The following is a 57,671-nucleotide window of genomic DNA, read 5'->3' on the forward strand; positions in this document are numbered from 1 at the left end:
CGCCGGGGCTTCAACCAGGCCGAGGACATCGCCGAGAAGCTCAGCCGGCGCCTGGGGATCCCCTGGTCCATTACCCTGGCCCGACGGATTCGCTCCGCCCCCAGTCAATCCGGGCTGAACCGGGCGCAGCGCCAGCAGAACCTGAGGGGCATCTTCCAGGTATCGGGCCAACCGCCCAGGCGGGTGGCGATCGTTGAAGATGTAGTGACCACCGGTGCCACCGCGCGCACGCTGAGCCAGGCCTTGCTCGATGCCGGCGCCGAAGACGTCCAGGTCTGGGCCCTGGCTCGCACCCCCTGAGCACCGCTCGGACCGGGACAGCTGCGCTCCGTCCCTCAAACCAGCCGGTCGGCCACTTCCTCCGCAATCGCCAGACTCGCGGTCAACCCCGGTGATTCAATGCCAAACAGGTGCACCAGCCCTGGAACACCATGGCTCGCCGCATCCTGGATCATGAAGTCACCAGCCGGTGCGCCAGGCCCCACCAGCTTGGGACGCACGCCGGCATAGGCCGGTTGCAGGCGGGCAGGTTCCAACGCCGGCCACCACTGCCGCACGGCCTCGGCGAAGGCCCGGGCTCGCCGCTCGTCCACCCGGAAATCCGGATGTTCGATCCACTCAACATCCGGGCCAAACCGCAACTGGCCAGCCAGGTCCAAGGTCAGGTGAATGCCCAGCCCCCCCGGCTGGGGCACCGGATAGACCAGTTGTTGAAACGGATGCCGCCCGCTGTAACTGAAGTAGACCCCTCGGGCATAGAAGGGCGTGGGGCACTGCTCCAAGGGAAATCCCTGCCAACGCCGCGCCAACGGCACCGCCTCGAGACCGGCGGCATTGACCACCCGGCTGGCCCGGAGGCCGCAGGGGGCCGCGCCGCCAATCGAGAGGGTATGACCCGACTGGTCACTGGCGGCCGACAGCACCGGGGCAAGGCACACCAACTGACCACCGGCGGACTCCAGATCCGCCAGCAGCGCCAGCATCAGCTGATGGCTGTCGAGGATACCGGTTTCCGGTGAGAACAGGGCTGCAGCAGCAGTCACCTCGGGCAACGCCCTCGCCAGGGCGAACCGGTCGGCCCAGTCCAACGCCACACCGTTGCGCCGGGCCTGCTGGCGAATGCGCTCCAGCTCCTGGACCTGGTCCGGGGTCACCGCAACGATCCACTTGCCGCACTTGTGATGGGGAATGTTCCGCTCCCGGCAGTACCGATAGAGCATTTCCCGCCCCCGGACGCACATCGTCGCCTTGAGGGAGCGGTCCGGGTAATAGATGCCGGCGTGGATCACCTCGCTGTTGCGGGAGGAGATGCCCTCGCCAAAGTGCCCTGCCCGCTCCAGCACCAGCACCTGCTGCCCTTGAAGCGCCAGGGCCCGGGCCGTCGCCAGACCGATAACGCCTGCTCCGATCACCACGGTATCGACGGTCAGTGTGTCTTCGCCGCTCACAAACTCCGCTCCTCACTCGAAAGCCGCAGGGTATCGCAATCCCGGCCGAATCGAAAAAACGCCAACGCTGCCCTTAGTCAGGTCATGATGAACAAGATATACTGAGCGCCGATTTAAATGCAGGGAGCGAAAGTGGGTATGTCAGACAGGAAGCAGTTCCTGGTCGTGATGATAGTGGCAGCGTTGTTCGTCAGCTGGCTGGGTTGGCGCGGCTTTGAGGTGATCAGCCTGAACCAGAGACTGAAGGATGACCCAACCGTAGCCGACTACCCCTATCAGCACCGGGTTTTGCGGGTCGAGGGCCGAACCGCCATCATGAGTTCGCTGCGTTCTCACGATGTCTCCACCCGGGAGGCGCTGACTACCCTTTTCCCCAGCATGAAGTCGCTACCTGACAACCACCGGGAGTGGCAGCGGGCGGAACGGGAACTGGCCCGGGTACAGGCCAGGGCCGGCAATCTCGTTCTGCAATCGTCAGGAATTTCCCGCATTCGTTGGGAACTGGACAGCAACTGGTACCATCTCACACGCATGCAGAACAACAGCAACCGTTTTCACTGACCGGAGCCTATGACCGATACCGCCCACCCCTATGACGCGCTCACCCCGGACCGGATTCTGGACGCCGTGGAAGCCGAAGGCTTTGAGGTCAACGGTCGACTGTTCGCCCTGAACAGTTACGAGAACCGGGTTTATCAGGTGGGGCTGGAGGACGGCCCGCCGGTGATTGCCAAGTTTTACCGGCCCAATCGCTGGAGCGAGGCGCAGATCCGCGAGGAGCATGACTTCGCGACGGAGTTGGTCGGGGCCGACCTGCCCCTGGTTGCCCCACTCCCCCTCCGCCGGACGGAAGACACCCTGGGCCGACACGGCGATTTTCTGTTCGCGCTGTTTCCCCAGCGTGGCGGCCAGGCTCCGGAAACCAGTGTTGAAGACACCCTGTACCGCCTGGGCCAGTGGCTGGGACAGTGGCACAATGTCGGCGCCACGCGGCCATTCGAGCATCGGCCTGCCTTTGCCATTCTCGCCGGCATCACCGACAACAGCCGTTATCTGACGGACAACCACTGGGTGCCGGTGGACCTGCGCCCGGCCTGGGACAGCCTGATTCCCGATCTGATTGACGCCTGTGCCCGTCGCATCGACGAAGCCGGACCGGTGGACTCGGTTCGGCTGCACGGCGACTGCCACGCCGGCAACATCCTGGTGCGGGATGAGCAAATGCTGTTTGTCGACCTGGACGACTGCCGCATGGGGCCGGCGGTCCAGGACCTCTGGCTACTGCTCAATGGGGCCGAGGCCGACCAGGGGGCGCAGTTTGGGGAACTGCTGGAAGGCTACGAAACGTTCAGGGAGTTCAACCGCCGCGAGCGTTTCCTGATCGAGCCCCTGCGCTGCTATCGCCAGATTGCCCATAGCGCCTGGCTTGCCCGGCGCTGGGATGACCCGGCGTTCCCCCGCTTTTTCCCGTGGTTCACGCAACCACGTTACTGGTCCGATCAGATTCTGGCGCTGCGGGAGCAGCTTGCCGCCCTGCAGGCAGCGCCGGTCGCCATCCCGGGCCAATACTGACACCGCCCAAATCACCCTGTCTGGAGTTAACGCATGAGCCAAACCGAGGGCCGATATTCCGCTCGCAGCCTGATTGCCGTGGGGGTCATCAGCATTGTCGTGACGGTACTGACACTGGAAATGAGTGGCCGGATTGACCACTCCGGAAACAAGGACGAGGTACCGGTGGGCGAGTTCAAGGCCATTCATGTGTCACCGGACCGGGAAGGTTTTCGGATGTCCAAGAAATCCTCGGAATTGCACGCCGTGTGCGAGCAGGGCTATCTGGCCATAGCCTCGGACGTGGACCCGGCGTTCCGCGGCGTGTTGGTGGACTACAAAAACCGCGGTGTACGATGCGGCGAGATTCGTACCGTGGTGGACGGATCACCCGCACCAACCCGTGAGGCTGCCGATGACTGACCGCAAACACCCCGACCAGGCCACCGACCGGCTGTTCGCCGAACACCTACCGCGCTCGGACTTTCGTTTTGACGCCTCGGTCGCACGGGTGTTTCCCGACATGATCCGCCGATCCGTACCGGGCTACACGACAATCATTCCCATGATCGAGGTGATTACCGAGCAGTACGCCCAGTCCGGCAGCCACTGCTACGACCTGGGGTGTTCGCTGGGCGCCTCCACGCTGGCGATGCGTCATGGCATCCCCTTTGACGATTGCACCCTGGTGGGCGTTGACAACTCCGAGGCCATGATCGAGCGTTGCCAGCATTACATCGCCCTGGACGACCATCCCCTGCCAGTCACCCTGCGGTGCGAGGACATTCTCGACACCCGGCTGGCAGACGCGTCGGTGACCACCCTCAATTTCACCCTGCAGTTCGTGGCACCGGAACGTCGGGAGGAACTGCTGGGCAGGATTGCCACGGCCACCCGCCCAGGCGGCGTACTGATCCTGTCGGAGAAGATCCGCTTCGAATCCCCCCACGAGCAGGACATCCAGACCCGGCTGCACCATGACTTCAAACGGGCCAATGGCTATTCCGACCTGGAAATCAGTCAGAAACGCTCAGCGCTGGAGCGGGTGCTGATTCCCGAGACCCTGGTCGAGCATCGGGCGCGCCTGGTCGCCGCCGGCTTCGACCAGGTCCTGGTGTGGTACCAGTGCTTCAATTTCGTGTCCATGCTCGCGATCAAATCCGCCTAAGCGACCCCATTTCCTCATGAGTACCTTCAACTGGCAACACTGCTTTACCCCCCTCCTAGAGAACCTCGCTGCCAGCGGCCTGGAAGACTGGGCCGACCTGTTGCGCAGACAGCTCACCTGGCGCTTCGACGACAACCCGCACGGCGACGTCCGGCGCTGGCACAAGGCCTGGTCACAACTGCCCGAGCTGGACGATGCCTCGGTAGACCTTAACCGGTCCGCCATCTCCCTTCGCTCAGACTCTATCGACGTTCCACGCCAGGAGCAGCTGGAAGCGGGCTTGCGGGGCCTGATGCCCTGGCGCAAGGGACCGTTCGACTTCTTCGGTACCCACATCGACACCGAATGGCGCTCGGACTGGAAATGGGAGCGGGTTGCGCCCCACCTGTCGGACCTGGCGGGTCGCCGGATACTGGACGTCGGCTGCGGCTCCGGGTACCACTGCTGGCGCATGTACGGCGCCGGCGCCCGGCGGGTGATCGGCATCGACCCGGGCCTGCTGTTCCTGTTCCAGTTCCTCAGCGTCAAACGCTACCTGGGCGAGGTGCCGGTGGATCTGCTGCCCGTGCGCGCGGAAGACCTTCCGCCGAAGCTGGAAACCTTCGACACCACCTTCTCCATGGGCGTGCTCTACCATCGCCGGTCGCCGCTGGACCACCTGCTGGAGCTGAAGGATACCCTGCGCCGTGGCGGGGAACTGGTGCTGGAAACGCTGGTGGTGGACGGCCCGGAAGGGTTCAGCCTGATGCCGGAGGATCGCTATGGCCAGATGCGCAACGTCTGGTTCCTGCCCAGCTGCGACACCCTGCTGCGCTGGCTCCACCGCACCGGCTACCGGAATGCCCGGGTGGTGGACGTCACGGTGACCACCACCGAGGAGCAACGGGCCACAGACTGGATGCGGTTCCAGTCGCTGAAGGACTTTCTCGACCCGGAAGATCCCACCAGGACCATCGAGGGCTATCCCGGCCCCAAACGGGCGACGGTGATTGCCGAGAAACCCTGAACAAGCAGGCTCAACGGAAAGTCGGTGAGCCACGGTTCATCTCGAGGCGCGAGGCCTGGCTCACTGCCAGCTAATTTGGCGATACCAACAAAAAGGGCCAGCAATTGCTGGCCCTTTCCAACTCCGTGCGGCTTACTGACCGAACGGGTGGCGCATGATGACAGTCTCCACCCGGTCCGGACCGGTGGAAATGATGTCGATCGGCGCCTCGATCTGCTGTTCCAGGAAGCGGATGTACGCCTTGGCGTTCTCCGGCAGCTGGTCGATGCTGGTCAGCCCCACGGTACTCTCCTGCCAGCCGGGCAGCTCCTCGTAAACGGGCTCGATGTCCCGATAGTTGTCACAGCCGATGGGAGGACGGTGGAGCTCCCCCTTCGGGGTCTTGTAGCCGACACAGACCTTGACCGTTTCCAGACCGTCCAGCACATCGAGTTTGGTCAGGCAGATGCCGGAGACGCTGTTGATCTGGATAGCATGGCGCAGGGCCACGGCGTCAAACCAGCCACAGCGCCGGCCCCGACCGGTGGTGGTGCCCACCTCGTTGCCTTTCACCGCCAGGTATTCGCCGGTCTCGTCGAAAAGTTCGGTGGGGAAGGGGCCGGAACCGACCCGGGTGGTGTAAGCCTTGGTGATCCCCAGCACGTAGTCCAGGAACAGCGGGCCAAAGCCGGAACCGGTGGCGGTGCCGCCGGCCGTGGTGTTGGAGGAGGTCACGTACGGATAGGTGCCCAGATCGATGTCCAGCAGCGAGCCCTGGGCGCCCTCGAACAGGATGTGCTCGCCTTTCTTGCGATAGTCGTGGAGCAGATCGGTCACATCTGCTGCCATCGGCAGCACGTCTTTACCCAGCGCCGTCAGCTCCGCCAGCGCCTGGTCCACATCTACCGGCTCTTCCTTGAAGTATTCGGTGAGCACGAAGTTATGGTACTCCATGATGTCGCGGAGCTTGGTCGCAAAACTGGCCGCATCAAGCATGTCACCCACCCGCAGGCCGCGACGGGAGACCTTGTCTTCATAGGCGGGACCGATGCCGCGACCGGTGGTACCAATCTTGTCGTTGCCGCGAGCTTTCTCACGGGCCTGGTCGATGCGGATGTGGCTGGGCAGGATCAGCGGACAGGCAAGGCTGATCTTGAGGCGATCACGCACTGCAACGCCCCGTTCTTCCAGCTCCCGGACTTCCTTCATCAGCGCTTCCATCGAAAGCACGACACCATTGCCGATCAGGCAGTTCACATGCTCCCGCAGGATACCGGAAGGGATCAGGTGCAGCGCGGTTTTCTTGCCCTCGATCACCAGGGTGTGACCGGCATTGTGACCGCCCTGAAAACGGACCACGGCCGCCACCTGATCGGTCAGCAGGTCAACAATTTTGCCTTTACCTTCATCACCCCACTGGGTGCCAAGAACTACAACGTTTTTACCCATGCTTCTCTCTCGATGTGCCGCCACCCCGGGGAGCGGCAACGGTCAAATAATCTCAATGGATGCTGACACTCAACCAGCCCGTTTACAGGGTCTCCACGACCCACTGATCCCCCTGCCTGACCAAGGCGCGGTCGCAACCGCGCTGGCGGGGATCCACCTCGGCATCTTCCGGCAAGGCCTGTACCACGGTCTCGGTCATGCGCAGACCGGCAATCACTCCGGCCAACGCCGGGTCTTCGCTGGCCGGCGCCCAGATGGCTCCAGACTGCCGTCCGGCACGCTCGCCCAGGGCCACCAGGGCACGGACATCGAGGCTGAACCCGGTGGCCGGCCGGGCCCGGCCAAAGTCACCGCCGATGGCATCGTAGCGCCCGCCCTTGGCAACGGCATCGCCGTGGCCGGGGGAATAGGCGGCGAACACCAGTCCGGTATGGTAGTTGTAGCCCCGGAGTTCGCAGAAATCGAAACCGACACCCACTTCCGGGAAATCCCGGTTGAGCATGGCGGCCACTCGCTCCAGTTGATCCAGAGCGCCGGTCACGGTTGCCGATGCCCCCTTCAGCACTTCCCGCGCCTGGGCGAGGGCATCCATACCCCCGGTAATGGCGGCCAACTCCCGCAACCGTCCACCCGCGCTATCGGCGGCACAGTCCCCCAACAGCTCGTTCAGCTCGGGCACCGACTTGCGCCGCATCGCATCAAAGATCGCGCTCTCGGTCCCGGTATCGAAATCAGCGTCACCGATCAGCGATTCGTAGATGGCCACGTGGGCCAAATCCAGGTGCACCCGCGGTAATCCGGAGACTCGCAAGGTCTCCAGCATCAGGCTGATCACTTCGAGATCCGCCGCCTCGGAGCCGCTGCCAAACAATTCGCAACCGGCCTGGATCGGCGTCCGCCCGGTCAGCATGTGTTGCGGACGGGTATTGAGCACATGACCGGCATAACACAGCCGGGTGACGCCCTCCTGCCGGAGGGTATGGGCATCGATTCTCGCCGCCTGGGGGGTCATGTCCGCCCGCACCCCCATCATCCGACCGGTCAGCTGATCGGTCAGCTTGAAGGTCTGCAGTTCCAGGTCATGCCCGGTGCCGGTAAACAGGGATTCGAGGTATTCGATCAGAGGCGGGATAACAAGCTGGTAGCCCCAGCGTTGGCACGTGTCCATCACGTCCCGGCGGAGGGATTCGATTCGTCCTGCCAGTGGCGGCAGTATGTCTTCCACCCCGTCTGGCAGCAACCAGCGATCAGATACTGTCATGCGCGTCTAGTGTCCGTCTGCATCCCGGTGCCCGGCCGTGACCGTCCGGTAGCGGGATATGGGAGAGTTGAGGGCCGGGCCCGTTGCGAAGCGGAAGGCCACACCAAAACCGGCCGAATTTTACACTGTTCATAACCACAAAAAAACCGGAATGCCTGTGGGAGTCGTTTCCGGCTCCCTGACATTCCGGCTTGCGGCCCGTTCCGACCTCAGTTTCCGCCCAGAGGATCCTTCAGGAACCGCAGGAAGTCGCTGTCGGAATCGATCACCATCAAATCTTCCTTGGTGGCGAAGGTCTTCTGGTAGGCCTCCAGGCTCCGGTAGAACTGATAGAACTCTTCATTGGAGCTGTAGGCATCGGCGTAGATCGAGGCAGCCCGACCGTCACCCTCACCTCGCAGCGTTTCCGCCTTGGCGAACGCCTCCGCCAGGATTACCGTGCGCTGACGATCGGCGTCGGCACGAATACCCTCGGAAGCCTCGCGGCCCCGGGAGCGGAACTCCTGGGCCAGTTTTTCACGCTCGGTGGCCATCCGCCGGTAAACGTTCTCACTGACCTGACCCGGCAGTTCAATCGCCTTGACGCGGATATCCAGAACCTCAATCCCAAACTCGTCGATCGAGGTCTCGTTCACCCGGTCCCGCAGGGTGTGCATCAGCTCATCCCGCTGGCCGGACACCACCTCATGCATGGTGCGAACGCCGAATTCGTCACGCAGACCGTTATCCACCCGCGAGGACAGCAACGACTGGGCCCGCAACTCATCGCCACCAGTGGCCCGGTAGAACTCGTCCACGTCCCGGATCCGCCAGGCGATGTAGGAATCCACATCCAGCGGCTTCTTCTCGATGGTCAGGTACTGCTTGGCCGGGAGGTCGTTGGTCAATACCCGTACATCGAAGCGCCGGACCTCATCGATCACCGGCACCTTGAAGTGGATGCCGGCCTTGATATCGGTTTCGATCAACTCACCGAAGCGCAGTAATACGCCGCGATGGGTTTCCGGAATGATGTACACGCTCGACAGCACCAGCAGGACTACGATGAGGGTGCCTGCAAGACCCACAACACCTTTAGGTCCCATGATTATCTCCCCCTCCGTACACTGTTACCCTGTCTGCCCTGAATTTCCTGAATCACCCGATCCGTCAGCACCCGGATATCGTTCTCCGTCATGGTGGGATGCGGGCTCTGCGAATCCTCATTCCGGCTGGGGAGACCTGAACGCCCAACCAGGCGATCCAGCGGCAGGTACATCATGTTGTTGCTACCCTGGGTATCCACCAGGATCTTGCTGGTGTTGGACATAACATTCTCAATCGCCTGCAGGTACATGCGGTCGCGGGTGACCTTCGGCGCCAGCTGGTAGACCGCGAGCATCTCCAGGAAGCGGGACGTCTCACCGTTGGCCCGCTCGATCACCTCTTCCTTGTAGGCCAGGGCCTCTTCCACCATACGCTGGGCACGACCACGGGCTTCCGGCACCACCTTGTTGCGGTAGGTCTCCGCCTCTTCCTTCAGGCGCTGCTCGTCCTCACGGGCGCGCTGAACTTCACGGAAGGAGTCCTGCACCGGCGCGGGAGGCTGGGTGCTTTCAACGTTGACCCGGACGATTTCCAGGCCAGTGCCGTAATCTTCCAGGAACCGCTGCAAACGCTGCTCGACACGAACCGCCAGTTCGGCACGACCCTCGGTGAGCACTTCATCAAGCAGCGAGCTGCCCACTTCGTGGCGCAACGCGCTGTCGGTGGCGAACGCCAGTGCCTGATTGGAGTCACGAACGTTCAGTACATAGTCCCGGGCACTGGCGACGCGGTACTGCACCTGCAGATCGACAGTTACCAGGTTTTCGTCCTGGGTCAGCATCTGGCCCCGGGACTCGGCATTCCGGACATTGGTCACCCGTACCTTGGTGACGTCGTCAATCAGCGGCACCTTGAAACGCAGACCGGGATTTTCAGTCTTGTGGTACTCACCAAAGCGCAATACCACGGCACGCTCCTGCTCGTCCACGGTGTAGAACGATTGGAACAGGATGTAGCCCACCAGCAAAATGCCCACCAGTGCCAGAATGGCACCGAAGCCACCGCCGCTCTCGGAAGAACCGCCGTTGCCGCCAGACTTTCCGCCCTTGCCACCGAGCATCTTGTTGAGCCGGTCCAGCCCTTTTTTCAGCGCTTCGTCCAGGTCTGGTGGCCCCTGGTCGTTGCCACGACGACCGCCCGTTCCCCAGGGGTCATTGTCGTTTCGGTTTCCACCCGGTTCATTCCAGGCCATAGTGCTCTCCGTTCTAAACTGTTCAGATGGCTGCAAATACTAGGGATTTATGGGCGCTCGGGCAATAGCCGTCGGATTACGGCCTGCCAACATCGCCTACCCCGCGCTCCAGACGGACATCGCCCTCACTCAAACCAGCCCGCCTTAGCAACTGTAGCCAGTCCCGTTCCTGAAGGCGAACTTCCATCACGGTATCGCCGTTTTCCCGGTGCTGCTCACGCAGCACGGACCCGGCCTGGTGTAGCAGGGAGCGAAACTTGCCATCCCCAGGCCCCAACACCACGAACTGGTGCAGTACTTTCTCAGCCAGACGCTCAACGATGGCATCGGACAGCTCCGCCATACCGTCTCCGGTGACCGCAGATACCCAGACCCGCACCGGCACGCCGTCCTCATTGCGCTCAACCCGGGGCCGGAAGTCGTCCAGCAGATCAATCTTGTTGAATACCTGGAGCACCGGAACCTCATCGGCGCCGATCTCCAGCAACACCTCTTCCACCTGGTCGATGTTGTCATCCCGTCGCTCGTCACTGCAGTCGATGACGTGAAGCAGCAGGGTGGCGTCGGTGGTTTCCTCCAGGGTGGCGCGGAATGCCTCCACCAGCTTGTGGGGCAAGTGGCGGATGAAGCCCACGGTATCAGCGATGACCACACCACCAATGTCCGGCATATCCAGGCGGCGCAGGGTTGGATCCAGGGTCGCGAACAGTTGGTTGGCAGCATAGACCGCGGATTCGGTCATACGGTTGAACAGGGTGGACTTGCCTGCGTTGGTATAGCCCACCAGGGAAACCGTGGGAATGTCCGCCCGGTTCCTGGCCCGGCGTCCCTGGTCCCGCTGTTTGCGCACCTTCTCGAGACGCCGGTGGATGGACTTGATCCGCTCCCGCAACAGCCGCCGGTCGGTCTCGAGCTGGGTTTCCCCCGGCCCCCGCAGGCCAATACCGCCCTTCTGCCGCTCCAGGTGGGTCCAGCCGCGCACCAGACGGGTCGCCATGTGCTCCAGCTGAGCCAGCTCCACCTGCAGCTTCCCCTCATGGGTTCGTGCCCGCTGGGCGAAGATATCGAGGATGACCCCGGTTCGATCCAGCACCCGGCACTTCAGCTCCCGTTCCAGGTTGCGTTCCTGACTGGGGCTGAGCGCATGGTTGAAGAGCACTACGTCCGCGTCGTAGAGCTGGATGGCCTGACGGATCTCCTCCAGCTTGCCCTCACCGACGAACAGCCGTGGGCTGGGCTGATTACGGGATCCTGACACCGTGGTCATGGCTTCGACTCCGGCGGAGGTGACCAGATCGACAAACTCGCCCAGGTCTTCGCCTTCGTTATGGGACGAGAACTCGATATGGACCAGAATCGCCCGTTCACCGACATCAGGACGTTCAAACAAGGGATGCAGACTCCAGGATCAGACTATCTTTACGAGACAAGCGCAGAGACCCACCCTTCCTGGCACCAGGGTTGCTGGTACCCGAAAAGGCGGGTCGAAACTGGCTCCCAGGCCAGAAAACGCGGGAAATGCAATCAGCCTTCGGCTTCGCCTTCACCGGCCGGGTTTTGCTGCGGAACGCGAACGTTACGGGCTGGCACCACGGTGGAAATTGCATGCTTGTACACCATCTGGCTGACGGTGTTCTTCAGCAGGATCACAAACTGATCGAAGGACTCGATCTGGCCCTGAAGCTTGATGCCATTAACGAGGAAGATGGATACCGGAATTCGCTCCTTGCGCAATGCATTGAGGTAAGGGTCTTGTAGAGAGTGCCCTTTTGACATGTGTTTTCTCCTGTAATTTATTAAAGCAGATCGTCTTATTCAGTTAAATGTGGTGCGAGAGCTGATAATTTTCAAGGCTTTCTCAGCATTTTGCCCGGTTTCTGACGCCAGCCAGTGAACCTCCGGCCATTTCCTCAGCCAGGTCAACTGACGCTTGGCCAGTTGCCGCGTCGCAGCCACGCCGGTTGCCACCAGGGTGTCCCGCTCGCCATCTTCGGCCAGGTAGGTCCAGGCCTGGCGGTAGCCGACGCATCGCATGGAAGGTAAGTCCGGGGTCAGATCACCTCGCGCCATCAGCGTCCGGACTTCATCCAGAAATCCCAGATCCAGCATTTTCAGGAACCGGAGGCGAATCCGTTCATGGAGCACGCGCCGCTCAGAGGGGGCTATCGCAAGCTGGACCACAGTATACGGCAGCGTGGACGATTCGTCTGCCTGCCACTGCGTAAAATAAGGGTAATCCTCAACAATCTGTCCGGACTCATCCTGCTGCGCCCGCTGCGACTGCCATATCCGGGAAATTGGCTTGCCGGTTATGCGGACGACTTCCAGTGCGCGCAACAGCCGCTGACGGTTATTGGGGTGGATCAGTGCCGCCGCCGTCGGGTCCAGTCTCGCCAACTCCTGGTGCAGCGCCTCCCAGCCTCGCTGCTGGGCCTCCTGCTGCAGGGCCTTGCGAAGGTCCGGATCCGCCGAGGGCAAGTCGGACAGGCCATGCCACAGCGCCTTGAAGTACATCATAGTGCCGCCCACCAGAAGTGGTATGCGACCTTTAGCGGTAATCTCGGCCATTTCGCGCAGGGCATCCCGACGAAAATCCGCGGCCGAATAGGTCTCTGCGGGGTCGCAGATGTCAATCAAACGGTGCGGGGCGCGGGCCAGCTCGGCGGCATCGGGCTTCGCGGTGCCAATGTCCATGCCGCGGTAGATCATCGCCGAATCGACGCTGATGATGTCGCAGGGCAGGCGCTGGCACAGCTCAATGGCCAGATCGGTCTTACCCGACGCCGTGGGCCCCATCAGGAAGATGGCGGGCGGCAGGATCCCGGAGTCTGCAAACGACGCGGACATGACGCCTAACGCCCCCTCAGGAACAGTTTGTCCAGCTCAGACAGGGTCACCAGTGTCCAGGTCGGTCGACCGTGATTGCACTGGCCACTGCGCTCCGTCGCTTCCATGTCCCGCAGCAGGGCATTCATTTCCGGAATGGTCAGTTGGCGGTTGGCGCGCACGGACCCGTGACAGGCCATGGTACCCAACAGTTCGTGGGTCACCGCCTCCACCCGGTCACTCTGGCCATGCTCGATCAGGTCCGCCAGCACGTCCCGCACCAATTGCTCGGTGTCGGCGCCCCGCAGCAAGGCCGGCACCTGCCGCACCGCCACGGTTTCCGGGCCAATCCGCTCGATCAGCAGCCCCAGACGCTGCAACTCGTCGCCGTGGGTCTCCGCCAGGGCAGCCTCTTTCTGGCTTACCGCCAGGGACAGGGGCACCAACAGCGGCTGACTCTTCAGGTCCTGGGCCGCCAACGCCAGCTTCATCCGCTCATAGGTAATCCGCTCGTGCGCCGCGTGCATGTCCACCACAATCATTCCCTGGTGGCTCTGGGCCAGGATATAGATGCCGTGGAGCTGGGCAATGGCGTAGCCCAGCGGTGGCTGGTCGCCATCCATCGATGGCGTGGTGGGCGCCGCTTCCAGGTGGGCCGGCGCAGCCGCCGGGGCTGAGGACCAGCCCCCTGATGAAGCCGGCATCGGGGGTACGCCAGTGACCGATTCTGTCACTGCGGCCGGTGACGGCGTGTCCACCCCACCGCCCTGGTTCAGGGACTGGTAGAAGGCCATCTGGTCGCGGGCCTCCCAGGTTTTCTGGGCTGGCGGGGGTACCTGGCCCGAAAATGGGGAACTTCCCGCCACGGGAGCTTGGTGCCCGGCGACGTCCTGGGCCGCTTGGGGCATGCCCCCCGCCCCGACCTCCGACTGGGCCAGGGCCCCGCGAAAATGGTCGTCCGGTCGCACGTCCGCCAGCGCCTTGTGCAGGGTGCGGAAGATGAAATCGTGGACCAGGCGGCCATCGCGGAACCGGACCTCATGCTTGGTGGGATGGACATTGACGTCCACCGTGGCCGGGTCCACTTCCAGATAGAGCACAAACGCCGGGTGGCGGTTGTTGTACAACACGTCCCGATAGGCCTGGCGTACCGCATGGGCGACCAGGCGGTCGCGGATCACCCGGTTGTTGACGAAGAAATACTGCAAGTCGGCCTGGCTGCGGGAAAAGGTGGGCAGCGCCACCCAGCCCCAGAGCCGCAGCCCCGTGGCCTCGGCATCGATCACCACCGCGTTGTCGATGAATTTTTGCCCGCACAGGGCTCCGATGCGACGCTCCCGATCCAGCTGGCTGGCCGCCGGGCGCAGATTCTGCACCACCTTCTGGTTGTGGCGCAGGGTAAAGCCGGTGTCGAAACGCCCCAGGGCCTGGCGTCGCAGGCACTCCTCCAGGTGATTGAACTCGGTCTTTTCGGTACGCAGGAACTTGCGACGGGCCGGAGTGTTGAAGAACAGGTCGCGAACCTCGACCGTGGTGCCCACGGGATGCGCGGCGGGGGAGATCCGGGCTTCCATCTCCCGCCCCTCGACCTCCACCCGGCTGGCGGCCTGCTGCTGTTCGGTGCGGGAGGTCAGCGCCAATCGCGACACCGAGCTGATACTGGCCAGGGCCTCACCGCGAAACCCCAGAGAGGCGACGGCCTCCAGGTCTTCCAGGCTGGAAATCTTGCTGGTGGCGTGCCGGCTCAGCGCCAGGGGCAAGTCGTCCTCACCAATCCCGGCGCCGTTGTCCCGCACCCGGATCAGCTTGACGCCCCCCTGCTCCACCTCCACGTCGATATTGCCGGCGCCAGCGTCCAGGGCGTTTTCCACCAGCTCCTTCAGCACCGACGCCGGACGCTCCACCACCTCACCGGCGGCGATCTGGTTGGCGAGTCGGGGAGACAGCAGTTTGATGGCGGACATGAAATGAAACAGCCTCTGGAAGTGGCGGAATGAATAACCCGGTTAAAGGCTGGCATCATACCAGATGGAACAGTAACGGCTCATCCGTGATCGACGCAATCTCATCCGCCCGGGGCAGCAAACGCCTGCCGGGGGGGGGGGACAGAATGCAGCTTTGCCCCCGCCACGGTCAGCCCCCGACTCAGGACGCTGGTATCCGGATGGTCTGACCCACCACCACCCGGTCATCGCTCAGTCCGTTGAACCGCATCAACTCGCTGACCGTGGTCTGGTTATCCCGGGCCACCGCGGACAGGGTATCGCCCCGCCGTATCTGGTAATGACTGATACCCTGATTGCCCTGCCGCTTCTGCCAGGCGACCAGGGTACCAGGCGGCGGCGTATGGTCGAAGTAGTCTTCGATACCGCGGAATACCGCCCGGGCCAGCTTTTGCCGGTAGTTGGAACTGCCCAGATTGAGCTCTTCATCCGGATTGGAAATAAAGCCCGCCTCCACCAGGATGGATGGAATATCGGGCGACTTGAGCACCACAAACGCCGCCTGTTCCACGCCGGGCTTGTGCAGACGCGTCACCTGGTCCAACTGGCGCAGCACGTAATCGCCGACACCAATACTGGCGTTGATGCTGGCGGTCATGGACAGATCCAGCAGGACACCGGCCAGGGTATCGTCCTTGCCATCCAGCGACACACCGCCGGAGCCCCCGATCAGGTCGGACCGGTTCTCGGTGCGCGCCAACCAGCGCGCGGTCTCACTGGTGGCACCCCGCTGCGACAGAGCGAACACCGACGCGCCCCGGGGCTGCGGCGTACGGAAAGCATCGGCGTGCACCGACACGAACAGATCGGCGTTGTGGCGTCGGGCCAGCAGGGTGCGCTGGCGAAGGGGGATGTAGTAATCGCCGGTGCGGGTCAAGCGGGCGGTGTAGCCGGGCTTGGCCTCGATGACGTCTGCCAGGGTCTTGGCCAGTCGCAGCACCACGTCCTTTTCCCGGGAGCCCCGGGGACCGATGGCGCCGGGGTCTTCACCACCGTGGCCGGCGTCGATCACCACGATAATGTCACGCTTGCCGGATGCATCGTCACTGATGGTGGGCTGCGGTGCGGCCTCGGTTCCGCGCGGATCGCCCTCGCCCACCAGATCCAGCACCAGCCGGTGGCCGTATTGCTGGTTGGGTTCGAGCTGGAAACTGCGGGGCTTGATCTCGCCGGTCAGATCCAGCACCACCCGGAGGTCTGAGCCGTTACGCGGCGCACTGCGGATTCGGCGGATGGGACTGCCGTCCAGGTCGAGCGCCCCGAAGTTGGCGCTCAGGGTGGCGTCGCGAATATCGATCACCAGGCGCTTGGGGTTGTCCAGGGTGAAGATGTTGTGCTGCACAGGCCCGGCGGTGTCCAACACCAGACGGGTGTGATCGGGCGCCGGCCAGATCCGGACCCCCTCGACATCCGTGGCGGCGCTGGCGCCCATCACGGACAACGCCATGACCATGGTTAGCATACCCTGCAGGATCCAACGGGGGACCCATCCGCCGATCAAGCTGCCCATGCTATACACCTGCCTCTCCCTGGGGCCGATTGGCCACCAATGCCAACACCGTGTCACTCCCCCGCCGGGTTCCCGCATTCAGGTAGGCGATCCGGCCACGGCCCTGGGCCTCAATGCGCACTACCAGATCCGGCTCCGGCAACACCCCCTGGCCCCGCTCGGCCCACTCGATCAGGCACACGTCGTCTCCCAGGAAATAGTCGCGGATCCCCATGTACTCCAGCTCTTCCGGGTCCCCCAGGCGATAGAGGTCGAAATGATAGGCCGGCGGCTGCAGGTGCTCATAGGGCTCCACCAGGGTGTAGGTTGGGCTCTTCACCGCCCCCTGGTGCCCCAGGCCACGCAGCAGCCCGCGGCTGAGCGTGGTTTTGCCCATGCCCAGGTTGCCCTCCAGAAACACCGTCAGCCCGGTTCCGCTGGCCCGAACCTGCCGGGCGATCTCCTTGCCCAGCTGTTCCGTCTCACTTTCGTCGGCCATGGTGACCGAACAGCGCACTGCCTCACTCGCCGTCAACATCATCACTCTATCCCACGAGCGGCCCGTTCCAGCCTGACTTCCGCCTCGCACAGCAGCTCAGGCAACGCACCAATCACATCAGTCGGCGCCAGGGCCATGTAACCCAACTGCCCCGACGCCCGGTTGGCGCCTGCCAGGTGCAGTGCCGCGCCGAGCTCGGCAGCCGGCCCGACCGCTCCCAGTTGCGCCAGTAAAGCGCCGATAATACCCGACAGCACATCACCCATACCACCCGTTGCCATGCCCGGATTGGCGCCCTGCAGCACGGCGCAGCCATTGTCACCGGCAATCACCGTCCCGGCCCCCTTGAGCAGGATGACGCCCCCATACCGCTGCTGCAGGGCGACAGCGGCCGCGAGCCGGTCCGACTCCACCTCGGCCACGGTCACGCCCAGTAGCCGGGCCGCCTCCCCCGGATGCGGGGTTAACAGCTGATTGGCCGCCTGCACCGGCACCCGTTGCGCCAACAGGTTAAGGGCGTCGGCATCCAGCACCCTTGGCGGCCGGCTGGCCAGCACCTGCTGCAGCATTTGCTGCCCCCAGGCCGCCTGCCCCAGGCCGGGCCCGCATACCACGGTGGTCGCCTTGGCGAGATACGGCGCCAGCTCAGAACCGTGGGTCATGCCCTGGACCATGACTGAGGGACAGCGGGCCAGGGCTGGCGCCACATGCTCGGGACGGGTGGCCAGAGTCACCAGGCCGGCACCGGAGCGAACCGCCGCCTCGGCCGCCATCAATCCGGCGCCGCCGAAGCCCCGGTCACCGGCCACAATCAACAGGTGCCCGAAGCGCCCCTTGTGGGCGCTGGCCGGCCGCAAGGGCAGCCGATGCCGCAGGGTCCCCCAATCAATGCGCCGAGCCAGCGGTGGCTCGGTAAACCCGGACAAGGCTCCCTCATCGACCAGCCGGTCAAACAGCACCGTGCCTGCACAGTCGGGTCCCTGACCGGTAAACAGCCCGGCTTTCAGACCAATAAACGTTACCGTGGCGGCCGCCCGGACAGCCACCCCGGCGGTTTCCCCGGTGGTTGCATCCAGTCCCGACGGCACATCCACCGACAGGATGGGCGCCGGAGCGGCGTTGCAGCGCTGGATCATCGCCGAGAAGGCCGCTCGGGGCGCGCCAGAGGCACCAGTGCCCAGCATGGCATCGACGATCAACCCGGCCTCGCGGACCCGCGTGTCAATATCCGCATCGTCCAACTGTTCCAGACAACGGATCTCCACGCCATCGCCCACCGCGGCCTGCCAGGCCTGACGGGCATCGCCCTGGAGTCGCTCGGGGTCGGTCAGGGCCAGACAACTCACCTCCAGACCGTGACGCCTGGCACTGGCCGCCACCAAATAGCCATCGCCACCGTTGTTGCCCGGCCCGCACAACACCAGCAGCGGCCGCGGCTCAGGCCACAACCGGACCAACTGCCGGAAGATGGCACTGGCCGCCCGCCGCATCAACTCGAAACCGGGTACATGGCCACCGTCGATCAGAAAGCGATCCATCTCACGCACCGCATCGGCGGAATACAGGGATTCTGGTAAGCTGTTATCACCGGATGTGATCATAGGGTCTGTCCCGGTAAAGAAATCGGTTTAAGTACACTGGCCAGATGTCTGTAAAGCATAGCAAAACACTCTGAAAGGTCCTAACTTAATCAAATTAACCTTCCCTCACCTTCGCACACCATGACCCACACCCTGGACAACCTGCCGGCCACCATCCGCGAATGGGCGCGGGAACTCGGCTTTGCCGACGTTGGCATCACCCTGCCGGACACCGGGCAGCACGCAGACCACCTGAAGCGATGGCTGGCCGAGGGGCTGCATGGCGAAATGGGGTACATGGCGGACCACGGCGACAAACGGTACACACCGCAATCGCTGGTGCCCGGCACGGCGCGGGTGATTTCCGTGCGGATGGACTACCTGACCGCCCCAGACAGCCCCGGTGACGTCCTGGCCAACCCCGAGAAGGCTTACATTTCCCGCTACACCCTGGGGCGGGATTACCACAAGCTGATCCGAAAGCGTCTGGCCGCCCTGGCCAAGCGTATCGATGCGGCGGTAGCGGGGTTCGATTACCGGGCCTTTGTCGACAGTGCACCGGTGCTGGAACGAGCCCTGGGACAACAAGCGGGTCTGGGCTGGCAGGGCAAGAACACCATGCTGCTGAACCGCAAGGCCGGGTCCTTCTTCTTTCTGGGGGAAATTTTTACCAGCGCCCCGCTGCCGGTGGACACCCCCTACGACAAGGACCATTGCGGCCGCTGCCACGCCTGCCTGGACCTGTGCCCCACCAACGCCTTTCCCGAGCCTTACCGGCTGGATGCAAGACGCTGCATCAGCTACCTGACCATCGAGCTGAAGGGCAGCATTCCGGAAGAGCTTCGCCCCCTGATGGGCAACCGGGTGTTCGGCTGTGACGACTGTCAGTTGGTGTGTCCGTGGAACCGGTTCAGCAAGGTGTCGGAGGAGGACGACTTCAGGCCTCGCCACCAGCTCGACAACACCGAACTGGCGACGCTGTTCCTCTGGAGCGAGGAGGCGTTCCTCAAACGAACGGAAGGCTCCGCCATCCGTCGCACCGGCTATGAGGGCTGGTTACGCAACCTGGCGGTCGGACTGGGCAACGCACCCAGCACCATCCCGGTGATCGAGGCCCTGAAGTGCCGGGCCAATCACCCCTCTGCCCTGGTGCGCGAGCATGTGCACTGGGCCCTGGCCCGGCACGGCATCACACCGGAGGCAGCTGTCCGGCAGAATCAGGACGACTCCGGGGTAGACTCCGACGCCAACTGAAAGAAGTTGTCGCGATAGTGCCGCAGCTCGGCAATGGAATCGCGGATGTCGTCCAGGGCCAAATGGGAGCCCTTCTTCGTCACGCCGGCCAACACGTCCGGCCGCCAGCGCCGCGCCAGCTCCTTGATGGTGCTGACATCCAGGTTGCGGTAGTGGAAGAATCCCTCCAGCTCGGGCATGTACTTCACCAGGAAGCGCCGGTCCTGGCCGATGCTGTTGCCACACAGGGGGGACTGCCCTGCCTCCAGGTGTTGACGGAGGAACGCAAGGGTCTGCTGCTCCGCTTCGGCCTCGGACACCTTGCTGTCCTTGACCCGCTGGGTCAGACCGTTTTCCCCGTGAGTGCGGGTGCACCACTCGTCCATGGCCTCCAGCAAGCTGTCCGGCTGGTGCACCGCGATGACCGGCCCCTCGGCAATCACCTCCAGGTTGGAGTCGGTCACGATGGTGGCAATCTCGATGATGCGCTCACGTTCCGGATCCAGTCCGGTCATTTCCAGGTCGATCCAGACCAGGCGGTCGCTTGCAGCCATGGGCAGTCTCCACATTGGCGGGTTGTTGGTGCGGCGTTTGCCATCGCGGGCAGACACCGGGCAAATCGCGTATGATGTTACACCAGATTGGACCCCGACACGGACACCTGAAACGCAATCCATGGCCAAACGTCGACTCAACAAGCAGCAACAGTGGCGCATCCGCAAGATTCAGGCGGAACGTGCCGAACGCGCCAAACGCAAGGAACGGGCGATTGACCAGCAACTGGAGTCGGGGGACCTGGGCGATGAACAGGCGGGCCTGGTCATTGCCCATTACGGCCAGCAACTGGATGTGGAGGCGCTGGAGGGCGATCGCCAGGGCACCGTCTTTCGCTGCTTCGTGCGCGCCAATATCGACAACCTGGTGACCGGAGACCGGGTAGTCTGGCGCCCCGGGGCCGACAAGACCGGCGTCATCGTCGCACGCTCCGATCGCCATACGCTGCTGCAGCGACCGGACAAGTTTGGCCAGATCAAGCCGGTGGCGGCCAACATTGACCACATCATCCTGGTGATCGCCCCGGAACCGGAGCCCCACGACAACCTGATCGACCGTTACCTGGTGGCGGCGGAAATCACCGACATTCCCGCGGTTATCCTCCTCAACAAACAGGACCTGGTGACGGACGACAACCGCCAGGCCATCGACACGCTCCTGGCCCGATACGAGGCACTGGGATACCCGGTGGTTCGCACCAGTGCCAAGGCAGCGGACGGCGGCCCGGCCCCCCAGGTACAGGACCTGGTCACCCGGCAAACCAGCGTGTTTGTGGGGCAATCCGGGGTGGGCAAGTCTTCGATCATTCAGACGCTTCTGCCCGACGAGGCCATCCGGGTGGGCGCCGTGTCGGAAAGCACCGGCAAAGGCGTCCACACCACCACCACCGCCCGTCTGTTCCACCTGGACTGCGGCGGCGACCTGATCGACTCACCGGGCATCCGGGAGTTTGGGCTCTGGCACATGACACCGCAGGAAATCGAGTACGGCTTTCGGGAGATACGCGAGCTGGTGGGCCACTGCCGCTTCCGCAACTGCAGCCACCAGGGGGACCCGGGCTGCGCCTTCGACCAGGCGGTGGCCAACGGTACCCTGAGCGCGGAACGCCTGAGCAGCTTTCACCGCATCCTGCAGGATATGGCCGAACAGCAGTCCCGGGGGCTCACCCTGAACTAACCCCCCCCTGCCGGCGACACTGGCCGGCGCGTTCACCCTTACCAGCTCAACTGCTGCGGATCCGGCTCCTCTCTCGGCTCCAGCAGCTCGCCACTCTCCAGCAGTTCCCGGGCCTCCTGCTGCTCCGCCTCTGTCGGCGCGGTCAGGTCGATCAGCGGGGCATTGGGATCGGTTCGCCCGGCCTTGTCCTGAATGTCCTGCTGGGCCTTCTTGTTGAGCACAATGATGGAAATACGCCGGTTTACCGGGGCGGTGGGGTCGTCTTCGTCAAACAGCACCGAATCGCTCAGCCCCACCACCCGGGCAATCTGCGAGGCCCCCACACCGCCGGCAACCAGCGCGCGGCGGGCGGTGTTGGCCCGGTCGGCGGACAGCTCCCAGTTGGTGTAACCCGGCCGCCCGCTGAACGGGGTGGCGTCGGTATGGCCGGTGATGCTGAGCTTGTTGGTGACGGCGCTGAGCGGCTTGGCCAATTCGAACAGGATTTCCTGGGAGTAGTACTTGAGCTGGGCACGACCGCTGTCGAACATCGGCCGCTGGGAGCGGTCGACGATCTGGATGCGCAGACCCTCGTCGGTAATGTCGATCAGCAGCTGGTCCTTGAACTCCTGCAGGGTCTGGCTCTGCTCGATCTGGTCCTGCAGGTCCTGACGTAGCTCCTGCATCTGCCGGCGTTCGAGGGTGTCGGCCAACTCCTCGATACGCTGGTCTTCCAAGCGGATTTCCGTGTCGGCGACATCGGCACTGGAGGAGTCCACCACCGAGGCACTGCCCTCCAGATCCACCGGGTGGGGCGAGCCGCCCTCGGTGAAACCCACCGGGTCCTTGAAATAGCCCTGCACATTGCGGATCTGCTCCGGCGAGGCGGTGGCGGTCAGCCACAGCACCAGGAAGAAGGCCATCATGGCGGTGGCAAAGTCGGCAAAAGCCACCTTCCAGGAGCCGCCGTGATGCCCGCCGGCCACCTTCTTCACGCGCTTGACGATGATCGGTCTTTCTTCCACTAGGTCACCCGTGCTGCGTGGCGTTCAGCGACAATTTACTTGGAGCGCACATGATCATTGAGCTCCTGGAACCCCGGCCGCTTGTGGGTCGGCAGCGCCTTGCGCCCGAATTCGATGGCCATCTGGGGCGCCTGGCCGGACACCGTGGCCACCACCGCCGCCTTGACGCACTCGTAGGCCTTGATCTCGTACTTGGCCGAATGCTCCAGGGCAATGGAGGTGGGCCCCACAAAGCCGTAGCCCATAAATATCCCCAGGAAGGTACCCACCAGCGCGGCGGCCACGCTCAGGCCGATTCGCTCCGGCCCTTCGCTGAGGAAATTCATGGTAATGACGATGCCCAGGACCGCCGCCACAATCCCCAGACCGGGCAAGGCGTCGGCGATCTTGTTCACCGCATGGGCGGGCTCTTCCAGCTCATGGTGGCGGCTGTCGATCTCGCTCTCCATCATCCCCTCCAACTCATGGGGCGCCATATTGCCGGAACTGATGATCCGCAGATAATCGGTAATGAACGCCAGAAGTTCGCTGGACTTCATCACTGCCGGATAGCGGGAGAAGATCTGGCTGGCCTCGGGGTTGTCGATGTCCTCCTCGATCGCCATCACCCCCTGCTTGCGGGACTTGTCGAAGATGTCGTAGAGCAGGCTGAGCAGGTCCAGATAGAAAGCCTTATTGAAGGGGGAACCGACCAGCAGGCGCATGATCCCTTGGAACACCTGCTTGATGATCGTGGGGGGATTCGCAATGACAAAGGAGCCCAGTGCTGCGCCAAAGATGATCAACACCTCGGTGGGCTGCCACAACACCAGCAGATTCCCGCCATGAAGTACATACCCGCCGAGCACACAGGCCAGGACGACAATCGCGCCAATAATCAATGCCATAGAGTCAACTACACCCGTTTATCCGATTTAAGCCGTCTCAATCATAGCAAGCCCTTGAACGGACCGCGAAAACAGCAACCACTTTTCATGACCATCGGCACAACACGGACACCCTCCGCCCTTTTTATCAGGCCGTTTCACGATTGCGTCGTTACCTGGCTGGCAGACTTTGCTAGAATCACGCGCTTTCAGTGCAAGAGATTCGCTTCATGTTCGACAAGCTGTTCGTTCTCAGTCAATACGTTACCCCACAACTGGCCGTCTCGCGGCTGGCCGGCAAGCTTGCCGACAACGACCGGGCACCCGCCCTCAAGAACCAGGTGGTCAACTGGTTTATCGGCCGCTATGGCGTAGACATGAGCGAAGCACAGGAATCCGATCCGTCTGCCTACCCCAGCTTCAATGCCTTTTTTACCCGACAACTGAAACCCGGCCTGCGTCCGGTTGACCCGGACCCGAAGGTACTGACCAGCCCCGTGGACGGCACCATCAGCCAGCTCGGCCAGATCAGCGACGGACGGGTCTTCCAGGCCAAGGGCCAGTCTTTCAGCCTGACTGAGCTGCTGGGGGGCGATGACCATCGCGCCGCCCCCTTTGTGGACGGCGAATTTGCCACCATCTACCTGGCGCCCAAGGATTATCATCGCATCCACATGCCCCTGGCCGGCACCCTGCGGGAAATGGTTTACGTCCCGGGCAAGCTGTTCTCGGTGAACCCGGTCACCGCCGCCAACGTCCCCAACCTGTTCGCTCGCAATGAGCGGGTAGTTACCCTCTTCGACACAGATTTTGGCCCCATGGCGATGGTGCTGGTGGGCGCCATGATCGTGGGCAGCGTGGAAACCACCTGGGCTGGTGTCGTCGCTCCGGGCACCGGGCTGGTCACCACCACCCGCTACGAGCACATGAAAACCCCGATCCAATTCGACAAGGGGGAGGAAATGGGCCGTTTCCGCCTTGGCTCGACGGTCATCATGCTGCTACCCAAAGGGGCCGCGCACTGGAACGCAGAACTGGACGCCGGCAAGACCGTACGGATGGGAACGGCATTTGGCCACCGAGCCTAGGCATGCCGCGGCAAACCCGGCTGCGCCCGGCCCAGCAGGCTCATCTGACGCACGTTGACGCCTGGCTCAGGCCCGCTCCAGCGGAAAGCTGATCACCTCGTCAATGCGTTCGGCGCCGACTTTCAGCATCAGCAGCCGGTCCAGCCCCAGGGCCACGCCGGCACAGTCCGGCAACCCCGCCGTCAGCGCCGCCAGCAAGGCCTCGTCCACTGCCATGGCCGGCTTGCCCGCCGCTACCCGGGCGGCATTGTCGGCCTCAAAACGCCGGCGCTGTTCCGCCGGGTCGGTCAGCTCCCAGTAACCGTTGCAGAGCTCGATCCCCGCCACGTAGAGTTCAAACCGGTGCGCCACGGCATGCCCGTCCCTGCCGGAGACCCGCGCCAGCGCCGCCTGGCTGGCCGGGTACTCCACGATGAACGTCGGCGGCTGGCACCGCAGGGCAGGCTCCACCTCATGGCTCATCAACAGCTCCAGACAACCATCCCGCCCCAGTTCTGCGGCACCCGGCTGACCCAGCCAGCCCGCGCAGCGGCGATACAGCGCGCCATCGGATATCTCAAAGGGATCAATGCCCGCGTATCGGTCCATGGCCGTCCGGTAACTCAGGGTCTGCGGGCGCTCGCAAGCCAGCCAGCCGCACACCAGATCCGCCACCTCCTCCATCAGGTCGCGGTCATTGAAACCCGGGCGATACCACTCCAGCAGGGAGAATTCGGGATTGTGGCGCCCGCCCCGCTCGCCATCGCGAAACGCCCGGAAGACCTGGTAAATGGCACCGGCACCTGCCGCCAGCAGCCGTTTCATGTGAAATTCGGGAGAAGTCTGCAGCCAGCCCTCTGTCTGGTCACAGCCCGGCGTGGGCAGCAGCCGGGCGGCGACACTGTCCAGGTGGAGGTCGGTGACACCATGACGGCCCAGCACCGGGGTCTCCACCTCGAGCACGCCCCGCTTTGCGAAGAAGGCACGCAGGTAGGCCAACTGGCGGGCTCGCTGATGCAGCGCCTCGAGGTGACTAGTGGGTCGCCAGCTATCGGCGTCAGCCATAGCGCCGGTCCGGATCAGGCATTCTTGACGCGGCTGACGTACTCTCCGGTACGGGTATCCACCTTCAGCACTTCACCGATGGAGATGAACAGCGGCACGTTGACCACGGCGCCGGTGGACAGGGTTGCCGGCTTGGAGCCCCCCTGGGCAGTGTCGCCCTTCATCCCCGGATCGGTTTCCACCACTTCCAGCTCAACAAAGTTGGGTGGCGTCACCGTCAGCGGAGCGCCGTTGTACAGGGTCACCGTGTAGACATCCTGCTCTTTCAGCCATTTCAGGGCATCGCCAACGGCCTTGGCATCGGCGGCGTACTGTTCGAAAGAACCGTCGGTCAGCATGAAGTGCCAGAACTCGCCGTCGGTATACAGGTATTCCATATCCTGATCCATGACGTCAGCAGCCTCCAGGCTTTCACCGGACTTGAAGGTCCGCTCCCAGACCCGGCTGGTCATCAGGTTGCGGAGCTTGACCCGGTTGAAGGCCTGCCCCTTGCCGGGTTTGACGAATTCGTTTTCCAGAATCACGCAGGGGTCACCGTCGAGCAAAACTTTAAGACCACTGCGAAATTCGTTGGTAGAATAGGATGCCATGATAAAACCACCTGCAAGAAAGCTGTTTGGAATCGAAAGGTCGCTATGATACAGCGAACCCCCACTGCGATAGAAGCCCGCCCACTCGATCACGACAATCGCACCTGGCAGCAACTGCTAGCTGATTCGATCACGACGCCCGAAGATCTCCTGCGACGTCTCGACCTGCCGGCCGGACGCTGGCTCGATGGTGCCCGGGGGGGGCATCGGCTGTTCCCGATCCGGGTGCCGGAGCCCTACCTGGAGCGAATCGAGCGAGGCAATGCCGCCGATCCCCTGCTGCGGCAGATCCTTCCGCTGATGGACGAAACCCAGGCGCGTGACGGCTACGTTCGCGATCCGCTGGCCGAGCAGGCGGCCACCCCCTCGCCCGGGCTGATACGCAAATACCGCAGTCGTGCCCTGCTGATGGTCACCGGTCAGTGCGCCATCAACTGCCGGTACTGCTTTCGTCGCCACTTTCCCTACGATGAACACCGCTTGTCGCCTGAGGAACGGGCAGGCGTCATCCAGGCGCTGGCACAGGCGCCGGAAGTCAATGAGGTTATCTTCAGCGGCGGCGACCCGCTGGCGGTTAATGACCGCCTGCTGGCACGCTGGGCCCGCGACCTGGCTACCGTTCCGCAACTTCGTCGCATTCGTATCCACAGCCGGCTCCCGGTGGTCATCCCCCAGCGCGTCTGCGATGACCTGATTGGATGGCTGACGGAGACCCGCCTGCAAACGGTCCTGGTGCTGCACGTCAACCACCCCAATGAGCTGGACCGGCAAACCCGGTCCGCCCTCGGCCGGCTGCGCGCCGCGGGTGTGACACTGCTGAATCAGAGCGTGATACTGAAAGGGGTCAACGATGACGCCAACACCCTCGCGGCCTTGAGTGAATCGCTGTTCGAGGCCGGTGTGCTGCCCTACTACCTGCACGCATTCGACCCGGTTGCCGGTGCACACCATTTTGACGTGAGCGATGACAAAGCGCGACAATTGGTGCGTAAGCTGGTCGAACGACTACCCGGTTTCCTGGTGCCGAAACTGGTGCGAGAGCAGCCCGGACGAGCCGGCAAGACACCGATAGACCTGCACTTCTGAGGCGATAGACGGAACCCGATCAGCGCACAAGTGTCAAATTTTGCAAACATGCCCTGTAGGTGGCTTTTTGTCGGACCTCTGCTATTTTACAGTGCGTGGACTAATAGTAATAAAGAGCTGTATTTTCGGCTTTTTTTGTGGGCCCCGTCACACTTCAGGGATGAAGGGTCCTGCAAGGGAAGTACAGCGACGCTCCTTCGCATGGCCTGAGCATAAAAACGAATGACCCTTAAACCAGATCTGACCGTACCCGAGCAAAAAATCGCCAGCCTTTCATTCTGCGATGCCACCCCCAAGGCGTTTCGGGACTGGACGCGCAACCTGCCCATGGCCAACGTCGGCGAGGCCTCACGACAGCTCTATCACGCCATTATCGAGTTGAACCAGCTGTTTCTTGCGCCTCAGACCCGGTTCCAGCTGCTGGAGCTGCTTCGGCCCAAGATCCGCTTCGTCTGTGGTGAGCTGGCCCGGCATTTCCTTGGCCACGCCGTGTCCCTGCCGGAAAAGCAGCGCAAGATCGCCAACCTGACCCAGGCCCTGCAGTTGCACCTGGCCAACGGCTATAAACTGTGTGTTCTGGAGTTGATCGACGAAGGCAACGTCGAGAAGAACCGGAAGTTCCTGGTCACCAGCTGCCACCGCGCCATTGCCGAACTTGGCGCCACGATCGTCCGCGCCCAGCAACTGTACTGCCCCAGCCCCGCACGCAGCTGGCTGGAGTGCCATCGACTGTTCCGCTTTGCCCAACGCAATAAACTGACCGATGCGGCGATCGAGGACGATACCCTGAGCCATCGGCGGGACAGCACCATTGCCGATGGCTACAAGCAGATCCTGCTGCTGGGCTGCGCCCGTCCCAACCAGCTCCGCCAGAATGAGCTGACCCAGGCCTACGAGCTCTTCGAACGCTGGACCGACCTGGTTCATTGCGGCTCGGAGCCAAACGACGACGCCCTGTTTGTGGTCCACATGGAGCAGGATTCCCCTCCGGTATACCGCAGCCTGGTGCAGGGCGGCAGATCCGGCGACGATTTTGGCTTCGACACCCGCAAGCTGTCCGAATGCATCGCTGAATACCTGCATGAACACGTTGAGCAGCGCAACCGGCGTTATCAGCCACGCATGCCGCTGCCGGCCGGCGTCAGTGACACCCTGTTGACCCATCTGAGCCAGGCCTTTGGCGTTCTCACCAAGCGCAATTTCAACCGTATCGCCAGCCAGGGCCGCCTGGAAATCTGCGTGGGCCTCACCGCGGCGCACTACTTCATTTCTGGCCAGAAAAGCTTCAAGGAATTTGTGGCGGGCAACGAACCCGAGGAAGTGGAGAACCGCTTCCTCGACACCGCCAGGCGCAAGGAGGACGCCTGGGCCGGAGCCTTCGACGCAGGCCCAAGCGAAGAACGCTCGCACGCCATAGACGCCCCCATCAACTTCCCGAGCCGCGCCGCCGACAGGGACGCCGGCAAGAACAAGCCCGTGGCCCATCAAGCCACCCTGGTCAACACCAGCCCCGGGGGCTATTGCGTCTCCTGGGATGTGAATCTGCCGCCGTCCATGCAGGCGGGGGAGATTCTGGGCGTGCGGGAGCAATCCAGCCACCCCTGGAGCGTCGCCATTGTCCGGTGGATTCGTCAGATCAAGAACCAGGGCACCCAGATTGGCATCGAATTGCTGGCCCCCAGTGCTGCGCCGTGTGGCGTCAAGTTGATTCAGAAGGTGGGCAACAGCAGTGAATTTCTTCGCGGCCTGCTGCTGCCGGAAATCAGCGTCGCCAATCAGGCCGCCACGCTGATCACCCCTCGCCTGCCCTTCCAGGCCGGCAGCCGTATCACCCTGCTGCACGACGGCCGGGAAGATCAGGGCCAACTGACCCATCGCATCGCGGCCTCCGGCAGCATCAGCCAGTTTGAGCTGAAATTGCAGAATAGCGCGCCTCTCACCGCATCGACGCCCTCACCCTCCTCCGGCACCAGCGAAGATGAGTTCGACTCGCTCTGGCCCTCCCTTTAGCCATCCGGTTCGCAACGAATGACCACAAGGGTTGTTATTAGCTGACAACCCTTGCATCATTCGGCATACATTAATGGAAATTCAGGGTTTCCTGCTGGCTGGTGTCCGGCCAGGTTAACTCGTTAGCCTACTGAGTCACTGAAAGCCTTGAGAGCAAGGCAGGCGCCCGTGCCTGCCAGCAACTCCGAAACCGACGACACGCCCTGATTACCACCTGGATTCCGATAACACCGGAACTGTCCGGCTTTCCTCATCCGCGAGACACCTGACGTATGCAGAAGAAGAATTCAACGGTTCACGTACTGATTCTCGACCCCTCACAGAACGATGCCGAAACCCTGGTGAGCCTGTTACGCAATTCCGGCCGGGCCACCCGGGCGCACCGCATCACCTCGGAAGAGGATCTGGAAGAAACGTTGAAGTCTGGCACCTGGGACCTGCTACTGGCCAGGGACATCGAGCAGGAATTCACACCGGATGCCGCTCTGGCCATGATCCGGCGCCTGGACAAGGACTTGCCATTCATTCTGCTCACCGACAGTTTCGACCGCGACCGTACCGTGGACATCATCAGGGCCGGCGCCCAGGACACGGTGCAGGCGGAACACACCGACCTGCTGGTGCTGACCGTGAAGCGGGAGCTGGCAGCCCTGGAGGAACGTCGTAAGCGCCGGTCCCTGGAAGCCCATCTGCGGGAGGCGGAACAGCGCTGCCAGCTGCTCCTGGAAAGCTCAAAAGACGCCATCGCCTACATCAACGACGGCATGCATATCTACGCCAACCGCTCCTACATGGACTTCCTCGGCTACGACGACCTCGACGAGCTGATGTGCGTGCCGATTCTGGACACCCTGACGCCGGACAGCCAGGCCAAATACAAGGAGTTCATGAAGGAGTTCGCGGACACCGGCAAGGACGGCATGAGCCTCAACTGTCAGGCGCGCCGTAGCGACGACCAGCAACTGAATGTCACCATGTCGGTCTCCTCGGCTACCTACGACAGCGAGCCCTGCACCCAGGTCGTGATTCAGCCGGAATACAGCGATGCCGAACTGGAGGAGAAGCTGCGCCAGATCAGCAGCCAGGACCTGCTGACCGGCCTGTACAACCGGCAACACTTCATGGACGAGCTCGCCTCAGCCGTTACCCAGGCCACCGAAGGCAGTGAACCGGGTGTGCTCGCCTACATCGCCCTGGACAACTTCATGTCGATCAAGAGTCAGCTTGGCATTGCCGGCGCCGACCTGCTGCTGGGTGATCTCTCCGCCATTCTCGAAGAACAGGCCGGAGAAGACATGGTGCTGGCCCGCTTGAGTGATGACGCATTCGGGCTTCTGGCCACGCCGTGCGAGGACAAGGCCATGCTCGACACCTGCGAGCGCCTGCGCAAGACCATTGCGGACCACCTGTTTGATATCAACGGCCGCACGATCCCCCTAACCGTCAGCATCGGTATTGCCGCCATCACCGAGAATGCCCCGCAGGCGGCCGACATGCTGGGCCGCGGGCATACGGCCTCGGCCGAAGTGCGCAAACAGCAGGGTCACGAGGACGGCAACGGGATCGTGGTCTACAACCCCGCCGAGGCCGAAGGCCTGGGTGAAGCCAGTGCCGCCGAGGCTATCCAGGACGCGCTGGATGAAGACCGCTTCCGCCTGCTGTACCAGCCGATCATCAACCTGCGTGGCGAAGGGGAAGAACACTACGAAGCCACCGTCCGCATGATCGACAAGGACGGCGAGGAGGTATCCCCCTACGAAATCCTGCCGCCGATGGGACCGTCGGAAATGGCGGTGAAGATCGACCGCTGGGTCATTCTCCAAACCATCAAGCACCTGGCCTCCCACCGTTCGCGGGGACACGATTCCCGTCTGTTCCTCAATGTTTGCGCGGAAACCATCCAGGACAAGACCTTCACCCCCTGGCTCAGCGTCGCCCTGAAAGCCGCAAGGCTACCGGGGGATGCCCTGATCTTCCAGATTCGGGAGGGCGACGCCAACAATCACCTGAAGCTGGCCAAGGAATTCGTCAAATCACTGCATGAACTTCACTGCAAGGTGTCGCTGGGGCAATTTGGCGGTGCGCTGAACCCGTTCAACACCCTCAAGCACCTGGATGTGGACTACGTGAAGATCGATGGCTCCTACACCGAAGAACTTCAGAAGAACGACGAGGCGAAGGAGCAGGTCAAGACCATGATCAAGGAGCTGCAGTCCGCCGGCAAACTGACCATTATCCCGATGGTGGAAAACGCGGTGGTACTCTCCACCCTGTGGCAAGCCGGGGTCAACTACATCCAGGGCTACTACGTGCAGGCGCCGGTTCCGGAAATGAACTACGACTTCGGGGAGCAATAACCCCGTCGGACGGCCCCGGCAGGAACTGATGGGAGGCCACCGCGGGCCTCCCGGAAGACCCTCAGCGGTTCTCGCTCTCGCGGAATCCGATCAGGTAGAGAATGGCGTCCAGCCCCAGCGTCGAGATCGAATGCCGGGCCGACTCCTTCACCAGCGGCTTGGCCCGGAAGGCCACCCCCAGGCCGGCCTGGCTCAACATGGGCAGGTCGTTGGCACCATCCCCCACGGCAATCACCTGCTCCCGCGAGATGTGCTCCTTCTCGGCAATCTCCAGCAACAGCTGGGACTTGCGCTGGCCATCGACGATGGGACCGGAGACCCGCCCCGTCACCTTGCCGTCAACAATCTCCAGTTCGTTGGCATAGACGTAATCAATGCCCAGCTTGCGTTGCAAGTGGCGGGCAAAATAGGTGAATCCGCCGGACAGGATCGCCGTGCGATAACCCAGGGACTTGAGCCGCTGGATCAGGTGCTCGGCCCCCTCGGTCAATTTCAGCCGCTGGGCAATCTTCTCCAGCACGGACTCGTCCAGCCCTTTCAGCAGACCCAGGCGTTCGGCAAAACTCTGGCTGAAGTCCAGCTCCCCCTGCATGGCCCGCTCGGTGATTTCGGCGACCTGATCGCCCACACCCGCCTCCCGGGCCAACTCGTCGATCACCTCAGCCTCGATCAGGGTCGAGTCCATATCGAACACCACCAGACGGCGGTTGCGACGAAAGATGGAGTCCTCCTGGAACGCAATGTCCACGTTCATCTCCGCTGCGATGTGGAGGAAATCCGAGCGTAGCTGCCTGGCATCCGAGGGCGCACCGCGCACGGAAAACTCAACACAGGCGATGTGGTTCTCGGCTGGATCCAGAGACGGTCGTCCGGACAGGCGGGAGATGTTATCGATGTTCAGCCCATAACGGGCGGTGATGGCCGATACCCTGGCGATCTGCTCGGCCTTGATGTCCCTCGACAACAGGGTCACGATGTAGCGGGCACGGTTACGGCCTTCCGCCCATTGCTGGTACTCCTCGGCGGTGATCGGCGCAAACCGTACCTGCAGGTCCAGGGCATGCAGACGGAACAGCAGGTCCCGGATCACTGGCGGCGCCTTGGACTCATCGGGTATCTCCGCCAGGATGCCCCAGGTCAGGTGATCATGGATCACCGCCTGGCCAATATCGAGAATCCGCACATCGTAGCGCCCCATGATGCCGGTGATCTCCGACGTCAGTCCGGGCTTGTCTCGCCCGGACACATTAATCAAGACCAGCTCACTCACTGTCGCTTTGCTCCTTGTTGTCCGGTGCGCGAATCACCTCAATGCCGTCAACCCGCTGCAGGCCGCGGGGCAGTTTGTGCCCCCGACGGCCACGCTCGCCCAGGTAGTGCTCCAGGTCGCGGAACTGGAGCCCAAGCTTGCGCTTGCCGGCCCGAATTTCCAGTTGATCCGTGTCTGCGAACACCGCGGTGGCGACGACAAACTCTTCCCGGTTCTGGACCCGGGCCCCGGGAATGCTGATGATCTTGTTGCCTTTGCCCTTGGCCAGTTCCGGCAATTCACTGAGCGGGAACACCAGCATGCGCCCCTCATTGGAGACCGCCGCCAGGTAGAGATTGGCCGCCTCCCGGGGCAGCAGCTGAGGCGGCATGATGCGCGCCCCCTTGGGCACGGTCACCACCGCCTTGCCGTTACGGTTCTTGCTGATCATATCGTCAAGGGATGCCACGAAGCCGTAGCCGCCATCGGTCACCAGCAACACCTTCTGCTCCGACTCCCCCATCAGCAAGCCGGCGAAAGTGGCACCGGAGGGCGGGTTGATACGTCCGGTCAGGGGTTCCCCCTGCCCGCGGGCCGACGGCAGCGAATGGGCCATCAGCGCGTAGGCGCGCCCGGTGGAATCGAGGAAGATCGCCTGCTGGTTGTTGCGGCCACGGGCCGCCAGGGCGAAGCGGTCACCGGACTTGTAGCTGAGCCCCTCCGGTTCGATGTCGTGGCCCTTGGCCGCGCGCACCCACCCCTTCTCCGACAGCACCACCGTGACCGGGTCGTTGGATACCAGGTCCGTCTCGCTGAACGCCTTGGCTTCGCCGCGCTCGACGATGGGGGAACGACGGTCGTCGCCGTACTGTTCGGCGTCGGCCTGCAATTCGGCCTTGATCAGGTCCCGCAGGCGCTCTTCCGAGGCGAGGATGGCCTGGAGCTCATCACGCTCGGCGGACAGCTCGTCCTGCTCGCCGCGGATCTTCATTTCCTCCAGCTTGGCCAGGTGACGCAGCTTGAGTTCGAGGATGGCTTCGGCCTGGTCGGCCGACAACCCGAAGCGCTCCATCAGCACCGGCTTGGGCTTGTCCTCATTGCGGATGATCTCGATCACCTCGTCGATATTGAGGAACGCAATCAGCAGACCTTCCAGGATATGCAGCCTTGCCAGCACCTTGTCCAAGCGGTGCTGGAGACGGCGACGGACGGTGGCTCGCCGGAAACTCAGCCATTCGGTCAGCAGGGTTCGCAGGTCCTTCACCCCTGGACGACCGTCGTTGCCGATCACGTTGATGTTGACCCGGTATGTTTTTTCAAGGTCCGTGGTCGCGAACAGGTGGGTCATCAAGCCGTCCAGATCCACCCGGCTGGACCGGGGCACGATGACCAAGCGGGTCGGGTTCTCATGGTCGGATTCGTCACGCAGATCCGCCACCATGGGCAGCTTCTTGCCCTGCATCTGCTGGGCAATCTGCTCCAGGATCTTGTTGCCGGAAACCTGGTGGGGCAGGTCGGTAACGACAATTTCACCGCTTTCATTGATCCAGCGCGCCCGCATCCGCAGGGAGCCTCGGCCGGTTTCGTACATCTGCCGCAAGTCCTTGCGGGGAGTGATCAGCTCCGCCTGGGTCGGAAAATCCGGCCCCTTGATGTGCTCGCAGAGCTCGTTCACGCCGGCATCAGGTTCGTCCAGCAGCCGGATACAGGCGGCCGTGACTTCACGAGCGTTGTGGGGAGGGATATCGGTGGCCATCCCCACCGCGATCCCGGTGGTGCCGTTTAGTAGCACGTGGGGCAGCCGGGCCGGCAGCGTTGCCGGCTCCTCCATGGTGCCGTCGAAGTTGGGCACCCAGTCCACCGTGCCCTGACCCAGTTCGCTCAGCAACACCTCGGAGAACGCCGTCAGACGGGATTCGGTGTAACGCATGGCGGCAAACGACTTGGGATCGTCCGGCGACCCCCAGTTGCCCTGGCCGTCCACCAGCGGGTAGCGGTAGGAGAACGGCTGCGCCATCAGCACCATGGCCTCGTAGCAGGCACTGTCGCCATGGGGATGGAACTTACCGAGAACGTCCCCCACGGTCCGCGCGGACTTCTTGTACTTGGCAGTGGATTTCAGCCCCAATTCCGACATGGCGTAGATAATCCGCCGCTGCACCGGCTTCAGGCCGTCGCCAATGTTGGGCAGGGCCCGGTCGAGGATGACGTACATGGAGTAGTCGAGGTAGGCCTTCTCGGTATATTCCTTGAGGGAGACCCGTTCAAACCCCTCGTCCGTCGTCTGAAACTCTGGCATGGATGCCTCTTACTGACTGTTATGAATTCCCTCTGCCGTAGTGCTCCTTCAAGATCACCCTGAAGAAGCACTACGGCGGCACCTTATTGGTCGCTCATTATATGGAGCCAGGGACTCCGACACCAACCCTATTGCGGGCAACCCGACCGCCAGCGGAGCAAACCGCCACCCCTTTCCAATAGCGGAATTCACGAATGGAGGAGTTAGCCGCCTGGCCCTATTCTGCCGGCAGATGATACGCCCGTCTGTATTGACGAAAGCCAGAGCGAAGTCTATGACCACAAACCTCAAAGCCTGTCTGCGCGCCATGCTGACCGCTCTGATCAACGGATCACTGGCCCTGTTGCTGATGCTCCTGGTCGAGTTCGCCATCAGCGGTACGCTGCGCATCACCGCCCCCTACCTGTGGGCCGGCCTGCTGATATGGGTGGTCATTTTTGTGGCCCAGTTCCTGCGCCAACGACGCCTGTGCCGCTCCAACCAGGCTCACCACCAGCCTTCAGCCTGCCACACGCGCCACTGAAACGCCCGCCTTGCCGACTTAACACAGGTCAGCCGACCGTAGCCCCCAGGTCTCAATCGTTCAGTCCGCAGACTATCAGGAAGATTTCGTCGTGAAGCCACTGCTGGGCTGGGGAAGGAATGGGTCAGCCCCGGGTCTGGCCCGGAACTGACCCCGAGAGGGGTAATTCGGAGGGGTTACTGACGCACACCCTCGATCGAGATGATCATTTCCACCGTTTCGGAGGCGGGCCCCAAATCCATGGGGATGCCAAAGTCTGCGAGCTTCAGCTCGGTTTCCGCCTCAAACCCCATGCGGTAGCCCCCCCAGGGATCTTCGCCGTGGCCAATCAGCTCCGCGTCCAGCGTGACCTCCCGGGTGACACCGCGCAGGGTCAGGTCACCAATGATATCCGCTTCATCGCCGTCCTCATCCACCACAACACGCTTGCTTTCAAAGGTGGCCTGGGGAAATTCGTCCACGAACAGGAAGTCTTCACTGCGAAGGTGCTTGTCTCGCTCGGCGTGATTGGAGTCCACGCTGGCGGTATCGATGGTCACACTGACCGAGCTCGCGGCCGGGTCATCAGCGTTGAAGTTGAATTCGCCTTCAAATTCATTGAAACGGCCATACAGCCAGCTGTAGCCCAGGTGAGAGATCTTGAACATCACGAACTGATGCGCGCCTTCCTTGTCGAAGGCATAGGTTCCCGCCCCGTCATCGGCCTGAACCCCGGAAGTCAATGCCGTAGCCGCAATGGCCGCAACCAACCAACGCTTCTTCATATCAATTCTCCTTATTACTTGCCCGCAGGCGTTTGGTAAAAACGGTATCGTCAGGACCGGGGCGACAACCCGCACATCCGGCGCAGGGTTTCATCCCGATCAATCACGTGATGCTTAATGGCAGCCAGGCCATGCAACACCGCCAGAAGCACCAGTGCCCATGTACTCCAGTAGTGGGCATCCCCGGCGATCTCTTCCAGACCATGAACCCGGCCGGTCACCGATGGAACCTGGAACCAGTTGAACACCTGGATAGCAGAGCCATCGGCGGTGGAGATCAGATAGCCACTGGCCAGGGCGGTAAAGATCAGTAAATACAACACCCCGTGGGTCGCATGGGCGAAGACCACTTCCCAGCGCCGGTGACTGGGCAGAGGCCCGGGCATGCGATGAGTCAGGCGCCATATCACTCGGAACACCATCACCGCCACCAGCAACAGACCAATGCTGCGGTGAATATGCGGTCCGGTGCGGTACCAGGGGTGGTAATAGCCCAGATCGACCATGTAGTAGCCAAGACCAAACAGTCCGAACACGACCAGCGCCACGCTCCAGTGCAGCAGAATATGAGTGAAGCCGAATCGCGCTCCCGTGTTTCCCCGCGCCATGCCGTAATGCCCTTCCCTTAAATTCAGTAACTTGTGCCGATGCAGTGTAGGAATCCGGAACGGAAAAACCAATCGAAATGTTTTGGCTGGCTCGTTCAGTTTTTTTGATCAAGCCGACAGCAAAAAAACAACGCCTTTGCCGGCCGACCTCTGGTGGGAGGGGCGCCTTTAGTCGTATTCGGGTTTTACGGATTGAGTGAATTTTTGCAACTAATAGACTTTGTATCTATCAGCGACCACCCAAAGGAGGAGGTACCATGGAAGTCGAATTTGACGAAACCGTCGTCGTCCCCAGCAACAACTAGTCCCCTTTCCGGCGAGCGCCGCCCGTTCCCTGTCCAGGAGGTGGCGGCATCACGCCACTCGCCCTCATTGCGCACTGACCGCGATTGTCAGTAGCAAGTTGGCGGAAAGTCTGGCAAGCTCTTCAGGTTTCTCAACAATAATGAAGAAACCGTAAGACTGCAGGCGCCGCTATTGTCGCAAAGATCGACCGGCCGCTGCATCAGCCGTTTCACGATGTCAGTAGTGCTTCATGTCAAAGTTACTGCCTAAACCGCTGGCGACCACGGAACTCGGACTGATCGATCCGTTGCTGAGCCAAAGCGGCTCTTGCTGGAGTGCCGACTATCAGGGCCTGACGCTCAAAACCGCGCTACAACCCATCTACAGCATTTCCCACAAACGGGTAGTCGGCTATGAAGCCCTGGTACGGGCCTTTGACAACGACCGGGCCCGGGTTCTGCCATTGCACCTGTTTCAGTTACCCCGGGACGCTGCCGAAAACCTGCTGCTCGACCGGTTGTGCCGGTACCTCCACCTGCAGAACTACGCCGCCTTCAACGACCCAGTCAACTGGCTGTTCCTCAACGTGTCGCCGCGGGTGGTGGCCAACGGCCGCCAATGCGATTCGTTCTTCGGCCAGCTACTGGAACACACGGGTCTGCCACCACACCGGGTGGTCATCGAAATTGTGGAACAGCCCACCGATGACGCCACCCTGCTGCAGGAGGCCGTCAATTACTACCAACACCTGGGCTGCCTGACGGCAATAGACGATTTCGGCGCCGGCCACTCCAACTTCGAAAGGATCTGGAACCTGTCTCCGGACATCGTGAAGCTGGACCGCTCTCTGCTGATTCGCGCCACCGGCGACGCCAAGGCTCGGCACATCCTCAACGGCATTGTCTCACTGTTACACCAATCCGGCTGTCTGGTTTTGCTGGAGGGCGTGGAGACCCGGGATCAGGCCATGATCGCCGTTGACGCCGGCGTTGATTTTGTACAGGGGTTCTATTTCTGCCATCCGACCACCGAGCTGCCCACCTTGTCCCGGGGGGCGTCGGAGATCACCGCCGTACTGGCGGACTACAAAAGCCACAAACGCCTGGACCAGGACCCAACCACACAGCTGATTCCCCATTTCAGTGACTTTTTCCTTCGTTCGATCCAGCTGCTGAACGAGGGCGCGCCCCTGGCCCGGGCCTGTCAGGACTTGCTGGCACAGCCGGCAGTGTCCCGCTGCTACCTGATGGACATCAATGGCATACAGAGAGAGCGGACCGCCGTGGCAGCGGCGCCCGAGAACCTTCAGGACCCCCGCTTCCTGCCGCTGGAGAATACCGAGAATGCCGACTGGTTCCGCCAGAACTACCTGAAACAGGCCGTGGCCCAGCCCAACATCCTGCAGGCCAGCGCCCCCTACCTGTCGGTCACCGGTGCCCACATGTGCATTACCCTGTCACTGGCATTCAAGCGGGGCGAGCGTCTCCAGGTCCTGTGCTGCGACCTGCTGGCCAACCAGGTGGATCGGTTGGGCCAGCGCCCGCTGACCGCTCAGAACGGAAGGTTGTAGACCAGGCCGATCGCCACCACACTGACCAGCCCGATGAACAGGTTGAAGGGCAACCCCACCCTGACGAAATCCAGGAACCGGTAACCGCCGGGGCCGAACACCATCATGTTGGTCTGGTAACCCAACGGCGTGGCAAAGCTGGCCGATGCGGCCATCATCACGGCAATGACAAAGGGCTCCGGGGCCACGCCCAGGGTGCCGGTCATCGACAATACTACCGGCACCACCAGCACGGCGGCCGCGTTATTGGTAATCACCTCGGTCAGTACCGACACCACCAGATAGACAAGCAGCAGCGTCAGCCAGGGATGACCGGCGCTGAGCGTCAGGATTTCGGTCGCCATGTAGCCAGCAGCCCCGGTGGACTCCAGAGCCGCCCCCAGGGCAAAGGAGGCGGCAATGGTCAACAACACCGGCACGTCCACTGCCTTCTGCGCCTGGCCCACCGAACAGCAGCCGGTGACAATCATCAGCGCGGCCCCCACCAGTGCCGCGTTCAGCATGCTCAGCACCCCCATCGCGGCGGCGCCCACCAGCGCCAACAGGATTCCCCAGGACAAATAGGCCCGATCGTGCCGCGGCGTCTGCGTATCCAGGTCATTGATCAGCAGGAAATCCTTGGCATACCGCTGACGACTGATAAAGGCGGGACGCGCCTCCAGCAGCAGGACGTCGCCGGGCTTGAGCCGAATATTGCCCAGGTTACCGGATACCCGCTCGCCACCCCGGGCGACCGCGAGCACCACGGCACCGTAGCGGTCGCGGAACCGGGCATCCCGGATGGTGAGGCCCAATACATCAGACTGCGGCGACAGGGCGGCTTCCACCAGGCAACGCTCGGCCCGGTCCTGACTGAGGCTGGGTTCGTCCTCATGGACTGACGGCACGATGCCATTGATCCGCAGAAGATCGGAAATGGCCTGGGTGTCTCCCGCAAACACCAACCGGTCCCCGCCCCGCAGCCGTTCCTCGGAGGGCACCGCCGTCACCACACTGCCGTCCCGCTCGATCTCCACCAGGTACAGCCGCTCCAACTCCCGCAGGCCGGCCTCGCCGACGCTCTTCCCCACCAGGGGGCCATCGAAGGCCACTGCCACCTCGAGGGTGAACTCCCGCATAGAGCCAAACTTCTGTTGATCCTTGCGATCCGGGAGCAGTCGCGGGAGAAACACCAACATGGTCAGCAGGCCGATGATTGCCACCGGCAAGCCCACCGCCGTGATGGAGAAAATGGAGAATCCGGGGTCCCCGGTCAAGTCCCGGTACTGGCCGTTAACAACCAGGTTGGTGCTGGTCCCGATCAGCGTCAGGGTGCCGCCGAGGATGGCGGAGTAACTCAGCGGCATCATCAACTTGGACGGCGCAATGCCAATCTTGCGGGACCAGGCATGCACCGCCGGGATCATGGTTGCGACCACCGGCGTGTTGTTGAGAAAACCGCTCAGGAGGGAGACCGGCAGGGCGATACGGGCTTGCGCCGAGCGAACGGTGCGGGGGGAGCGCAACAGGTACTGAACCAGCAGATCGACACCGCCGGAATGGTGAATGCCCGCCGCCACCACAAACATCGCCACCACGGTGATCAGGCCACTGTTGCTGAAGCCCGACAGGGCCTGCGCGGAATCGATGATGCCGGTGGCGCTGAGCAGGATCATCACCCCCAGCATCACCAGGTGCGGGCCCAACCGGCCTATACTCATCAGCAGCAGCGCCAGCCCCGCCAGGCCCAGCGCGAACCAGCCTTGCCATTCCATACGACTTACCCAGGGTGGAAAAGCGCAAGAATAACGAAGATCGCCAAGTCAGAGAAAGAATAAAGAATACTTTTGAAAGCACTAATAGGCATTAGCGGCCAGGGTGGCGCACCAAGTCCGCCGCTGTCCCCACTCCACACTCAGGCACTCAGCCAAAGCAGCCCTATCCCGACAGGATCGCTCCGATAGAGCATAGATTGGGTAAATCAGGCGGGAAAATGGCTTTAATTGGCGGGACCTCCCATGGATCACTCCTTTGCCAAGGTTGCCATGGAGTTCCGGGGCCAGACCAACAGGGCCAACAAGGTCACAGCTGCGCTCGCTGCCCCGAACCAGAACGGTGCCGCTAACCCCAGGGGAACGCTCACCGAGCCGGCGATCAGGCCCGCCGCCACACCGCCCCACTTGGCACCGCTGTCCAGCGACCCAAACAGCCGACCGCTGTATTGCGACACCAGTGAATTGCTGACTAACCGATGAAGCCCGATGAAGCACAGCGTCATTCCCCCGCCCATGACTACACGCCCAGGTATCAGCTGGACCCAGTCAGCCGCGACCGCCTGGACTGGCATCGCCAGCACCAGTAATCCTAGGCCCACCGCAAAGATATGGACGGCTGGAACGGGCTCGGTCAGACGAACTGTCGCCCAGACCAACAGCAGGTAAACCAGATGAGGCAGACTGAACAACAGCCCCGCCTGCAGCGTCGAAGCGCCGGTTTCCTGCGCGAAGGAGACAAAGTACGGAAAAGTCACGACGGTACAGAAGGAAAACCCGAACTGGAGTCCATAGATCAACCCGCACGGCCATTGGCCACCACGCGTCGAAGGCGTATCGTCCCGAGCAGACCTGGGGCCGACTTCGGCTCGCGGTTGCAGGGTGGCCGGCCCACACCAAAGAATCAATGCGGCCAGCAGCGGCACTAGGGCTAGATAGCCATAGAGGGTCAGGGGATCAACCTGCATCACCAAAAAGCCGAACAACGCCGGCGCCACAACCATCGCCGCCCGCGCTGACCCCTGCATGAGATTCAGGTAACGAGCCAGCGCCTCACCACGCACGAACGTACTGAGATAAGCGTTGGATGCCGCAAAGGTGCCGCCAAATACGCCTTGTACCACCAAGGCCAGCATAAATATCCACAGGCTATCGGCCAAACTGGCCAAACCGAAACCCAATGCCAGCCCAAGCTGGGCCCGCAACAGCGACACTCTTTTGCCGAAGCGATCGGCAAACCGCCCCCACCAAGGACTCGTCAAGGCGGTGCACACCGGAGGCACCACATAGCTCCAGCCGACCAGAAAGCCGGCACTAACACCAAGCGAATCCGCAAGAATGAAGCCAAAAAACGGTGGCATGCCCAAAGCCGCCAAGGCTGCGGTGAAATGGCAGAATAACACCAGCATCACCCGCCGCCGCTGGGAGCTATTCTTAACGCTGCCTCTATTCGTCTCCGGTCTGATGAGGTTTTGGCGGGAGCGGTGGGACATACCTCTCATCAACTTCTTGGCCTTGTTCGGAGTTGTTTGGGGCGGGACTCGCCTAAAAAACCGCAAAGATATGGGATCCGGAGGCTGTGACCGCTGGAAGGCGGTGCCATGAGTCGGTTATTAAAGGCTTCGCTGGTGGGTCGCTCGGTACCGCCACGACCCACCCGGTGATCGCCGGATTCAGTTAGAAATCCAGTTGCGCTGAAACCAGATAAGCTCTACCTGGCGCGGGTACCCGTCCAACCGGGCTCACATCAACGCCACGAAAGTAATAGTCATCATCCAGCAAGTTGTTCACCGACAGCGCCAGACGCAGGTCGCGGGATTGCCCGACGTTGAAATCACGACCAACCTCGGCGTTCAGCAACACGTAATCCGGCAGTTCACCGGCACTGCCGTCGGCGGTTTCTTCGTCGGTATTGCCGGCGTCGCTAAAGCTCTCGCTGACATAGTTGCCGGTCAGGCTGGCGTTCCACTGCTGGTAGTCATAAGCGGCACCGGCGGTCACGTGATGACGAGGCGCATTCGGCAGCTCATTGCCCTTGTCATTACCACTTCGCTGCTCAGTGTCTAGGAACGTATAGCCCAGCCGGAACGACAGGTTGTCGGTCGCCTGCCACTGATTATCCAGCTCGACGCCCTGATGCCGGGTTTCACCCAGGTTCTCGAAACGGCTGGTCGTTCGGTTGAACTGAATCTGGTCCTCATAATCGATGCGGAACAGGGTAGCCGACGTCAACAGGTCCGGACGTACCTGAACACGGCCGCCCAGCTCATAGTTCCAGGCGGTTTCGTTTGCCACCTCGCCTTCGCGAGATACCTGGGCGATCTGGACCGGCACCAGCGACCGCTGGCCATTGGCGAACAGGAACACCTCGTTGGAGGCCTGATAGCCGACGGTCAGCCCCGGCAATAACTCTTCTGCGTGGTTGTCCTGATCCGCGTTAGCAACATTGTCAGTAAAGTCCATTTTGACGTTTTCGTAACGCAGGCCCGGGGTGACCGTCAAACGGTCGTCCATGAAGCTCATGGTATCGCTGACATAGACCGCCACGGCTTCGGTATCCAGGGACCAGTCACGGACATTGCTGGTGATTCCCGTGGCCAGTTCCTCGCGATTCACCAGGAACTGCACGTCTTCCATGACATAACGCGCGCCGACCATCACCGTGTGGTTACCCTGGCGCAGCGTCAGACGCGGCTCGGTACCATACACCTTGAACTGCCGCGGCGAATCCGCGACGAGGGTGGACGGGATGGCAGGATCCGCCCAATGACCGCCGCTGCTGAAGTTCTGGCCAAAGTCGAAGGTACGGTCTGCATCGTGGGCGAAGTTGCGCCACTCGAATTTGACATCGTCACTGGGTGTATACACCCACTCCAGGGTGCCTCGCAGAATGTCGGCATCAAATTCATCGAAGGGACGCTGGGACTGGGTACGGTCTTCCCGGTAGGCGTCCGGGCTCAGGGCGCCGGGGAGTTCCGCTCTCACATCGTAGTACTGCAACTGGCCAGCCACTTCGTGCTCTTCGTTAATGAAATAACGGCCCCCCAGGATGACATTGTCGACTTCGGTGTCGCTGTGATCGCGGAAGCCGTCGCCGCGCTGGACATTGGCCTGAAGCTGAAGCGCGAGTTTATCGGTCACGTGGCCACCGGCGCGGTAGTAGGTGTCGCTGAAGACGTTGCCGGTTTCTTCGGCAATGGTCAGCTGCTGACGGAGCGTCTGCTCAACTTCGTAGGGGATCGGACTTGTCTCGAAGTTAAGTACACCGCCGACGTTATTGGGGCCATAGTGCACCGCTGCGCCGCCGCGCACGATATCGACCGCGTTGATACTGGCCATGGTCACCGGGAACAGAGACACGCCCACGTTGCTGTAGGGGCCAAGCGCAATCGGGTAACCATCCACCAGCAACTGCACCCGCTCCGATCGCAGCGGATTCAAGCCCCGGACGCCGATATTTGGCAGCACACCGGTACCGGTTTCATCCAGCACCTGCACACCGGGCGTCGAACGCATCGCATCCTCCAGATTAAGGGCGCCACGTTGATGCAACTCTTCCTGCTCAATCACGGTACGCGCCCCGGTGTAGGTTCGCGCGGACTCGTTGGTAGACGCACCGATCCAGTCGCCAACCACTTCCAGCACGCCAAGTTCAACCGGCTCCTGGCCAGAATCCTGCGCCAGAGCGACACTTGGGGCGCTCGCGACCAGCAACAGCGGCAACCAGGTGGAGGTGCCGCTACCAAGGCGTCTAATTGCGCAGGCCAATGGTCGTAACGGGGTGTTGGGGTGGTTACTCATTCTTTGCAAACTCCTCGTTGAACTGCAATACATTTACAAATGCGTCTTACTTGTTTTCAGAAGTCAGTGAGCCACGGCCTCACAGCCAGAGGATCCGCAATGCTTGGTCTAGTTCGAGAAAGCTCTGTCGGTGGGATTTCAAGCCGCGGAACAGCAACCCTCGATCTTCACCAATTGCACTATGTGCCCATGACGAAGCCCATAATCGACTTGAGATGCAGGGCGCAGCGGGGCGCCATCACGTTGGCAGGCGAGGACGCTATGATTCAAGCGGGGAAACCTTAACGCTAACCATTATCATTTGCAAATCTGTAGTTTAAGGAAGAGTGGAATCGGCAGGACAAGTGCCGGGATAGCGGGTCCGACTCGACCTGTCCCCGAACCCGGAAGACGCGGGCCAGCAGGTCTTCGGTCAATGTTGAGGCGGGTTCGCCGTGGGCGACAATGCGTCCCCGCTCCATCACCACCAGTTGATGAGCATAACGCGCGGCTTGATTGATATCGTGCAGCGACATCACCACGGTGAGGCCATGCTCCCGGTTCAAGTCCGTCAACAACTCCATCACCTCAAGCTGATGGCCCAGGTCCAAAAAGGTGGTGGGCTCGTCCAGCAGCAGAATGGGCGCCTGCTGCGCCAGCGCCAGGGCGATCCACACCCGCTGCCGCTCCCCCCCGGATAATTGGGAAAGCCGCCGTGAGCCATACGCAGCCAGACCGGTGGCAGCCAGCGCCCAGGCCACGATCTCGTCATCTTCCCGGGAACGGGCACCCCAGAAACCCTGATGCGGTGAACGTCCGTAATGCACCAGCTCGCCCACCAGCAGCCCCTCTGGGGCCACCGGGTGCTGAGGCAGCAACGCCAATTGCCGTGCCAACGCCTTGCCGGGCCACTGCGCGAGCGCTCGATCACCGAGCACCACCTGACCCGAGACTGGCTGTAACGACCCGGCCAGTGCCTTCAACAAGGTGCTTTTTCCCGAGCCGTTCGGCCCCAGCAGGCAGGTAATCGCGCCCTCGCTGAGGGTCAGCGACAAATCGTCGAGCACCCGGCTTTTGCCATAATCGACACAGATCTGTTGAGCGGATAAGCGCATAGTTCTCTCCTTAGCCTGGCAACTGGCGTCCGGCAGGTCCACTCAGAGGCGCCCGGACCGGGCACGTCATGACTGGCGCCTGAGCACGTAAATGAAAAAGGGCACCCCTACCAGTGATGTCACCACGCCCACCGGCAATTCATTGACTCCAGGCATTGACCGTCCCACGCCATCGGCAGCCACCACCAGCAACGCCCCCAGCACCCCACTCAACGGTAGCTGTCGGCGCATGTCAGAGCCGACCAGAGCCTGGGCGATTGGCGGTACCAGCAGCCCTACAAACCCCACCGGCCCAACCATGCCCACGGCGCTGGCTGCCAACAGGCTTGCTACGACCAGACTCAAGCCACGCCACCTGGTGACCGACAACCCCAACGACGACGCCGACTCTTCGCCCAGTTGCAACAGGTTCAACGGCTTCGCCATGACGGGCAACAACAGCAGACCCAGCACGCTCCACGGCAACAGGGCCCAGACATAGAGCCAATCACGGCCATACAGTGTGCCCGCCAGCCAAGCCAGTACGGTTTCAGCATTGGCGTGCCCCCAGCCGGCAAGAATCCCGCCCACCAGGGCATTCAACACACTGGCCACGGCGATCCCGCACAGCACCAGTCGCATCGGCGTCAGACCTCCGGCCGCACTAAGCCGGAAGACCAGGCCTGCGGCGAGCAACCCACCAGCCGTGGCCGCCCAGGGCATCATATATAGGACCGACACTTGCCAATCCCAGACCGCCAGGGTCAGCACGCCATCGGTGGCGAACAGAAACAGCAACACCGCCAGCAAGCTCGCACCGCCTGAGATACCAAGAATATGGGAATCCGCCAGCGGATTACGCAACACCACCTGCAGGATGGCCCCGGCCATTGCCAGCTGACCGCCCACCAGCAACCCCAGTAACAGCCGCGGCATACGCAGTTGCCAGAGTACCTCGGCGGCCACGGCATCAGGCCCTGCCGCCGCATTCACCGAAGACCAGAGGCTCTGCCAAAGAACGGCGAACGGTATGGACACGGGGCCCGCCAGCAGGTTGATCAAAATCGCCGCCATCGCCAGCAGCATCAGCCCCAGCGCCATCATGGGACGATACCGTGACGACTGCAGCGACCATCCTGGACTCGACATCAGATCCCCTCCCGGTTATAAGCGCTGGCGGTAAATCAAGGCGATGAATCCCGCTCCCCCAAGGGTGGCGGTAAACAGCCCCACCGGGAGTTCGGCTGGCGCCACCAACGTTCTGGCAGTTACATCGGCCACCACCATCAACCACGCACCCAGACAAGTGGCGACGGGCAATAGGCGGCGCTGATCGTCGCCCACCAGGACGCGGGCAAGGTGAGGAATCACCAACCCAACGAAGCCAATAGGTCCAGCAACGGCCACCACCTGCGCGGTCAGGAAAACCGCCAGTACCGCCAACCCCAGACGCCAACGCCAAACCCGTATGCCCAGACTTCGAACCACCTCGTCCCCGAGGGCTAACAGATTCAACTGGCGCCGGAACACCAGCGCCAGCAAAAGCCCCGCTAATGAGGTCGCGCCGATCAGTTCCAGTTGCGGCCAACTGCGCCCCAACAAGCCACCGGCCATCCAGAAGAACAGCTCGTCGGCCGAGGAACCCACGTTCAACAGCACGGCGGTCACCACCGCGCTGCACAGAGCGGTGACCGCCACGCCCGCCAAGGCCAGGCGCACCGGTGCCAGCCGCCCGTTCCAGGCAAGGCCAATGCTGGCCGCCGCCCCCAGCACCCCACCCACCAGTGCGGCATACGGGCTCGCAGTTGCCGGCCAGGACGAGTAGCTCATGACTAGCACGACCCCCAAGGCACCGCCGGCCATCACTCCGGTCAGGCTTGGCGAGGCCAACGGGTTGCGGGTCACCGCCTGCATCAATACGCCCGCAACGGCCAGATTCGCTCCCACCAGTAACCCCAGCAGTGTTCGTGGCAATCGAAGCTCCCAGACCAACACCTTGGCCAAGCCCCCCTGCTCTCCTAGCAAGACCTCGATGATCGCGGAGGCTGCCACCGGTACGACCCCCAGGCTCAGGCTCATCAGGATCAGCACAAGAGAACCGGACAAAGCGACCAGTCCCCAGCCCCCCCAACGAAACCAGGGTGCGGCCTGCTCGGAAGCCATTACAGGGTCTCCAAGCTATGGCTGCGAATAAGCTCCGGCATGGCCGGTGCAGGAAACGTTTCAGGGTAAAGGAGATGCGCCATCTCTTTCAGGATGTATCTGCGGGCAATGGGCCCAGCACCTTCCTTCCAGTGCTGCCCCACCTCATAAACACGTCCGGTGCGAACAGCTTTGAGATAGGGCCAGATTGGATTGTTGCGGTACGCCTGCTGCTGAATGGATGGAAAGACGAACAATACATCCGGGTCCAGCACCAGCAGCTCTTCCAGGCTAATCCGGTAGCCCAGGCTCTGACCTGCTTCCCGGGGTGCCGAGCCAACCACATTGACGCCGTTGAGTCGGTTCAACAGATAGGCGGGTAAGAAATTGTCGTAGTAGGCAAAGGGGGTTTCGCTGCTGGACACCAACAGCGCTGCACGAACGCCCCCAGGAGCCGCCTGGCCCAGGCGCTCCACCTCAGCGACGAACTCCCGGTTCAGGCGTTCGCCCTCCTGCTCAAGCCCCAGCGCGCGACTGACCTGACGCACCGCCCGCAAGCTGTCTCGGTAGCTGATCACGTTAAAGGCCAGATAGGGCGCCAGCCGTTCATACTGGCGCTCGTAAGGCTCGGTGTAGCGGCGAATGGCAACAATCAAGTCCGGCTGTACCGCCGTGAGCAGTTCGAGATTGGTTTTCGCCCGCGGTCCCAGGCTTGTTGCCCCGCTGACCCGGTCCCCGAGATACAGCGGCAGTGGTTGGTCAGCAAACGTCGATGCCGCGACCGGCGGTACTCCCAAAGCCACCAAAATATCGGCCGCAAACGTGGAGATCGCCGCCACCCGCTCGACATTCTGCGGCACCGTCACCCACACTCCCCGATCATCCTGCACCCGACTGGCAGCGCGAGCAGCTTGCGAGATTAAAATAAAAACCAGTACAGCTGTCAGAGCGACTGCCCCAAGCCGTTTTATCACCGATCTTGCCATGCCTACCCCCGCCAAGATATGCCACCCCTTGGGTCAAGGACCGGAATTCTAATGCGTCATATTCTCATTTTCAAATGAGACTAATGACCAATAAATCGGACAACCGATACTGGGATTGCAAGGATTAAAGCGTCGATTCAATCGGGCAAACAAGAAAAGGCCAGTTGTTGAACGATGGTTGCCCGACTTCAATAGGTGGGATGGGCAAGCACCAGCTTGCCCCATAAATCAAATAAAGAGATGTGTCGAAGACCCGGTTATACCACCAGGTCCGCCATGTTGCCCTTGCTTTCCAGCCAACTGCGCCGGTCCGAGGCCCGCTTCTTGCCCAGCAGCATGTCCATGCGCTCGTCGGTTTCATCCCCTTCTGCCAGGGTCAGCATCACCAGGCGTCGGGTATCCGGTGCCATAGTGGTCTCCCGCAACTGCAGTGGGTTCATTTCACCGAGGCCCTTGAAGCGGGTGACCTGGATCTTGCCCCGGCGCTTCTCCGCCTCCAGGCGGTCGAGGATGCCCTGCTTCTCGTGCTCGTCCAGGGCATAGAAGGTTTCCTTGCCCAGGTCCACCCGGTACAGCGGCGGCATGGCGACAAACACGTGCCCCGCGGCGACCAGGGGTCGGAAATGCTTGACGAACAGGGCGCATAACAGGGTAGCGATGTGCAGGCCGTCGGAATCCGCATCCGCGAGGATGCAGATCCGGTTGTATCGCAGGCCGGCCAGGTTGTCGGACCCCGGGTCCACCCCGATGGCGACCGCGATATCGTGCACTTCCTGGGAGGCCAGAATCTCGCCGGAATCCACCTCCCAGGTGTTGAGAATCTTGCCCCGCAGCGGCATGACCGCCTGGAACTCCCGGTCCCGGGCCTGCTTGGCGGAGCCACCGGCGGAGTCCCCCTCCACCAGGAACAGTTCGGCGCGGCTGGTATCGGCGCCGGAGCAGTCCGCCAGCTTGCCCGGCAATGCCGGGCCGGAGGTCACCTTCTTACGGGCGACCTTCTTGCTCGCCCGCAGGCGGCGCTGGGCGTTGCTGATGAACAGCTCCGCCAGGGCCTCCGCCACGTCGGTATGCTGGTTGAGCCACAGGCTGAAGGCATCCTTGACCACCCCCGAGACAAACGCCGCCGCCTCGCGGGAGGACAGCCGCTCCTTGGTCTGGCCGGAGAACTGGGGATCCTGCATCTTGAACGACAGCACGTAGCTGCAACGTTCCCAGATGTCTTCCGGTGACAGTTTCACCCCCCGCGGCAACAGGTTGCGGAACTCGCAGAACTCCCTCATGGCTTCCAGCAAGCCGGTGCGCAGGCCGTTGACGTGGGTACCCCCCTGGGCCGTGGGAATCAGGTTGACGTAGCTCTCGGTGACCGCCTCACCGCCTTCCGGCAGCCACTGCAGGGCCCAGTCCACTTCCTCGGTGTTGCCGGAGAAGGTGCCAGTGAACGGGTCCAGCGGTACCGCCTCGATGTCGGCGAGGGCGGTGCGCAGATAGTCCCGCAGTCCATCCTCATAGAACCACTCGTCCTTCTCGCCGGTGGCCTCCTGCAGGAAGGTGACCGTGAGCCCCGGGCACAGCACGGCTTTGGCCCGCAGGTTGTGACGCAGCCGTGTCACCGAGAATTTGGGGCTGTCGAAGTAGCTGGCATCGGGCAGGAACTGCAGCCGGGTACCGGTGTTGCGTTTGCCAACAGAATCGATGACCTCGAGCTCTGACGCCTTCTCACCGTCGGCGAAGGTCATGCGATGGAGCTGGCCATCCCGTTTGATGGTGACTTCCAGGGTCCGGGACAGGGCATTCACCACCGAGACCCCTACCCCGTGGAGACCGCCGGAGAAGTTGTAGTTGCCCTGGGAGAACTTGCCGCCGGCATGAAGCCGGGTCAGGATCAGCTCAACCCCAGGCAGCCCCTCTTCCTTATGGACATCCACCGGCATGCCCCGGCCGTCGTCTTCCACGCTCAGCGAGCCATCGCTGTGGAGCACCACGTCGATACGGCGGGCATGGCCAGCCAACGCCTCGTCAACACTGTTGTCGATCACCTCCTGGGCCAGGTGGTTTGGACGGCTGGTATCGGTGTACATGCCGGGCCGCTTGCGGACCGGGTCCAGGCCACTCAGGACTTCAATGGCATCGGCGTTGTATTGTTTCTGGCTCATAGAAGAGACATTACTCCAGGCAAAACCCATCAACTTGTTCAATGGGCCTCTAGCTTAGGGATTCCCCGGCAAAGATCAACGGTTGTTTTCCGGAGGCAGGCGTGGCCGGACGGGCTCAGCGATGACGGGACATACTGGGCAGCCCATCGCCGGCCACGGTCAGCCGGCGCCAGCCGCGACTGGTAACGGCAATGGCGACACAGGGGGTGGTCAGCACCTGGGCCACCATGGCGCCAGCGGGAGGTTCCTGAAGCACCATCTCCAGCCTTAGCTCATCCCCACTCAGGCGGGCGAAATCCAGCGACACGCCGTAGCCCGCGGTGGTTTTCTGGCCCAACGCGACAATGACCAGGTGCTCCCGGGAAAAGTCGAGCCCAGACAGTGAGGAGGGTGACAGGGCCTGCCCCGGCAACTCCGTCAACCGCCGGAGATCGTCCGCCTTGCTCAGGTAGAGCATCCCCGGGGCCGACAACCCGCAATGGGCCGAGGCCGTTACCTGTCGGGCCAGCGAAGCGGTCACGGGCTGGGGCTCAGACTGGTTGGCGCAGGCACTGGCCAACGCCATCACCGACACCACAAGCGCGATCGTCAACACACGCCCCATTCCCATTACTGGCCTCCCTGGTATTGGCGAACCGGCTCACTGGCCTCAACCCGGGCTCTGACCGGGTACCCGGTAAAACCATAGCGGGGCCGGTTCAGGACAGTCAGGGTGGGACGCCGGAAGCTGGTGTTCATGGTCACCCCGGTGACCGGTTCGGCGCCGATGGTAATCGGCTCCAGCAGGCCCACCACCGGGTACTCCGCGCAGGCCTCTCCGTTCTCGCAGATGAAGCCATTGTTGTCCATGTCGGTCCCCGCCACCAGGAAGTACTGGCCGGTGTCCAGTTCGTCAAAGGCAAACCGGTAGCGGCCGTCACTGGCCTCCACGGTGACCTGGTCAACCAAGCTGCGTTCCTGGTCGGTATTCAGCAGCAGCACGTAATGACGTCCGGCATCACGCTGGTCCGCTTCGTCCTGGCGTAACACCGTGATCGGAACGTTCAACCGCTGTCCGGAACTGCTGCCCTCATAAGTGATCCGAAGATCGGCGGCATAGTTGGTGTTTGGGTCCAGCAGGCTGGTGTCCACCGACACCTGAACCTCTGCCGGTGACGGCTGGCCCACCACCAGTTCTGGCGAGAGGCTGAGCCAGGGAGGCAGGTCCTGCACCGCCTGGATCTCAACGGTCTCGCCGTCCGGATAGACCTGAAAGCGCAGCGGCTGCTGGATAACCGCGGCGGTGAACTGCAGCGCTGACGGCGAAGCGGCAAGGACCGTGGGGATGTTACCGTTCAAGGCGGCATCCACCGCCTTGATGGCATTGATCAGCCCCGCGCCGTACTCGCTCTCGCTGCCCAGGTCGTCGGTGATGCTGCCACTGTTGAGCAAGGCAAAAAACTGGTTCGGGGTCACGTCCTCGCCCATCGAGTTGGCCGACCCCTTCATCAGCGCATAGACACCGGCCACATGGGGCGATGCCATGGAGGTCCCTTGCAGCCCCGCATAGCGGGGTTCCGGCGGTGACACGGAATCGTCGCCCCAGGTACTGATGACCAGGTCGGCATTGCCATCCAGGTTACCATCCCGGCTGGCGTCGCCCCCCGGCGCCACCAGATCCACCGATGGGCCGATGTTGGAATAGGACGCCCGCTGCTTGCCCGCATCCACCGCGCCGACACCGACCACGTTGGCAAATGCCGCCGGGTAGGTCGGGGTATCCGTCCCACTGTTGCCGGCTGCCGCAACCAGCAACTTGCCGTTGGCATAGGCCTGATCAATGGCGGCCTTGAGGGTGTCGGAATTGGGCAATCCCCCCAGGCTCAGGTTGATCACATCGATGTCGCTGCGGGTAGACGCCCAGTTGAGGGCCGCAATCAGATCGCCGGAGCTGCCAACGCCATCCTTGCCCAATACCCGTACGGGATACAAGGTGGCTTGCGGTGCCACGCCAAGGATGCCGGTGGTATTGTCCACTCCGGCGGCAATGCCGGCCACATGGGTGCCGTGGAAACTGCTGTTCTGGGCCCGTCCGTCTCCGGGATCCGCGGGGTTGGTGTCCCGCTGCCCGTCATCCTCCTGGTCGATGTCGAGACTGCCGGACACATAATCGAGAATCTCACCGGTGAAGGGCACCACGTTGGCGTCGATATCCGGATGCCAGTTGCCATAACTGGTCGGCGCCATGCTGAACAGCCCCGTATCCATCACCGCAATCCCGATGCCGTCGCCGGCATCCGGTGCCGCCTGCCAGGCCACCGGCAAACTGATCAGCGGGTAATGCCACTGCAGCCGGTACAGGTCATCATTGTCCGGGGTCACCGCCTGGGCCCGCAGCAGGTAGTTGGGCTCGGCTGTGACCCCCGGCTGCCGGTTCAGGGTTTCCACCCACTCGAGGGTTTGCCGCCGCAGTGTGGCGGCATCCGCGGCCGCCCCCTGTTGCAACGCGACCGGTTGACTGCGGGTGAGTCGCCACATGCCCTGCCCCAGATCCCGGGCCTGTGCCGCCGACAACCTTGCTGTCACCTCCAGCGCACGGGCACTGCCGCCCTGAGCAGGCTCGTCCTGCAGCATAACCACGGCTTCGTTGGGAACCAGTTCCGGCTCCTGGAAGCTTACATTGGACGACACCCCGGAACCCTCGGCGGCAATGGTCAGCACATAGCGAAAAGGCCCGCCACCGGTGGCACGCACCTGGATGACATGGCTGGTCGGATCGCTATCGGCGAGGGTGTCCACGACATGGGTAAACGGTGGTGAGCCATCGCAATCAACGCCGCAGATCTCGCTGCCCCCCACCTCGGTAATGGTCATGTCGACACCGGCGGGCGCGGAGCTCGACAGGAAGGTTTGCAGCACGACCCGATCGCCCTGGCGGAGACGCACCACGTAAGTGTCCTTGGTATCGGCCACAAACGTGAATTCCTGGTCGCCGGAGCTGCCGTAACTGCCACTGGAGGCGCTCAGATACCCGGCCACGGTGCCGGTTTCCGGGACCGCCTGGGCCGTGGCGGCATCGTCGTTGGACACGGCGACGCCAATGCGGCTATCGTCGGCGGTATCGGAATCGACCCGGCTGCGACTCTCGATCGTGATCACCCCACTGAGGGCATCGATATCCGAGGAGCCCCCGCCTCCACCACAGCCGCTCAGTCCCATGACCAACGCAATAACTGGCGATATCTTTACACAATGCCAGACCACCATACTGTCGCCTTTTACCAAAATCCTGTCTCAACACGTCCCGGGCACCGGTTTCGTTCCACCAAAACCGGCCACGCCAGATACCGGCCGTGCGTTTGTGGGTATACGGGCCATACCTGAAAGTCGATCAAAAAAAACCGCCTGAAGGCTTGTGCCTGCAGGCGGTTCGATTCCAGCTGCCTCTGTTACAAAGCGTAGAACAGCATGGGGACAAAGGCTACCAGCAACAGGGTGGTGGCCATCACGGTCAGCGGCAGCAGCAGCCGCTCGTAGCGATGCCAGAACGACCCGGTCCGTTCTGCCGCCAATACCTCGGTTTCCCCCACCACCTGGCGCGTCAACAGGTGGTTCAGGGCCACTGGCGGACTCAGGTAACCCAGCTCAAACGCGACCAGACAGACGATCCAGAAGTGCAGTGGATCGATCCCCAGATTGATCGCAGCCTGGGCGATGGTCGCGGACACCAGGATGACGGCACCAAACGGATCCATCACCATGCCGATGAAGGTCAGCATGAACACTACCACCAGCATGACCAGCCAGGGGTTGTCCAGGTGCTCCGGGAAGACCGCATGGACGATCTCGGAGCGCTCGAGGATACCACCCAGACAGATCGAGAAGCCGATCAGTGCCAACAGGGCCCCGATATGCACGGCCGAGTCGCTGGCGGCCGAGGCACTGCGGGACCAGAAGGCGGCCAGTCGCGACTGGCCCTCGTCCCGGTTGTCCTTACCGGCATCCAGGTAGACCAGCACCAGCATGACCAGGGGCAGGATCAACGGCGCGGTGTACTCGTTGAAGCTCAGATCCAGCAGCAGCCAGATGGTAAAGATCACCAGGCCGCCCACCAGTACGTAGGGGAACAACGGACGGAGCTGGGCGACGGCCTCACGGAAGGCACCGGGCGCCGGCTTCGGTTTCCACTCGCCTTCGGTCTTGCACACGATGAAGGAGAACAACGTGGCGGACATCAGGAACACCCACAAACCCCAGCCGTACATTTCGGAGGTGGTCACTTCCTTGTTCAGGGCCGCCACAACCACAATCAGCAGACAGGGATTCAACACCACACCCAGACTGCCGGACATGGCGGTGGTTGCCAGCGCCAGCTGGCGGCCGGCCCCGGCCCGGCGCAGCTCATCGTAAACCACACCCCCCACCGCGAGGATAAAGATACCGGAGGCACCGGTAAACGCGGTCGGGAAGGCAGTCGCAAAGATCATGACCGCGGCCAGCATGGGTGCCGGCAGGTTGAACGGCTTGATCACATTCACCAACAGTTCCGGGACACGAGTCTGTTTGAGCGCCATACCCACCAGCACATACAGCCCGATGTTGATGAACATGGACGACAGGTTGCTCATCATGCCGAAGTAGATGGCCAGGCCCGACTTGTAGCCATCGACAAAGAAGAAGTAGCTCATGGCGATCAGGCCCATCGCGCAGTAGAGCGGAATCACCAGCCCGGAAGAAGCACTCAGCCCACCGGCCTTGACCCGCTCCGGCACCCACATCAGCCGGATCGCGTTAATCACCATGAACAGGCCGAAGACCAGGGTCCAGGCGTTTTGCAGGGTGGCCGTGCTCTCCGAGCCCGGCGTCGAGGCAAGCAATCCCGAATAGGACTGCAGCGACAGCACCATCAGCCCATTCACCAACAGCTGGGTGCCCTGGCTAAGCCGCCATTCCGCCCGGTTGCGAGGTAGACGCAGCGCGATATGGTCGGCATCCAGTGCCGAGATGGCGGCCGCCATGGCGAACATCGCAATGAACAGGTACTTGGTCAGCTCAATGTTATCGAGAAGGAAATGGGCCAGTCCCTGTTCCACCGTCTTGAAAGCGGCGAGGGCCGGCGTGGCGTGTTTCTGGTTCTCTTCGTAGAGCTGATACTTCTGCTGACACACCTCCAGGTTTCGCTGCAGCGATTCCCGCAGGGCCTCCGGGTTGGGGGGCGAGCTGAACAGGTCGTCAGGATCGGGCTGGTACGCATCCAGCCTGCGCTGTACTTCCCGGTCGATGTCCATTTCGAGTTGACAATCCGGCTCGACCGCATCCGGGTTGAGCAGATAGTAGTTCGGCCAGGTCTGCTCACCAATCCAGAGTAGCCGAGAGTGGAAAGTGTTCCCCATTCCTAGGAGCAGGGTAAACAACAGGAGCAGCAGCAAGATGCCCCCGTGCAGGCGATGCACGGGGTAAATTGTTGTCGCCCTGGCTGAAGACAGTACGCGCGAGATCATGAAGGTTCAGCCCTATGTTTGTTATTTTTGAATCGCTGTTATTCGCGGTTACCAGCGGTGCACTCGGAAGCGCCGGGGTTGCTGGCGCAGCGAATGTTGCTGAGCAGGCTCATCATCTTCGGATGGTAAACCTTGCTGGCTCCACCAGTGCCATCGCGCAGCTGGATACGGTTCTCACGGAACATTTCCTGGTAGCCCTGGATGTCAGACTCGGAGATGCGGATCCACTTCTCCTCGGGAATCGCGTCTTCCAGACGGTTCACCAGGTCCATCGCCTGACCATACATGCCCCAGGCCACTTCACGGGATTTCTGGGCGGTCTCATCGTCCAGCACGTCGTCCTTGGCGATGATCTGGACGGTCAGCTGGGCCAGCGGGTAGTCGACAATGCCGCCGGTGTCACCAATGCCCTTGTACAGCTCCAGCGCCTCATAGGCAAAGGCCGGCGCGTAGGCAGTATCCACCGAGCCGTTGTTGAACTTACCGGCGAAGTTGGTGATGTCGGACGGCACCACGGTCGCCTTGACGTAGTTCACCATGTGAATGGCGTCTTTCTGGTAATCCAGGGTTGCCATACGCTTGCCAGCCAGCTCACCGGCGGTATCGATGGAACGGTCGTTCACGAACAGGTAGCCGGCACCGGCCGGTACGATACCCAGTACTTCGTAGCCGTTCTCCTTCATCAGAGGCGCGGCCTTGGGCTGGGCCAGGGTGGCCAGCAGGGTGCGCAGGTCATCGTAGGTCGGGATGGCGCCCACGGCACTGATGCTGCCGGTGAAGCGGTTGAACGGACGGGTACGCAGGTCGGTCGCGGCTACCGCATCACATTGTCCAGAGTTGAAGTCGCCGACGGCTACGCCCTCGTCGGTGTACGGGCGCAGCTCGAAGTCAACGCCGTGGCTTTTCATCTCCAGGGCATAGTCCTTCACCATGTTGAAGACGTCACCGTTCGCACCAATGACATCGAACACGCACATCTTGATGGGTTCAGCGGCGGCAATCGGTGCGGCCAGGGACAGGGTCATAGCAGCAAGGGATTTACGTAACATGTGAGACCTCCGGGTCATTTTTATGTTTGTACAGATTGAGGAAGGATCGAGTCGCCCGCTTACAGCAGGCTATCCAGATCCATGACTTCCGTTTCTTCACCGGGACGCTCCTCGCTGAGCTGCCCGAAGAACCGTTGCGGAGTGCGGTAGCCATAGTTCGCCGTCCAATGCTTGTCGGACACGTACATCATGACATCGCCGGCAATGGTATCGATGAGTCGGTACTCTTCCCGAACTTCAAATCGGTCTTCTGATTCCACGTAACGTGACAGTACGTCTTCCAACACGTCAGGACGACCAAAGGTTTCCGCGGCAATCGCCTCCAGCGCCATGGAAATCCGCATACCTTTCTCGACGCCGATGCGGGCACTGTCCTCGAAGACCCGCCAGGG

General features: G+C 62.3%; 48 protein-coding genes (1 of these 48 running past the window's edge). 14 read left to right on the top strand and 34 right to left on the bottom strand.

What is annotated here, in order from left to right; genetic code table 11:
• Positions 1-300: ComF family protein (locus R3175_RS10355; RefSeq protein WP_413231761.1), on the top strand; the 300-nt coding region annotated here is incomplete at its 5' end.
• Between the two features lie 35 nt (positions 301-335).
• Here R3175_RS10355 and R3175_RS10360 read toward each other — a convergent pair.
• Positions 336-1,448, bottom strand: coding sequence for an NAD(P)/FAD-dependent oxidoreductase (locus R3175_RS10360; RefSeq protein WP_318944197.1), 1,113 nt, complete (start codon positions 1,446-1,448; stop codon positions 336-338).
• A 138-nt stretch (positions 1,449-1,586) separates the two neighbouring features.
• Between R3175_RS10360 and R3175_RS10365 the strand changes: the two genes are divergently transcribed.
• The 5 genes from R3175_RS10365 to cmoB are packed head-to-tail and all read left to right on the top strand — an operon-like array spanning position 1,587 to position 5,173.
• Positions 1,587-2,009 carry a hypothetical protein gene (locus R3175_RS10365; RefSeq protein ID WP_318944198.1) on the top strand — a complete coding sequence of 141 codons (423 nt, stop codon included), beginning with the start codon at positions 1,587-1,589 and terminating at the stop codon, positions 2,007-2,009.
• A 9-nt stretch (positions 2,010-2,018) separates the two neighbouring features.
• Positions 2,019-3,020, top strand: a complete 1,002-nt coding sequence (locus R3175_RS10370) for a serine/threonine protein kinase (protein WP_318944199.1) — start codon at positions 2,019-2,021, stop codon at positions 3,018-3,020.
• 33 nt (positions 3,021-3,053) lie between these two features.
• Positions 3,054-3,422, top strand: coding sequence for a kinase (locus tag R3175_RS10375; RefSeq protein WP_318944200.1), 369 nt, complete (start codon positions 3,054-3,056; stop codon positions 3,420-3,422).
• Positions 3,415-4,167 (top strand): carboxy-S-adenosyl-L-methionine synthase CmoA, encoded by a 753-nt coding sequence (gene cmoA / locus R3175_RS10380; RefSeq protein ID WP_318944201.1) that lies wholly within the window; start codon positions 3,415-3,417, stop codon positions 4,165-4,167. The genes R3175_RS10375 and cmoA overlap by 8 nt, the downstream gene beginning before the upstream one ends.
• Positions 4,168-4,183: 16 nt before the next feature.
• A complete protein-coding gene (cmoB, locus tag R3175_RS10385) occupies positions 4,184-5,173 on the top strand; it encodes a tRNA 5-methoxyuridine(34)/uridine 5-oxyacetic acid(34) synthase CmoB (RefSeq protein ID WP_318944202.1) in 990 nt (329 codons plus the stop codon).
• 132 nt (positions 5,174-5,305) lie between these two features.
• On the opposite strand, the gene R3175_RS10390 is transcribed toward cmoB, so the two are convergent.
• From R3175_RS10390 to R3175_RS10440, 11 genes are all read right to left on the bottom strand, one after another.
• Entirely contained in the window at positions 5,306-6,601 is a 1,296-nt protein-coding gene (locus R3175_RS10390; protein ID WP_318944203.1) for an adenylosuccinate synthase, read from the bottom strand.
• Positions 6,602-6,683: 82 nt separating this feature from the next.
• On the bottom strand, positions 6,684-7,862 hold the full coding sequence (locus tag R3175_RS10395) for an ATP phosphoribosyltransferase regulatory subunit (protein WP_318944204.1): 1,179 nt from the start codon (positions 7,860-7,862) through the stop codon (positions 6,684-6,686).
• A 209-nt stretch (positions 7,863-8,071) separates the two neighbouring features.
• Entirely contained in the window at positions 8,072-8,947 is an 876-nt protein-coding gene (hflC, locus tag R3175_RS10400; RefSeq protein ID WP_318944205.1) for a protease modulator HflC, read from the bottom strand.
• A gap of 2 nt (positions 8,948-8,949) precedes the next feature.
• The gene (gene hflK / locus R3175_RS10405) at positions 8,950-10,140 is read right to left on the bottom strand and encodes an FtsH protease activity modulator HflK (RefSeq protein WP_318944206.1); all 1,191 of its coding nucleotides are present in this window, start codon (positions 10,138-10,140) and stop codon (positions 8,950-8,952) included.
• Positions 10,141-10,216: 76 nt separating this feature from the next.
• Positions 10,217-11,530, bottom strand: coding sequence for a ribosome rescue GTPase HflX (gene hflX / locus R3175_RS10410; RefSeq protein ID WP_318944207.1), 1,314 nt, complete (start codon positions 11,528-11,530; stop codon positions 10,217-10,219).
• Between the two features lie 134 nt (positions 11,531-11,664).
• Positions 11,665-11,916, bottom strand: coding sequence for an RNA chaperone Hfq (gene hfq / locus R3175_RS10415; RefSeq protein ID WP_318944208.1), 252 nt, complete (start codon positions 11,914-11,916; stop codon positions 11,665-11,667).
• Between the two features lie 39 nt (positions 11,917-11,955).
• A complete protein-coding gene (gene miaA / locus R3175_RS10420) occupies positions 11,956-12,987 on the bottom strand; it encodes a tRNA (adenosine(37)-N6)-dimethylallyltransferase MiaA (RefSeq protein WP_318944209.1) in 1,032 nt (343 codons plus the stop codon).
• A gap of 5 nt (positions 12,988-12,992) precedes the next feature.
• On the bottom strand, positions 12,993-14,930 hold the full coding sequence (mutL, locus tag R3175_RS10425) for a DNA mismatch repair endonuclease MutL (protein WP_318944210.1): 1,938 nt from the start codon (positions 14,928-14,930) through the stop codon (positions 12,993-12,995).
• Positions 14,931-15,111: 181 nt separating this feature from the next.
• Positions 15,112-16,479 (bottom strand): N-acetylmuramoyl-L-alanine amidase, encoded by a 1,368-nt coding sequence (locus R3175_RS10430; RefSeq protein ID WP_413231762.1) that lies wholly within the window; start codon positions 16,477-16,479, stop codon positions 15,112-15,114.
• A gap of 1 nt (position 16,480) precedes the next feature.
• A complete protein-coding gene (gene tsaE / locus R3175_RS10435) occupies positions 16,481-16,999 on the bottom strand; it encodes a tRNA (adenosine(37)-N6)-threonylcarbamoyltransferase complex ATPase subunit type 1 TsaE (RefSeq protein WP_318944211.1) in 519 nt (172 codons plus the stop codon).
• Positions 16,999-18,558 carry an NAD(P)H-hydrate dehydratase gene (locus R3175_RS10440; protein WP_318944212.1) on the bottom strand — a complete coding sequence of 520 codons (1,560 nt, stop codon included), beginning with the start codon at positions 18,556-18,558 and terminating at the stop codon, positions 16,999-17,001. Before R3175_RS10440 ends, tsaE begins: the two co-directional genes overlap by 1 nt.
• Before the next feature lie 120 nt (positions 18,559-18,678).
• Between R3175_RS10440 and queG the strand changes: the two genes are divergently transcribed.
• Positions 18,679-19,791, top strand: a complete 1,113-nt coding sequence (queG, locus tag R3175_RS10445) for a tRNA epoxyqueuosine(34) reductase QueG (RefSeq protein ID WP_318944213.1) — start codon at positions 18,679-18,681, stop codon at positions 19,789-19,791.
• Here queG and orn read toward each other — a convergent pair.
• Entirely contained in the window at positions 19,755-20,324 is a 570-nt protein-coding gene (gene orn / locus R3175_RS10450; protein WP_318944214.1) for an oligoribonuclease, read from the bottom strand. The two genes, queG and orn, sit on opposite strands and share 37 nt — an antisense overlap.
• Positions 20,325-20,445: 121 nt before the next feature.
• Between orn and rsgA the strand changes: the two genes are divergently transcribed.
• Positions 20,446-21,501 (top strand): small ribosomal subunit biogenesis GTPase RsgA, encoded by a 1,056-nt coding sequence (gene rsgA, locus R3175_RS10455; protein WP_318944215.1) that lies wholly within the window; start codon positions 20,446-20,448, stop codon positions 21,499-21,501.
• A gap of 38 nt (positions 21,502-21,539) precedes the next feature.
• Here rsgA and motB read toward each other — a convergent pair whose 3' ends face one another.
• Complete coding sequence (gene motB, locus R3175_RS10460) at positions 21,540-22,505, bottom strand: flagellar motor protein MotB (RefSeq protein WP_318944216.1); 966 nt, start codon at positions 22,503-22,505, stop codon at positions 21,540-21,542.
• Between the two features lie 35 nt (positions 22,506-22,540).
• On the bottom strand, positions 22,541-23,392 hold the full coding sequence (motA, locus tag R3175_RS10465) for a flagellar motor stator protein MotA (RefSeq protein ID WP_318944217.1): 852 nt from the start codon (positions 23,390-23,392) through the stop codon (positions 22,541-22,543).
• 209 nt (positions 23,393-23,601) lie between these two features.
• Between motA and asd the strand changes: the two genes are divergently transcribed.
• Positions 23,602-24,459: an archaetidylserine decarboxylase gene (gene asd, locus R3175_RS10470; protein WP_318944218.1), complete on the top strand. Its 858-nt coding sequence runs from the start codon at positions 23,602-23,604 to the stop codon at positions 24,457-24,459.
• A 66-nt stretch (positions 24,460-24,525) separates the two neighbouring features.
• Here the strand turns inward: asd and epmA are convergent, their stop codons facing one another.
• Both epmA and efp read right to left on the bottom strand, forming a co-directional pair.
• Positions 24,526-25,503, bottom strand: a complete 978-nt coding sequence (epmA, locus tag R3175_RS10475) for an EF-P lysine aminoacylase EpmA (RefSeq protein WP_318944219.1) — start codon at positions 25,501-25,503, stop codon at positions 24,526-24,528.
• 14 nt (positions 25,504-25,517) lie between these two features.
• Positions 25,518-26,093 carry an elongation factor P gene (efp, locus tag R3175_RS10480; protein ID WP_318944220.1) on the bottom strand — a complete coding sequence of 192 codons (576 nt, stop codon included), beginning with the start codon at positions 26,091-26,093 and terminating at the stop codon, positions 25,518-25,520.
• Between the two features lie 45 nt (positions 26,094-26,138).
• Between efp and epmB the strand changes: the two genes are divergently transcribed.
• The 3 genes from epmB to R3175_RS10495 all read left to right on the top strand — a co-directional run bounded on the left by epmB (position 26,139) and on the right by R3175_RS10495 (position 31,546).
• The gene (epmB, locus tag R3175_RS10485) at positions 26,139-27,179 is read left to right on the top strand and encodes an EF-P beta-lysylation protein EpmB (protein ID WP_318944221.1); all 1,041 of its coding nucleotides are present in this window, start codon (positions 26,139-26,141) and stop codon (positions 27,177-27,179) included.
• Positions 27,180-27,401: 222 nt separating this feature from the next.
• Positions 27,402-29,189, top strand: a complete 1,788-nt coding sequence (locus R3175_RS10490; protein ID WP_318944222.1) for a GTPase — start codon at positions 27,402-27,404, stop codon at positions 29,187-29,189.
• A gap of 272 nt (positions 29,190-29,461) precedes the next feature.
• A complete protein-coding gene (locus R3175_RS10495) occupies positions 29,462-31,546 on the top strand; it encodes an EAL domain-containing protein (protein WP_318944223.1) in 2,085 nt (694 codons plus the stop codon).
• 61 nt (positions 31,547-31,607) lie between these two features.
• On the opposite strand, the gene serB is transcribed toward R3175_RS10495, so the two are convergent.
• Both serB and parC read right to left on the bottom strand, forming a co-directional pair.
• Complete coding sequence (gene serB / locus R3175_RS10500; RefSeq protein WP_318944224.1) at positions 31,608-32,816, bottom strand: phosphoserine phosphatase SerB; 1,209 nt, start codon at positions 32,814-32,816, stop codon at positions 31,608-31,610.
• Positions 32,809-35,094, bottom strand: coding sequence for a DNA topoisomerase IV subunit A (gene parC / locus R3175_RS10505; RefSeq protein ID WP_318944225.1), 2,286 nt, complete (start codon positions 35,092-35,094; stop codon positions 32,809-32,811). The genes serB and parC overlap by 8 nt, the downstream gene beginning before the upstream one ends.
• Before the next feature lie 274 nt (positions 35,095-35,368).
• On the opposite strand from parC, the gene R3175_RS10510 reads away from it, so the two are divergent.
• Positions 35,369-35,617, top strand: coding sequence for a hypothetical protein (locus R3175_RS10510; protein ID WP_318944226.1), 249 nt, complete (start codon positions 35,369-35,371; stop codon positions 35,615-35,617).
• A gap of 176 nt (positions 35,618-35,793) precedes the next feature.
• On the opposite strand, the gene R3175_RS10515 is transcribed toward R3175_RS10510, so the two are convergent.
• Positions 35,794-36,381, bottom strand: a complete 588-nt coding sequence (locus R3175_RS10515; RefSeq protein WP_318944227.1) for a YceI family protein — start codon at positions 36,379-36,381, stop codon at positions 35,794-35,796.
• A gap of 50 nt (positions 36,382-36,431) precedes the next feature.
• The gene (locus R3175_RS10520; RefSeq protein ID WP_318944228.1) at positions 36,432-36,989 is read right to left on the bottom strand and encodes a cytochrome b; all 558 of its coding nucleotides are present in this window, start codon (positions 36,987-36,989) and stop codon (positions 36,432-36,434) included.
• 535 nt (positions 36,990-37,524) lie between these two features.
• Here R3175_RS10520 and R3175_RS10525 point away from each other — a divergent pair.
• Positions 37,525-38,844 carry an EAL domain-containing protein gene (locus R3175_RS10525; RefSeq protein WP_318944229.1) on the top strand — a complete coding sequence of 440 codons (1,320 nt, stop codon included), beginning with the start codon at positions 37,525-37,527 and terminating at the stop codon, positions 38,842-38,844.
• Here R3175_RS10525 and R3175_RS10530 read toward each other — a convergent pair.
• The 13 genes from R3175_RS10530 to R3175_RS10590 all read right to left on the bottom strand — a co-directional run.
• Entirely contained in the window at positions 38,826-40,598 is a 1,773-nt protein-coding gene (locus tag R3175_RS10530) for an SLC13 family permease (RefSeq protein WP_318944230.1), read from the bottom strand. The genes R3175_RS10525 and R3175_RS10530 overlap by 19 nt on opposite strands.
• 248 nt (positions 40,599-40,846) lie before the next feature.
• Positions 40,847-42,004, bottom strand: a complete 1,158-nt coding sequence (locus R3175_RS10535) for an MFS transporter (RefSeq protein ID WP_318944231.1) — start codon at positions 42,002-42,004, stop codon at positions 40,847-40,849.
• 268 nt (positions 42,005-42,272) lie between these two features.
• Positions 42,273-44,396 (bottom strand): TonB-dependent siderophore receptor, encoded by a 2,124-nt coding sequence (locus R3175_RS10540; RefSeq protein WP_318944232.1) that lies wholly within the window; start codon positions 44,394-44,396, stop codon positions 42,273-42,275.
• Positions 44,397-44,683: 287 nt separating this feature from the next.
• Positions 44,684-45,490 carry an ABC transporter ATP-binding protein gene (locus R3175_RS10545; protein WP_318944233.1) on the bottom strand — a complete coding sequence of 269 codons (807 nt, stop codon included), beginning with the start codon at positions 45,488-45,490 and terminating at the stop codon, positions 44,684-44,686.
• A 66-nt stretch (positions 45,491-45,556) separates the two neighbouring features.
• Positions 45,557-46,618 (bottom strand): iron ABC transporter permease, encoded by a 1,062-nt coding sequence (locus R3175_RS10550; protein ID WP_318944234.1) that lies wholly within the window; start codon positions 46,616-46,618, stop codon positions 45,557-45,559.
• Positions 46,619-46,633: 15 nt separating this feature from the next.
• On the bottom strand, positions 46,634-47,632 hold the full coding sequence (locus R3175_RS10555) for an iron ABC transporter permease (protein ID WP_318944235.1): 999 nt from the start codon (positions 47,630-47,632) through the stop codon (positions 46,634-46,636).
• Entirely contained in the window at positions 47,632-48,477 is an 846-nt protein-coding gene (locus R3175_RS10560) for an ABC transporter substrate-binding protein (protein ID WP_318944236.1), read from the bottom strand. The genes R3175_RS10555 and R3175_RS10560 overlap by 1 nt, the downstream gene beginning before the upstream one ends.
• 377 nt (positions 48,478-48,854) lie before the next feature.
• Positions 48,855-50,750 (bottom strand): DNA topoisomerase IV subunit B, encoded by a 1,896-nt coding sequence (gene parE / locus R3175_RS10565; RefSeq protein ID WP_318944237.1) that lies wholly within the window; start codon positions 50,748-50,750, stop codon positions 48,855-48,857.
• A gap of 115 nt (positions 50,751-50,865) precedes the next feature.
• Complete coding sequence (locus tag R3175_RS10570; RefSeq protein WP_318944238.1) at positions 50,866-51,345, bottom strand: protease complex subunit PrcB family protein; 480 nt, start codon at positions 51,343-51,345, stop codon at positions 50,866-50,868.
• Positions 51,346-51,359: 14 nt separating this feature from the next.
• Positions 51,360-53,948: a S8 family peptidase gene (locus R3175_RS10575; RefSeq protein WP_318944239.1), complete on the bottom strand. Its 2,589-nt coding sequence runs from the start codon at positions 53,946-53,948 to the stop codon at positions 51,360-51,362.
• A 230-nt stretch (positions 53,949-54,178) separates the two neighbouring features.
• Entirely contained in the window at positions 54,179-56,230 is a 2,052-nt protein-coding gene (locus R3175_RS10580; protein ID WP_318944240.1) for a TRAP transporter large permease subunit, read from the bottom strand.
• A gap of 38 nt (positions 56,231-56,268) precedes the next feature.
• A complete protein-coding gene (locus tag R3175_RS10585; protein WP_318944241.1) occupies positions 56,269-57,279 on the bottom strand; it encodes a putative solute-binding protein in 1,011 nt (336 codons plus the stop codon).
• Positions 57,280-57,338: 59 nt separating this feature from the next.
• A protein-coding gene (locus tag R3175_RS10590; protein ID WP_318944242.1) for a hypothetical protein crosses the window boundary here: on the bottom strand, positions 57,339-57,671 show its 3' end. The gene runs 732 nt beyond the window's last position; only the last 333 of its 1,065 coding nucleotides appear in the window; the start codon falls outside the window, past its right edge; its stop codon occupies positions 57,339-57,341.

The sequence above is a fragment of the Marinobacter sp. genome (genome assembly GCF_033722735.1).
Taxonomy (GTDB): Bacteria; Pseudomonadota; Gammaproteobacteria; order Pseudomonadales; family Oleiphilaceae; genus Marinobacter.

Bases quoted from the DNA above. Each gene is read 5' to 3' on its own strand.
- R3175_RS10365 (WP_318944198.1), top strand. From the start codon at position 1,587: ATGTCAGACAGGAAGCAGTTCCTGGTCGTGATGATAGTGGCAGCGTTG.
- R3175_RS10370 (WP_318944199.1), top strand. From the start codon at position 2,019: ATGACCGATACCGCCCACCCCTATGACGCGCTCACCCCGGACCGGATT.
- R3175_RS10375 (WP_318944200.1), top strand. From the start codon at position 3,054: ATGAGCCAAACCGAGGGCCGATATTCCGCTCGCAGCCTGATTGCCGTG.
- cmoA (WP_318944201.1), top strand. From the start codon at position 3,415: ATGACTGACCGCAAACACCCCGACCAGGCCACCGACCGGCTGTTCGCC.
- cmoB (WP_318944202.1), top strand. From the start codon at position 4,184: ATGAGTACCTTCAACTGGCAACACTGCTTTACCCCCCTCCTAGAGAAC.
- R3175_RS10390 (WP_318944203.1), bottom strand. From the start codon at position 6,601: ATGGGTAAAAACGTTGTAGTTCTTGGCACCCAGTGGGGTGATGAAGGT.
- R3175_RS10395 (WP_318944204.1), bottom strand. From the start codon at position 7,862: ATGACAGTATCTGATCGCTGGTTGCTGCCAGACGGGGTGGAAGACATA.
- hflC (WP_318944205.1), bottom strand. From the start codon at position 8,947: ATGGGACCTAAAGGTGTTGTGGGTCTTGCAGGCACCCTCATCGTAGTC.
- hflK (WP_318944206.1), bottom strand. From the start codon at position 10,140: ATGGCCTGGAATGAACCGGGTGGAAACCGAAACGACAATGACCCCTGG.
- hfq (WP_318944208.1), bottom strand. From the start codon at position 11,916: ATGTCAAAAGGGCACTCTCTACAAGACCCTTACCTCAATGCATTGCGC.
- miaA (WP_318944209.1), bottom strand. From the start codon at position 12,987: ATGTCCGCGTCGTTTGCAGACTCCGGGATCCTGCCGCCCGCCATCTTC.
- mutL (WP_318944210.1), bottom strand. From the start codon at position 14,930: ATGTCCGCCATCAAACTGCTGTCTCCCCGACTCGCCAACCAGATCGCC.
- R3175_RS10430 (WP_413231762.1), bottom strand. From the start codon at position 16,479: ATGGGCAGCTTGATCGGCGGATGGGTCCCCCGTTGGATCCTGCAGGGT.
- tsaE (WP_318944211.1), bottom strand. From the start codon at position 16,999: ATGATGTTGACGGCGAGTGAGGCAGTGCGCTGTTCGGTCACCATGGCC.
- R3175_RS10440 (WP_318944212.1), bottom strand. From the start codon at position 18,558: ATGATCACATCCGGTGATAACAGCTTACCAGAATCCCTGTATTCCGCC.
- queG (WP_318944213.1), top strand. From the start codon at position 18,679: ATGACCCACACCCTGGACAACCTGCCGGCCACCATCCGCGAATGGGCG.
- orn (WP_318944214.1), bottom strand. From the start codon at position 20,324: ATGGCTGCAAGCGACCGCCTGGTCTGGATCGACCTGGAAATGACCGGA.
- rsgA (WP_318944215.1), top strand. From the start codon at position 20,446: ATGGCCAAACGTCGACTCAACAAGCAGCAACAGTGGCGCATCCGCAAG.
- motA (WP_318944217.1), bottom strand. From the start codon at position 23,392: ATGGCATTGATTATTGGCGCGATTGTCGTCCTGGCCTGTGTGCTCGGC.
- asd (WP_318944218.1), top strand. From the start codon at position 23,602: ATGTTCGACAAGCTGTTCGTTCTCAGTCAATACGTTACCCCACAACTG.
- epmA (WP_318944219.1), bottom strand. From the start codon at position 25,503: ATGGCTGACGCCGATAGCTGGCGACCCACTAGTCACCTCGAGGCGCTG.
- efp (WP_318944220.1), bottom strand. From the start codon at position 26,093: ATGGCATCCTATTCTACCAACGAATTTCGCAGTGGTCTTAAAGTTTTG.
- epmB (WP_318944221.1), top strand. From the start codon at position 26,139: ATGATACAGCGAACCCCCACTGCGATAGAAGCCCGCCCACTCGATCAC.
- R3175_RS10490 (WP_318944222.1), top strand. From the start codon at position 27,402: ATGACCCTTAAACCAGATCTGACCGTACCCGAGCAAAAAATCGCCAGC.
- R3175_RS10495 (WP_318944223.1), top strand. From the start codon at position 29,462: ATGCAGAAGAAGAATTCAACGGTTCACGTACTGATTCTCGACCCCTCA.
- parC (WP_318944225.1), bottom strand. From the start codon at position 35,094: ATGCCAGAGTTTCAGACGACGGACGAGGGGTTTGAACGGGTCTCCCTC.
- R3175_RS10510 (WP_318944226.1), top strand. From the start codon at position 35,369: ATGACCACAAACCTCAAAGCCTGTCTGCGCGCCATGCTGACCGCTCTG.
- R3175_RS10515 (WP_318944227.1), bottom strand. From the start codon at position 36,381: ATGAAGAAGCGTTGGTTGGTTGCGGCCATTGCGGCTACGGCATTGACT.
- R3175_RS10520 (WP_318944228.1), bottom strand. From the start codon at position 36,989: ATGGCGCGGGGAAACACGGGAGCGCGATTCGGCTTCACTCATATTCTG.
- R3175_RS10525 (WP_318944229.1), top strand. From the start codon at position 37,525: ATGTCAAAGTTACTGCCTAAACCGCTGGCGACCACGGAACTCGGACTG.
- R3175_RS10530 (WP_318944230.1), bottom strand. From the start codon at position 40,598: ATGGAATGGCAAGGCTGGTTCGCGCTGGGCCTGGCGGGGCTGGCGCTG.
- R3175_RS10535 (WP_318944231.1), bottom strand. From the start codon at position 42,004: ATGCTGGTGTTATTCTGCCATTTCACCGCAGCCTTGGCGGCTTTGGGC.
- R3175_RS10540 (WP_318944232.1), bottom strand. From the start codon at position 44,396: ATGAGTAACCACCCCAACACCCCGTTACGACCATTGGCCTGCGCAATT.
- R3175_RS10545 (WP_318944233.1), bottom strand. From the start codon at position 45,490: ATGCGCTTATCCGCTCAACAGATCTGTGTCGATTATGGCAAAAGCCGG.
- R3175_RS10550 (WP_318944234.1), bottom strand. From the start codon at position 46,618: ATGTCGAGTCCAGGATGGTCGCTGCAGTCGTCACGGTATCGTCCCATG.
- R3175_RS10555 (WP_318944235.1), bottom strand. From the start codon at position 47,632: ATGGCTTCCGAGCAGGCCGCACCCTGGTTTCGTTGGGGGGGCTGGGGA.
- parE (WP_318944237.1), bottom strand. From the start codon at position 50,750: ATGAGCCAGAAACAATACAACGCCGATGCCATTGAAGTCCTGAGTGGC.
- R3175_RS10575 (WP_318944239.1), bottom strand. From the start codon at position 53,948: ATGGGACTGAGCGGCTGTGGTGGAGGCGGGGGCTCCTCGGATATCGAT.
- R3175_RS10580 (WP_318944240.1), bottom strand. From the start codon at position 56,230: ATGATCTCGCGCGTACTGTCTTCAGCCAGGGCGACAACAATTTACCCC.
- R3175_RS10585 (WP_318944241.1), bottom strand. From the start codon at position 57,279: ATGTTACGTAAATCCCTTGCTGCTATGACCCTGTCCCTGGCCGCACCG.